The sequence below is a fragment of the Nitrosomonas sp. Is37 genome (assembly GCF_033063275.1).
GTDB lineage: Bacteria > Pseudomonadota > Gammaproteobacteria > Burkholderiales > Nitrosomonadaceae > Nitrosomonas.
Genome location: NZ_JAWJYP010000025.1, coordinates 1 through 46,686, shown reverse-complemented (window position 1 = coordinate 46,686; position 46,686 = coordinate 1). Strand labels below are relative to the sequence as shown.

44 protein-coding genes, 3 tRNA genes, 1 pseudogene and 1 riboswitch are annotated in these 46,686 nt (G+C 43.6%); of the genes and pseudogenes, 26 read left to right on the top strand and 22 right to left on the bottom strand.

The features are described from left to right. The first annotated feature begins 873 nt into the window (after positions 1-873). The 6 genes from R2Q26_RS11610 (at position 874) to R2Q26_RS11585 (ending at position 9,706) form a co-directional block, all read left to right on the top strand. On the top strand, positions 874-1,788 hold the full coding sequence (locus R2Q26_RS11610) for a DUF5666 domain-containing protein (protein WP_317536428.1): 915 nt from the start codon (positions 874-876) through the stop codon (positions 1,786-1,788). Positions 1,789-2,360: 572 nt separating this feature from the next. Beyond that, positions 2,361-4,154 carry a copper oxidase gene (locus R2Q26_RS11605; protein WP_317536427.1) on the top strand — a complete coding sequence of 598 codons (1,794 nt, stop codon included), beginning with the start codon at positions 2,361-2,363 and terminating at the stop codon, positions 4,152-4,154. A gap of 488 nt (positions 4,155-4,642) precedes the next feature. Further along, positions 4,643-6,439, top strand: a complete 1,797-nt coding sequence (locus R2Q26_RS11600) for a copper oxidase (protein WP_317536426.1) — start codon at positions 4,643-4,645, stop codon at positions 6,437-6,439. A gap of 494 nt (positions 6,440-6,933) precedes the next feature. Continuing rightward, complete coding sequence (locus tag R2Q26_RS11595) at positions 6,934-7,614, top strand: hypothetical protein (RefSeq protein ID WP_317536425.1); 681 nt, start codon at positions 6,934-6,936, stop codon at positions 7,612-7,614. Beyond that, the gene (locus R2Q26_RS11590; protein ID WP_317536424.1) at positions 7,592-8,719 is read left to right on the top strand and encodes a hypothetical protein; all 1,128 of its coding nucleotides are present in this window, start codon (positions 7,592-7,594) and stop codon (positions 8,717-8,719) included. The genes R2Q26_RS11595 and R2Q26_RS11590 overlap by 23 nt, the downstream gene beginning before the upstream one ends. A gap of 543 nt (positions 8,720-9,262) precedes the next feature. Further along, positions 9,263-9,706, top strand: coding sequence for a DUF2147 domain-containing protein (locus R2Q26_RS11585; protein ID WP_317536423.1), 444 nt, complete (start codon positions 9,263-9,265; stop codon positions 9,704-9,706). Positions 9,707-9,952: 246 nt separating this feature from the next. On the opposite strand, the gene R2Q26_RS11580 is transcribed toward R2Q26_RS11585, so the two are convergent. The 8 genes from R2Q26_RS11580 to R2Q26_RS11545 all read right to left on the bottom strand — a co-directional run bounded on the left by R2Q26_RS11580 (position 9,953) and on the right by R2Q26_RS11545 (position 18,007). After that, positions 9,953-10,276: an ATP synthase subunit I gene (locus R2Q26_RS11580; RefSeq protein ID WP_317536422.1), complete on the bottom strand. Its 324-nt coding sequence runs from the start codon at positions 10,274-10,276 to the stop codon at positions 9,953-9,955. Between the two features lie 335 nt (positions 10,277-10,611). Further along, positions 10,612-11,469, bottom strand: a complete 858-nt coding sequence (locus R2Q26_RS11575; protein WP_317536421.1) for a DUF4231 domain-containing protein — start codon at positions 11,467-11,469, stop codon at positions 10,612-10,614. A gap of 353 nt (positions 11,470-11,822) precedes the next feature. Then, the gene (locus R2Q26_RS11570) at positions 11,823-13,739 is read right to left on the bottom strand and encodes a diguanylate cyclase (RefSeq protein ID WP_317536420.1); all 1,917 of its coding nucleotides are present in this window, start codon (positions 13,737-13,739) and stop codon (positions 11,823-11,825) included. Positions 13,740-14,204: 465 nt separating this feature from the next. Further along, a complete protein-coding gene (greB, locus tag R2Q26_RS11565; protein WP_317536419.1) occupies positions 14,205-14,798 on the bottom strand; it encodes a transcription elongation factor GreB in 594 nt (197 codons plus the stop codon). 25 nt (positions 14,799-14,823) lie between these two features. After that, on the bottom strand, positions 14,824-16,122 hold the full coding sequence (gene hisD, locus R2Q26_RS11560; protein WP_317536418.1) for a histidinol dehydrogenase: 1,299 nt from the start codon (positions 16,120-16,122) through the stop codon (positions 14,824-14,826). 63 nt (positions 16,123-16,185) lie between these two features. Further along, positions 16,186-16,833 (bottom strand): ATP phosphoribosyltransferase, encoded by a 648-nt coding sequence (gene hisG / locus R2Q26_RS11555; RefSeq protein WP_090567550.1) that lies wholly within the window; start codon positions 16,831-16,833, stop codon positions 16,186-16,188. A 12-nt stretch (positions 16,834-16,845) separates the two neighbouring features. Further along, on the bottom strand, positions 16,846-17,484 hold the full coding sequence (locus R2Q26_RS11550; protein ID WP_317536417.1) for a superoxide dismutase: 639 nt from the start codon (positions 17,482-17,484) through the stop codon (positions 16,846-16,848). Positions 17,485-17,572: 88 nt separating this feature from the next. Further along, the gene (locus R2Q26_RS11545; RefSeq protein WP_090567555.1) at positions 17,573-18,007 is read right to left on the bottom strand and encodes an ExbD/TolR family protein; all 435 of its coding nucleotides are present in this window, start codon (positions 18,005-18,007) and stop codon (positions 17,573-17,575) included. A gap of 175 nt (positions 18,008-18,182) precedes the next feature. Here R2Q26_RS11545 and R2Q26_RS11540 point away from each other — a divergent pair, with 175 nt between their 5' ends. The 5 genes from R2Q26_RS11540 to R2Q26_RS11520 all read left to right on the top strand — a co-directional run bounded on the left by R2Q26_RS11540 (position 18,183) and on the right by R2Q26_RS11520 (position 21,194). After that, positions 18,183-18,407, top strand: coding sequence for a hypothetical protein (locus tag R2Q26_RS11540; RefSeq protein WP_317536416.1), 225 nt, complete (start codon positions 18,183-18,185; stop codon positions 18,405-18,407). Further along, complete coding sequence (gene purE, locus R2Q26_RS11535) at positions 18,400-18,891, top strand: 5-(carboxyamino)imidazole ribonucleotide mutase (RefSeq protein ID WP_317536415.1); 492 nt, start codon at positions 18,400-18,402, stop codon at positions 18,889-18,891. Before R2Q26_RS11540 ends, purE begins: the two co-directional genes overlap by 8 nt. Further along, positions 18,888-20,024: a 5-(carboxyamino)imidazole ribonucleotide synthase gene (locus R2Q26_RS11530; protein WP_317536414.1), complete on the top strand. Its 1,137-nt coding sequence runs from the start codon at positions 18,888-18,890 to the stop codon at positions 20,022-20,024. Before purE ends, R2Q26_RS11530 begins: the two co-directional genes overlap by 4 nt. Positions 20,025-20,118: 94 nt before the next feature. Then, positions 20,119-20,307, top strand: coding sequence for a hypothetical protein (locus tag R2Q26_RS11525; protein WP_317536413.1), 189 nt, complete (start codon positions 20,119-20,121; stop codon positions 20,305-20,307). After that, positions 20,304-21,194: a phosphoribosylaminoimidazolesuccinocarboxamide synthase gene (locus R2Q26_RS11520; RefSeq protein WP_317536412.1), complete on the top strand. Its 891-nt coding sequence runs from the start codon at positions 20,304-20,306 to the stop codon at positions 21,192-21,194. The genes R2Q26_RS11525 and R2Q26_RS11520 overlap by 4 nt, the downstream gene beginning before the upstream one ends. A gap of 12 nt (positions 21,195-21,206) precedes the next feature. Here the strand turns inward: R2Q26_RS11520 and R2Q26_RS11515 are convergent, their stop codons facing one another. The 3 genes from R2Q26_RS11515 to R2Q26_RS11505 form a co-directional block, all read right to left on the bottom strand. After that, on the bottom strand, positions 21,207-22,004 hold the full coding sequence (locus tag R2Q26_RS11515; protein WP_317536411.1) for a sulfite exporter TauE/SafE family protein: 798 nt from the start codon (positions 22,002-22,004) through the stop codon (positions 21,207-21,209). A 76-nt stretch (positions 22,005-22,080) separates the two neighbouring features. Beyond that, positions 22,081-22,536: an EVE domain-containing protein gene (locus R2Q26_RS11510; protein ID WP_317536410.1), complete on the bottom strand. Its 456-nt coding sequence runs from the start codon at positions 22,534-22,536 to the stop codon at positions 22,081-22,083. A gap of 269 nt (positions 22,537-22,805) precedes the next feature. Further along, complete coding sequence (locus tag R2Q26_RS11505) at positions 22,806-23,609, bottom strand: integrase core domain-containing protein (RefSeq protein WP_317536409.1); 804 nt, start codon at positions 23,607-23,609, stop codon at positions 22,806-22,808. 128 nt (positions 23,610-23,737) lie between these two features. Here R2Q26_RS11505 and R2Q26_RS11500 point away from each other — a divergent pair, with 128 nt between their 5' ends. The 4 genes and pseudogenes from R2Q26_RS11500 to R2Q26_RS11485 all read left to right on the top strand — a co-directional run bounded on the left by R2Q26_RS11500 (position 23,738) and on the right by R2Q26_RS11485 (position 26,934). Beyond that, positions 23,738-24,526 (top strand): IS5 family transposase, encoded by a 789-nt coding sequence (locus R2Q26_RS11500; RefSeq protein ID WP_317536408.1) that lies wholly within the window; start codon positions 23,738-23,740, stop codon positions 24,524-24,526. Between the two features lie 273 nt (positions 24,527-24,799). Beyond that, positions 24,800-25,456: a thiopurine S-methyltransferase gene (locus tag R2Q26_RS11495; RefSeq protein ID WP_317536407.1), complete on the top strand. Its 657-nt coding sequence runs from the start codon at positions 24,800-24,802 to the stop codon at positions 25,454-25,456. Positions 25,457-25,925: 469 nt separating this feature from the next. Beyond that, complete coding sequence (locus R2Q26_RS11490; protein ID WP_317536406.1) at positions 25,926-26,258, top strand: YceK/YidQ family lipoprotein; 333 nt, start codon at positions 25,926-25,928, stop codon at positions 26,256-26,258. A 58-nt stretch (positions 26,259-26,316) separates the two neighbouring features. Further along, a pseudogene (locus R2Q26_RS11485) lies at positions 26,317-26,934 on the top strand (IS1595 family transposase). Positions 26,935-27,075: 141 nt separating this feature from the next. Here the strand turns inward: R2Q26_RS11485 and R2Q26_RS11480 are convergent. Next, positions 27,076-27,825, bottom strand: coding sequence for an IS5 family transposase (locus R2Q26_RS11480; protein ID WP_317536405.1), 750 nt, complete (start codon positions 27,823-27,825; stop codon positions 27,076-27,078). 146 nt (positions 27,826-27,971) lie between these two features. On the opposite strand from R2Q26_RS11480, the gene R2Q26_RS11475 reads away from it, so the two are divergent. From R2Q26_RS11475 to lpdA, 3 genes are all read left to right on the top strand, one after another. Then, positions 27,972-28,421, top strand: coding sequence for a DUF4124 domain-containing protein (locus R2Q26_RS11475; protein WP_317536404.1), 450 nt, complete (start codon positions 27,972-27,974; stop codon positions 28,419-28,421). A 180-nt stretch (positions 28,422-28,601) separates the two neighbouring features. Then, complete coding sequence (locus R2Q26_RS11470) at positions 28,602-29,867, top strand: glutamate-5-semialdehyde dehydrogenase (RefSeq protein WP_317536403.1); 1,266 nt, start codon at positions 28,602-28,604, stop codon at positions 29,865-29,867. 51 nt (positions 29,868-29,918) lie between these two features. Then, entirely contained in the window at positions 29,919-31,667 is a 1,749-nt protein-coding gene (lpdA, locus tag R2Q26_RS11465) for a dihydrolipoyl dehydrogenase (protein ID WP_317536402.1), read from the top strand. A 9-nt stretch (positions 31,668-31,676) separates the two neighbouring features. On the opposite strand, the gene R2Q26_RS11460 is transcribed toward lpdA, so the two are convergent. Further along, a complete protein-coding gene (locus R2Q26_RS11460) occupies positions 31,677-32,630 on the bottom strand; it encodes a LysR family transcriptional regulator (protein ID WP_090567608.1) in 954 nt (317 codons plus the stop codon). Between the two features lie 344 nt (positions 32,631-32,974). Between R2Q26_RS11460 and R2Q26_RS11455 the strand changes: the two genes are divergently transcribed. Next, complete coding sequence (locus R2Q26_RS11455) at positions 32,975-33,367, top strand: hypothetical protein (protein ID WP_317536401.1); 393 nt, start codon at positions 32,975-32,977, stop codon at positions 33,365-33,367. A gap of 87 nt (positions 33,368-33,454) precedes the next feature. On the opposite strand, the gene R2Q26_RS11450 is transcribed toward R2Q26_RS11455, so the two are convergent. Then, on the bottom strand, positions 33,455-34,000 hold the full coding sequence (locus R2Q26_RS11450; RefSeq protein WP_317536400.1) for a hypothetical protein: 546 nt from the start codon (positions 33,998-34,000) through the stop codon (positions 33,455-33,457). After that, positions 33,997-34,440 carry a ferric iron uptake transcriptional regulator gene (fur, locus tag R2Q26_RS11445; RefSeq protein WP_090567617.1) on the bottom strand — a complete coding sequence of 148 codons (444 nt, stop codon included), beginning with the start codon at positions 34,438-34,440 and terminating at the stop codon, positions 33,997-33,999. The genes R2Q26_RS11450 and fur overlap by 4 nt, the downstream gene beginning before the upstream one ends. A gap of 53 nt (positions 34,441-34,493) precedes the next feature. On the opposite strand from fur, the gene R2Q26_RS11440 reads away from it, so the two are divergent. The 3 genes from R2Q26_RS11440 to R2Q26_RS11430 all read left to right on the top strand — a co-directional run bounded on the left by R2Q26_RS11440 (position 34,494) and on the right by R2Q26_RS11430 (position 36,737). Then, positions 34,494-34,940 (top strand): outer membrane protein assembly factor BamE, encoded by a 447-nt coding sequence (locus R2Q26_RS11440; RefSeq protein WP_317536399.1) that lies wholly within the window; start codon positions 34,494-34,496, stop codon positions 34,938-34,940. Between the two features lie 130 nt (positions 34,941-35,070). Then, on the top strand, positions 35,071-35,877 hold the full coding sequence (gene dapB / locus R2Q26_RS11435; protein WP_317536398.1) for a 4-hydroxy-tetrahydrodipicolinate reductase: 807 nt from the start codon (positions 35,071-35,073) through the stop codon (positions 35,875-35,877). A 32-nt stretch (positions 35,878-35,909) separates the two neighbouring features. After that, positions 35,910-36,737, top strand: coding sequence for a symmetrical bis(5'-nucleosyl)-tetraphosphatase (locus R2Q26_RS11430; protein ID WP_317536397.1), 828 nt, complete (start codon positions 35,910-35,912; stop codon positions 36,735-36,737). Here the strand turns inward: R2Q26_RS11430 and R2Q26_RS11425 are convergent. From R2Q26_RS11425 to gcvT, 6 genes are all read right to left on the bottom strand, one after another. Beyond that, positions 36,664-37,335, bottom strand: a complete 672-nt coding sequence (locus R2Q26_RS11425; protein ID WP_317536396.1) for a lysophospholipid acyltransferase family protein — start codon at positions 37,333-37,335, stop codon at positions 36,664-36,666. The genes R2Q26_RS11430 and R2Q26_RS11425 overlap by 74 nt on opposite strands. Positions 37,336-37,610: 275 nt before the next feature. Further along, positions 37,611-38,546, bottom strand: a complete 936-nt coding sequence (locus R2Q26_RS11420; protein WP_317536395.1) for a carbohydrate kinase family protein — start codon at positions 38,544-38,546, stop codon at positions 37,611-37,613. 123 nt (positions 38,547-38,669) lie between these two features. Continuing rightward, positions 38,670-40,115, bottom strand: a complete 1,446-nt coding sequence (gene gcvPB, locus R2Q26_RS11415; protein ID WP_317536394.1) for an aminomethyl-transferring glycine dehydrogenase subunit GcvPB — start codon at positions 40,113-40,115, stop codon at positions 38,670-38,672. A 64-nt stretch (positions 40,116-40,179) separates the two neighbouring features. Next, positions 40,180-41,541 (bottom strand): aminomethyl-transferring glycine dehydrogenase subunit GcvPA, encoded by a 1,362-nt coding sequence (gene gcvPA, locus R2Q26_RS11410; protein ID WP_317536393.1) that lies wholly within the window; start codon positions 41,539-41,541, stop codon positions 40,180-40,182. Between the two features lie 56 nt (positions 41,542-41,597). After that, positions 41,598-41,987 (bottom strand): glycine cleavage system protein GcvH, encoded by a 390-nt coding sequence (gcvH, locus tag R2Q26_RS11405; RefSeq protein WP_090567641.1) that lies wholly within the window; start codon positions 41,985-41,987, stop codon positions 41,598-41,600. 41 nt (positions 41,988-42,028) lie between these two features. Then, positions 42,029-43,120: a glycine cleavage system aminomethyltransferase GcvT gene (gene gcvT / locus R2Q26_RS11400; protein WP_317536392.1), complete on the bottom strand. Its 1,092-nt coding sequence runs from the start codon at positions 43,118-43,120 to the stop codon at positions 42,029-42,031. A gap of 42 nt (positions 43,121-43,162) precedes the next feature. Then, a riboswitch (glycine riboswitch) is annotated at positions 43,163-43,266 on the bottom strand. Between the two features lie 585 nt (positions 43,267-43,851). Here gcvT and R2Q26_RS11395 point away from each other — a divergent pair. The 3 genes from R2Q26_RS11395 to R2Q26_RS11385 all read left to right on the top strand — a co-directional run bounded on the left by R2Q26_RS11395 (position 43,852) and on the right by R2Q26_RS11385 (position 44,188). Next, positions 43,852-43,928 (top strand) — tRNA-Pro (locus R2Q26_RS11395). A gap of 41 nt (positions 43,929-43,969) precedes the next feature. Next, a tRNA-Arg gene (locus R2Q26_RS11390) sits at positions 43,970-44,046 on the top strand. Positions 44,047-44,113: 67 nt separating this feature from the next. Continuing rightward, positions 44,114-44,188 (top strand) — tRNA-His (locus R2Q26_RS11385). Positions 44,189-44,304: 116 nt separating this feature from the next. Here the strand turns inward: R2Q26_RS11385 and R2Q26_RS11380 are convergent. After that, complete coding sequence (locus R2Q26_RS11380; protein WP_317536391.1) at positions 44,305-44,718, bottom strand: DUF6398 domain-containing protein; 414 nt, start codon at positions 44,716-44,718, stop codon at positions 44,305-44,307. 374 nt (positions 44,719-45,092) lie between these two features. Here R2Q26_RS11380 and R2Q26_RS11375 point away from each other — a divergent pair, with 374 nt between their 5' ends. Continuing rightward, the gene (locus R2Q26_RS11375; RefSeq protein ID WP_317536390.1) at positions 45,093-45,989 is read left to right on the top strand and encodes a lipase family protein; all 897 of its coding nucleotides are present in this window, start codon (positions 45,093-45,095) and stop codon (positions 45,987-45,989) included. Positions 45,990-46,686 lie beyond the last annotated feature (697 nt).

Below are 46,686 nucleotides of genomic sequence, written 5' to 3'. Positions count from 1 at the left end.
TGAGAAAAGCCATGGCACGGTCATTCGATGCTTTGTGGAAAACCATCGGCAGCATACTGCCGCTCTTCTCAGCATATAAATGCAGAAATCACTTCCTGAATTCAGAGTATGGACGTACTTTTCAGAGTATGGACGTACTTAAATGCAGAATGCTCTAGTCAGTTCAATGCGAAGCATGCATTGGCCGAGTAAACCAAAAATTGATTATTTATGATATTGCGCATGGCAAAGCAATAAAATGATTCTTGGGAGTTGACAAATAATTAATATTAATGGTATTAATAAAAAAGATTAATAATACTGATACTAGTAATGAGAATGATAATTAATTAAATATCATCAATTCATATTAATAATCAGTATGTTATAAATATTAGTGAGTAAAAAAATATAATAAAATGAGTTAAAAAGGAATTTTACTTTACTGCAACTATCGAATTTTAAATTTCTAAAAAATTTGAGGCAAGAAAATGGAACAAGGAGGATCAAGAAAGAAAAGGAAAAAATAGAACTACAGAAAGTAATGGATGAAGATAGAAAGTTTAATATCTTCTAAAAAATAGGTGACTGCATAGACCGTCAGTGGAATTTTTATCGATTCAACGATAATGCTGCTATTTTTATGCTTTACAACTATTTGCAACAAAACTTATTGATTAATTGGAATATTTATTTAGCATGAATCAGTGCTTATAACTATGACAAATAGTTATAACAATAAATGCAAATTTATAAGCAATTATTGCAATTAATCAAAAATCTATGTTGTTATGAGCCTTTCTTAGCGAAATATTTATCTAAATATCATATCAAGTATTAATTAAATTGGAAAGGGCATAAAGGCATATTTTTATCTTTTATTGGAGAAATATAATGAATTTTCGTCATAAAACATTTATCACTAGTTTGCTTTTATTAGTGTTATCGATTGTTATGACCACAACTGCGTTGGCCAAAAGCGCCGAGCTAGAATTCAAAGCAATAGTAACAGAAATAAATCTGCCTTCCGAAGGTGAAAACTCTGTTCGCGTCAAATTATTGAGCAACCTTGAGAATAATGTAGAAATTCCCGTCATGGTTACAGGGGCGACAGAAATTGAATCACATGGAGATGAAATAGCTTTATCTGAGTTAAGGGTCGGATATTTTGTCAAGATTAATGGTTTTTTTAGACCTTCTGGAATAGTAGTTGCTAATCAAATCGATGCGCTGGATAGCCACCTTGGAGAATACCGCATTCGAGGCTTGATCGAGCAGGTAGAAGAAGCGCCAAATGATAAGCTCGTTACAGTCTGGCACGACGATATCATGAGCGCTCCGACAGTGGAATTCATGCCAAATGGCAGGCGCATTACGGTAATCGACGTTCCTGTTCAAGTTGATACAAACACAGCTATTCGCAGGAGAGAGATGGGTGTCTCTCGCGGTTTGACTATGGAGGCATTGCAACCTGGGCAAAGCGTTGATATCAAGGGTGTATTTAACAATGGTGTGTTTCTTGCCGAGCGCATCGAAGTAGGACACCGTCCTGAAGGGGAGATCAAGTTGAAGGGCACTGTAGCAAGCGTAGCGAATGGCTCGGTCAGTATCGTCAATGTTAGCGGCGTGAATATGGCTGTGGTTCCGAATGACACAACCAAAGTACGTGGAAATCTAGCCGTAGGAGAGCTTATCGAAGTAAAAGGCCATTTTAATAAAAATATGCAGGTAGTTGCCGAAGAAATCAAGGTCGACGTTAACCGTAACGGCCATACTGGCGACGATCATGATTTTAGCCGAAGATCGTGATGCAAACACAAAGTAGTATTTGATGCAGCACTCTAAATATTGAGTGGTATCGCTGACTTGAAGGAAAAAGTGAAATTCAATTTTGAATTGGATGATAGCAAGCTCGATCAAGAATCATCGGTATTACAGCCAATTTTAGATGCAGTATCAAAGTATCACCCATTATCCTAGATAAACAGTTGATCGCTCATCTTGGAATTAACATTATGAATATAATGATTCTTATTATCACTTTCATTCGCATCTTGTGGGCGTTTCCGCTTCGGTGTGGATTGCATGATTTTGCAAGTACATGGCTGTGTTGTAACACCTTGGAATGGAGCGACCATTCCGCGTCGTTGCGTCTTTCCTGTACTTGCAAAACCGTTCACTCCATCCCACTCAACTGGAATCCAGGATTATTGTCCGTTAAGTATCAATGGTACAAACAATCGAAATCCTGGGCGAAAAAATGACTAAGTTCATTTATCGCTCAGATCGATGCCACGGATTTCGATCCGCGTCTCATGAGCACGAGGCGCTAAAAAATAGATAGTGGCATTTTAGTTTTTAACTTTAAAAATGAGGACATCATGTCGAGCATTAAACACTTTTTAGCTTTACTACTCGTTCTACCTGGCCTGGTCTGGGCAGGTTCAAACGAAATAAGATTTGAACTCAATGATATGCCAGGTAACTGGTTCAGAAACATCAATGGGCCAGTTGCTGGCTCAGGCTCATTAGGAGTTGGTACGCCAGGCGTCCGAGTTAAGTTCGGGATGGATTCAGAGACGGTGCATACCATGACCAGTCTGCTGTTCCCGAAGGGCGCCAAGAATATGCCGTTTGATACTGATGCGCAAAGGGGCAGTGCGGAAGTTGTATTGACCACACCCGGTTTATATGTATTTGTCTGTCAGGTTCACCCTTTTATGTTGGGTGCCGTAATCGTGGATGATCCGGCTACAGAAGGATTGGATCTGGGAGATAACATTACGTTGGCTAATGGCATCACCGTGCCTACTAGCAGTGATTTGGCAACACGTTTATTGCGCGGTTTTCTAGTGTTGACCGAACCAGATAACTGGCAGAATTTTGCATCAGGAGCTCCGTGGCATATCAATTATCCGAATGTGGATGTACGTATCGATAGTGGTGTTGTTAATCTGGCTGAAGTTTTGACAGCACGCTATGATAACGATACTTCGCTGCCGGCACTTCTAACGCCGACTCAACAGGGAGTAGGGGAAGTGTGGGTCAATACCCAGTTTGAACTGACAGCTAACAAGAAAAAACCGGGAGCTGCCACAGCGGTGAATGCCACTAACTGGGAAGTGAGTCGCAAAGTATTTTTGCCGAATATAGATATGAACAATCCGCATAATATGTGGACCGATCGCGCACAAAATCTGATTTATGTCACTGAATGGTTCAGTAGCAAGCTGACAATCTTTAATCGCCGCAGTGGCCAGTTTGTAAGCCGGGTATCGGTGGGCGATGCACCAGCACATGTGATGACGCGCGTGGACACTGATCAACTACATGTTTCGATCAATGGTTCCAATGATCGGGAATCAGTAGTTGAACTATCGCCGCTTAGCGGTAATATGGAACGGAGAATCGATATTGGCAGACCAGGTCCCCATGGACATTGGATGGGACATGATGGTGGCACTATGGTAACGCCCAATGTGTTTACGGGAGATTCAACGATTTTTGATTTTGCTCGAGATGCCATCCGTAATATTGTTCCGACCGGCGGTCCTGAGGCTCATCCGATTGCCGCGGGTATGTTGCCAGATTCCAGTAAATACTATGTGGCTAATTTTCTTGACAGTACCATAACTGTGATTGAAACGGCAACTGGAAACATCTTGAAGACAATCAATTTACTACAAAATTATGATCCCGTTTCTGGAGATATAACTGGCCCAGTTGGCGCTTTGCCGATCCAAACACCAGTAAGTCCTGATGGGGTTGCCATGGTCACGGCCAATATTCTGACCGATACCATCACTATCGTGAATACCAAAACTGATGAGCTAGTCGCCGCGCTTCCTTGTGCCGCGGGTTGCCATGGCGTGCAGTTTGGCGCCAAAAACGGAGGTGGATATTATGCTTATGTGAGCAGTCAATCAGCTAATATATTACAAGTAGTGGATATCGACCCAAATGGTGATGGCAATCCGGCTGACGCAGCACTAGTAGGCAGAGTTTTGCTAACACCGGGTGCAAACACAGCCATGGATGACACTATTAAAGCTCACTCAGGAATGGGTGGGCAAGGGGTGCTGGCTGTTCCTGTGGTTTACAATGGCTGGGTGCAGAATTTGCCCCAGGAATGGAAAGACCAATTGACGGTGAAGCAGCGCGATCCGCTAAAATAATCGTTTTATCAAGGTTTTTGCACTAAAAACCTTTTTTCGGGGGAGGATGATCGGCTCAGGTTAATCGATTGTGCCCGATCCTTCTCCCACCCGACGTGTAGTAGCTTCTACTGATATTTCTTCGTAGTCAGGTTGGCTTTGCAGTTTCTACCTTGTGTTTTATAACTCCTCGGAATGGAACGACTATTCCGTATCGTTGCGCCTTCCCTGGCACACGCAAAACCGCACACTCCATCCCGTACAGCTGAAATCTAGGTTTATCTAGGTTTGTTGTCTATCAAATATCAATGCATCCCGCACAACTGAAATCTAGATTTATTGTCTATTAAGTATCGATGGTGCAAACAATCGAAATCCTGGACGAAAAAATGGTTGAGTTCATTTATCGACCAGATCGATGCCACGGATTCCGATCCGCGCCTCATGAGTACGAGGCACTAGAAAATAGATAGTGGCATTTTAGCTTTTAATTTAAAAGTGAGGAAATCATGTTTACCATTAAACACTTTTTAACTTTACTAGTTGTTCTATCTGGCTTGGTGGTTTGGGCAGGTTTAACAAGCTCAAACGAAATAAGATTTGAACTCAATGATATGCCAGGTAACTGGTTCAGAAACATCAATGGGCCAGTTGCTGGCTCAGGCTCATTAGGAGTTGGTACGCCAGGCGTCCGAGTTAAGTTCGGGATGGATTCAGAGACGGTGCATACCATGACCAGTCTGCTGTTCCCGAAGGGCGCCGCGAATATGCCGTTTGATACTGATGCGCAAAAGGGCAGTGCGAGTGTTGTATTGACCACCCCGGGTTTATATGTATTTTTCTGTCAGGTTCACCCTTTTATGATGGGTACCGTAATCGTGGATGATCCGGCTACAGAAGGATTGGATCTGGGAGATAACATTACATTGGCCAATGGCATCACCGTGCCTACCAGCAGTGATTTGGCAACACGTTTATTGCGCGGTTTTCTAGTGTTGACCGAACCAGATAACTGGCAGAATTTTGCATCAGGAGCGCCGTGGCATATCAATTATCCGAATGTGAATGTACGTACCGATAGTGGTGTTGTTAATCTGGCTGAGGTTTTGACAGCACGCTATGGTAACGATACTTCGCTACCGACACTTTTAACGCCGTCTCAACAAGGGGTAGGGGAAGTGTGGGTTAATACCCAGTTTGAATTGACAGCCAACAAGAAAAAACCGGGGGCTGCCACGGCAGTGAATACCACTGATTGGCAAGTGAGTCGCAAAGTGTTTTTGCAGATGAACAACCCGCATAATATGTGGACCGATCGCGCACAAAATCTGATTTATGCCACTGAATGGTTTAGTAGCAGGCTGACAATCTTTGATCGCCGCAGTGGCCAGTCTGTAGGTCAGGTATCGGTGGGCGATGCACCGGCACATGTGATGACGCGTGTAGACACCGATCAACTGCATGTTTCGATTAATGGTTCCAACGATCGGGAATCAGTAGTTGAACTATCGCCACTTGGCCGTAATGTGGAACGGAGAATCGATATTGGTAGACCAGGTCCTCATGGACATTGGATGGGACATGATGGCGGCACCATGGTAACACCCAATGTGTTTACAGGAGATTCAACAATTTTTGATTTTGCTCGAAATGGCATACGTAATATCATTCCGACCGGCGGTCCTGAGGCTCACCCGATTGCCACGGGTATGATGCCGGATTCCAGTAAATACTATGTGGCTAATTTTCTTGACAGTACCATAACTGTGATTGAAACGGCAACTGGAAATATCTTGAAGACAATCAATCTACTGCAAAATTATGATCCCGTTTCCGGACAAATGACTGGCCCAGTTGGCGCTTTGCCGATTCAAACGCCAGTAAGTCCTGATGGGGTTGCCATGGTCACGGCCAATATTCTGACCGATACCATCACTATCGTGAATACCAAAACTGATGAGCTAGTCGCCGCGCTTCCTTGTGCCGCGGGTTGCCATGGCGTGCAGTTTGGCGCCAAAAACGGAGGTGGATATTATGCTTATGTGAGCAGTCAATCAGCTAATATATTACAAGTAGTGGATATCGACCCAAATGGTGATGGCAATCCGGCTGACGCAGCACTAGTAGGCAGAGTTTTGCTAACACCGGGTGCAAACACAGCCATGGATGACACTATTACAGCTCACTCAGGGATGGGGGGGCAAGGGGTGCTGGCTGTTCCTGTGGTTTACAATGGCTGGGTGCAAAATTTGCCTCAGGAATGGAAAGATAAACTAACTGTGAAGCAGCGCGATCCGCTAAAGTAATCATTTTATCAAAGGTTTTGCGCTAAAAATCTTTTTTTCGGGGGAGGATGATCGGCTCAGATTAATAGCTTGTGCCCGATCCTTCTCCCACCGGATGTGTGGTTTTGGCTTCTACTGATATTTCTTCGTATTCAGGTTGGCTTTGCAGTTTCTATCTTGTGTGTTGTAGCTCCTTGGAATGGAACGACCATTCCGTGTTGTTGCGCCTTCCCTATATTCTCAAAACCACCCACTCCATTCCATCCAACTGGAATCTAGGATTATTGTCCGTTAAGTTATTAATATTAATTAATTATTTTTTTAATTGATAATTATTATCATTATTATGTGCCATTTATCAATGGTACAAATAATCGAAATCCTGGGCGAAAAGATGACTAAGTTCATTTATCGCCCAGATCAATGCCACGGATTTCGATCCGCGCTTCGTGCTCATGAGGCGCTAAAAAATAGATAGTGGCATTTTAGCTTTTAACTATAAAAATGAGGACATCATGCTGAGCATTAAACGCTTTTTAGCTTTACTACTCGTTCTACCTGGCCTGGTTTGGGCAGGTTCAAACGAAATAAGATTTGAACTCAATGATATGCCAGGTAACTGGTTCAAAAACACAACTGGGCCAGTTGCTGGCGCAGGCTCATTAGGAGTTGGTGCGCCAGGCGTCCGAGTTAAGTTCGGGATGGATTCTAATACCGTACATACTATGACCAGTTTGCTGTACCCGAAGGGCGCCAGGAATATGCCGTTTGATACTGATGCGCAAAGGGGCAGTGCAGAAGTTCAATTGACCACCCCCGGTTTATATGTATTTGTCTGCCAGGTTCACCCTTTTATGTTGGGTGCCGTAATCGTGGATGATCCAGCTACAGAAGGATTGGATCTGGGAGATAACATTACGTTGGCTAATGGCATCACTGTGCCTACTAGCAGTGATTTGGCAACACGTTTATTGCGCGGTTTTCTAGTATTGACCGAACCAGGTAACTGGCAGAATTTTGCATCAGGAAAGCCGTGGCATATCAATTATCCGAATGTGAATGTACGTACCGATAGTGGTGTTGTTAATCTGGCTAAGGTTTTGACAGCGCGCTATGGTAACGATACTTCGCTACCGAAACTTTTAACGCCGGCTCAACAAGGGGTAGGGGGAAGTGTGGGTCAATACCCAGTTTGAATTGACAGCCAACAAGAAAAAACCGGGAGCTGCCACAGCAGTGAATGCCACTAATTGGGAAGTGAGTCGCAAAGTGTTTTTGCAGATGAACAATCCACATAATATGTGGACCGATCGTGCACAAAATCTGATTTATGCCACTGAATGGTTTGATAGCAAGCTGACAATCTTTGATCGCCGCACTGGCAAATCTGTAAATCGGATATCGGTGGGTGATGCACCAGCGCATGTGATGACGCGTGTAGACACCGATCAACTGCATGTTTCGATCAATGGTTCCAACGATCGGGACTCAGTAGTTGAACTATCGCCACTTGGCGGTAATGTGGAACGGAGAATCGATATCGGCAGACCAGGTCCCCATGCACATTGGATGGGACATGATGGCGGCACCATGGTAACGCCCAATGTGTTCACGGGGGACTCAACGATTTATGATTTTGCTCGAGATGGCATCCGTAATATCGTTCCGACCGGTGGTCCCGAGGCTCATCCGATTGCCACGGGTATGATGCCGGATTCCAGTAAATACTATGTGGCTAATTTTCTCGACAGTACCGTAACTGTGATTGAAACGGCTACTGGAAACATCTTGAAGACAATCAATCTACTGCAAAATTATGATCCCGTTTCCGGAAATATAACTGGCCCAGTTGGCGCTTTGCCGATCCAAACACCAGTAAGTCCTGATGGGATTGCCATGGTCACGGCCAATATTCTGACTGATACCATCACTATCGTGAATACCAAAACTGATGAGCTGGTCGCCGCACTTCCTTGTGCCGCGGGCTGCCATGGCGTGCAGTTTGGTGCCAAAAAAGGAGGTGGATATTATGCTTATGTGAGCAGTCAATCAGCTAATGTATTGCAAGTAGTAGATATCGACCCAAATGGTGATGGCAATCCGGCTGACGCGGCAGTGATAGGCAGAATTTTGCTAACACCGGGTGCAAACACAGCTATGGATGACACTATTAAAGCTCATTCAGGAATGGGTGGGCAAGGGGTGCTGGCTGTTCCTGTGGTTTACAATGGCTGGGTGCAAAAATTGCCCCAGGAATGGAAAGACCAATTGACTGTGAAGCAGCGCGATCCACTAAAATAATTGTTTTATCAAAGCTTTTGCGCTAAAAACCTTTTTTCCGGGGGAGGATGATCGGCTCAGGTTAATAGATTGTGCCCGATCCTTCTCCCACCGGATGTGTGGTTTTGGCTTTTACTGATATTTCTTCGTATTCAGGTTGGCTTTGCAGTTTCTATCTTGTGTTTTGTTACAGTTTTCGTAACTGCTTCGGGGTTATTTCCTTTCAACCTAAGATTTGTCACTTTATACTTCGACATCAAGCACCAAACACATGGTGCTGATCTAGTAGGTATGCAGTATATGTCAATGTTTCTTTACTCAAATTCCGTTTCACTCATTGGGTGACTCCTTCGTTTAACCGGAAAAATTTTATAGTAGTATGTTTGAGGCAGATTTTGTAAGCTTAACCGTGGAAAATAGGATTACTGCATGATGAAGCTAAAGTCTATGATCTTCCCTTTTCTTTTTTGATATATTGCGCAGAAAAGAACTGATTCCTTTAAAGGAATATCTGATTTAATAAGGTAGTTTTATTTTTAAAATAATTTTTATAGACAGTAAGCCATGCCATATTCAATTGTTATCACATTACTTGCCCTCCTGACATTCCCCGCAGTACTTTATGCTGACAGCAGTAAGGAAGTGACAGGTTTGTGGTTAACCAAAAAAAAGGATGTTGCCGTGCGATTAGAGTACTGCAATGATAAGAGTTTGTGCGGTCATATTGCCTGGCTCAACCCTAAAGAAAGCGCAGAAAATCCGACACTGTGTGGCACCAAAGTATTGTGGGATATGCGATCAAAAAAAGATGATCCTACTGAATGGGTAGGAGGAACCCTTTACAAAGCTGATGAAGATAAGTATTACAGTGCTAATCTCCGTCTGGCAGATGCAAATACCTTAGATCTGCGCGTCTATATTGGTATTCCGATGCTTGGCAAAACCAAAAGACTAACCCGGATAACAGAAAGCACACATCCACCTTGCCATTTGTTGGCTAAAGATTAAGATTATTATTCAATTCTTATCAAGTAGTGGAGTTGATCGGGCGTTGCCAATTTATTCCATTTCTAACAGGCTGTTGAAAAAACTATCTGCATTGCCGCTGCGGTGTTAAAAACAGGCTCAAAATGCTCATTTATCAGGTATAAACTCTGCTTTTTTGCCTGTTTTTGCCTATCATCGACTGCCTCGAATACGTTTTTCAACAGCCTGCTAAATCAAACTTGACTTGGTCGGCTTCTACTTGCCGTATTATTTATTTTCCGTAGCTCCACTTCTTTCTCTATTGGAAATAAGATTGTTCAATTGTGATAGACGCTGAGTCATCAGCCATCGTACCAAGGTAAACCCGACGACTGAGGCCAACAAATGATGCCAGTCGCTAAATTGCATGATGGCAAACAATGCAACCGTTGCCAGTACTATGCGAAATACCATACCTGCTACCATCTGCAGAACAGGATAGGAGCGACGTGATAATGTTTGTAGAGAATACCACAGCGCCAGGAGGGACAGCAATCCAAGCATCACGCCTGCAGCAAATGCAATCATTAATGTCAGAATTAGATTTGTCATGCTATGCTGACTTGTGAAAATATGCCAATATGATTGAGATGAATAGGAGTGTAATCGATGAATACTCCTAGGAATAGGCGTATTAATTCATTTCTAAATCAAACCTGATTTTATCGGCTTCTCCTTGTCATATTATTTATACTGTCTGCGGCTCGTTCTTGCACCATATTTGATTTGGAAATGGAATAAGATTCTTTGAGATTTTTTTAAAACTCTTGAATCTTTTTTCAATTGCTATTCCTGCGAGAATACGTGTTAAAAAAGAAGTGACTCCTTCTTCAGACTAGAAAGGCATGGTGGATGTGAATCATCCTAAAAACTGTTTGTAGGATCATCTATGATTTTGTCCATAATTCCAGCCACGCGCTATTTTCTGCTGCCAGCACTGTTTCACATTCCATTATCCAATCAGCCGCTGCAGTCTTATCAATCAACATTTTCAGCTTAAGCTCTTCAAGCTGATTGGCCTTGGCGCGATAGTTTGGAATGAGTTTATCAAAGCGGGCAGCCTCAAGATGCGATACTATTATGCCTCCCAGCGTAGTCAGAACAGCAGCAAGGGCTGCCAAATCAATATCGATAAAGGGTGTGGCTGCTATTGCTGCAATGAAAGCAGCTGCGAACGAAAGTACCCATTCCATGGTATGTAATCGTTGAGAATATTTATCGTATTGGATGGCTCGATCACGGTAGTACTTGATTTGAGTATCGATTCGCTGTTCCATGTATTCATTTAGATCCAGATCTTTTCTGGGACAGCTACCATCATTTTTGGCTTTTCTCTCAAACTGGAGCAGATCGCTCACCTTATTTTCAATCTTGGCTTTCTGGTGAAGGAGAATACTGTCGCGTGTATGAAGATCAGTGTATAGGCCGGCTTGGGTAGCGTAGAGAAAAGCTTCTCTTTTTAATACTTCGGAAGCCATGCGCGCCTGCAAATGGCGGTCGGTGATATCTTTGTTCAGCCACCTTGCAGTGATAAACGTGACAAACGTAAGACTTATCGCGCTCATTACCGCAAGATAGTTCGCAATATTTGGACTGATTTGCTGGGTTGCAAACGCTGCAAACAAAGCGCCCAGGATTGAAGCAATAAATGTTGAATAGCGTGCGCGATCGGTAGCAGATTTTATGGCACTGGCTGTTTCTGACCAGACTGCCTGACGGTTGGCAACGGATTCTAAGATGGACATTATGGGAGCTCTTTTCCTTTTAACAAGGTTGTTACAAGCAAAGCTACTTGGTGCAGTAAACGGTATTTTGCCTTAAAAACAAGGTTTGCAAAAATACAATGCTACTATCTTGTCAACTTTTTAGAATTATGTTTGATCGAGCTTTTTACCAATTAATACTTAAAAAATCTCTCAGAGGATGTGAATAAATCTGCTACGCACCCAAATTGCTGTGTTGGGCGGTACTCGTTCCTCGCCTATCTATTTGATATGTAGCTACGCTGAAACTTTGTTTTCTCGTCTCTGCGTTTCGTCCGCCTCGCACTTTGGGCACTCGCCACGATTTTTTAGAGAAACTTCGTTTTCACAACCTCTCAGTAAAAATTAGAGCTAATAAGTTGATTTTCAATTGCTAAATAAACTCTGTCTCTTCCAGCATTTTTAGCCGCATAAAGTGCTTTATCTGCTGCTTTTACCAACTGCTCGTCACTTTTCATAGCTGCATCTTTCAAGGCAATACCGATACTGATAGAAATCTGAATACGGATTTCGTCAATATTGATTTCCTGCATTCTTACATGCTGGCGTAGTCTTTCTGCAAGAGGAAAAACAGATTTCGCATCTGTGCATCCATTCGGGCAAATCATCAAAAACTCTTCTCCCCCTATACGGCAAAAAATTTCGCCTTTACGTGTAATATTTCGTATGGAAGTAGCAACTTCCTTGAGTACTTTATCGCCTATAGCATGACCATAGGTGTCATTGATCTTTTTGAAATGATCAATATCGATCAGCATGACTGCTATGGATTGACCAGATCGTTTCGCGTTATTCCAGATTCCGGTTAATGCTTTCATGCCAGCGCGACGGTTGGGTATTCCTGTTAGCATATCAGTCAATGCAGCATGTTTTAGTTTATGGTTCGTTATGGCCAATTCAGCGGCGAAGCGTTTGAGATATGCTCGATCACGCTCCCAAGTTTCCCGCAGCTTTTTATAATGCCAGGCAGCACGTAATCTGGCACGAAAGGCAGGAACATTGATCGGTTTTGTCACATAATCATTAACCCCTGCTTCAAAAGCCTCTGCAATCTTTTTATCATCTTCGTAACCCGTAAGCATGATGATGTAGATATTTTGACCCCAATCTGCAGCACGTAACGATCGAGTTAATTCCAGACCATCCATGACTGGCATAGCCCAGTCTGTTACGATAATATGGGGCATTATATCCATAATTAATGACAATGCCTGTTTGCCATTACTGGCTGAGAATACAGTGTGACCGAGAGTGTTAGACAGCACCTCTTCAGCAATTTCAAGACCGAATGGATCATCCTCAACTAAAAGTACCCTCAAGGGAGTGTCGTTCGTTGTCATTTCCAGGGAAGGTGCAGAAGCGCTGACCATCTTATGAAAAGATGGAAGATTTGCGGTTTTTATCTTAAGTATTTTTCCACAAGAGTGCCATTCCTGAGTAATTTTGTCTATAAGGCTACCAAATGATTCTGCGTCAAGGCCAATTTTGCTACCGAGTAACATAAGCTCAGAAATTCGATTAGTGCGCTCTGATTCCGAAGCTAATCCCAAATCAGCGATTTGTTTGGCTAAATGCACCAGGTTCACGAGTTGAAATGGATAAGAGCCTTCAGAAAAACCCGATTCTGTGGGTACTTCATGATAATAAACCGCTTCTACTAAAATCATGGGAATGCCAAAATCGATCAGCATGGCCGCGGTCAATTGGTTGTGATCCGTTTGCAGAGACTGCTGCTCAAGTGCAACCAGAGAAATGCTCGAGTCTTGTTTTTCTGCCAGCTCTGCATATTCCTCTGGATGAGTTGTAGCCAGCGCTAAACACCCGATACGTGCCATTAAACCACAAGCAAATAGCTCATCTTGCGCACAAACTCGAGTCGTTTTGCCTAATTCCTGCATAGCAAGCGCCATCAACAACGAATGTGACCAAAATTCTTGATAATTAAATCCTTTACAAGAGCCATTCTGATATTGATCTATCAGTGAGAATCCTCTTACTAGCTGTTTGATAACGGGTAAACCAACACGAGAAACAGCCTCTGATAGAGAAGTAATAACATGGGCAGTCTGATTTGATGCATTAACTAGATGAATGAGGTAGCTGCAGAGCGACGAATCAGTTTGAATGAGCTTGGCAATTTCGTTGTAGGTAACATCTTTTTGCTGGCAAGCCTCTAATAACGCCTGTGCGATTCCCTTGGAACTCGGGAGTAATGAGTTAATTTTTAATTGATCGATATCAGCTATTTTCATAGCGTGATTCCTTTAATTCGATTATTTTAATTCCCTGTACAGTTGCGGTGAAATCAAGGTTTTTGACCGAGTGATGATTGCTCAAACAATAGCAAGAAGATGAGTTTAATCATCAAGCAAACTATTTATAACGCTTTAATCAATCTTGATATTATTAAGAGAGATATTCTGAGTAATTCATGGAGTTATGGTCTGTATCAAAATCATCTTATGTAATTCGAATTTAATTATACATAATGCATTATCTAAGTTAAGTATACAAAGATAAATAGTTCTCAAATCGATGATTCGATGGTTAATTAGACTTCATTTAATTAGTTTGGTGATAAAACTAGATGTGATTCAATAGATTAGGAAATTCAATTAACATGGAATCACTGAGGTAAAACATGAGCAATATAAGAAAAAAGTTTTACGAAAAAATTTAAGTTTGCCTGAATAGGCAAGGGGCATTTGGAAAGATAGTTATTTTGAGGTAACAGGTTCAAAAGGCGGAATAAAAATCTGTTGATAATCAACTGACAGGATATCGAGTTTTTCAATGCCAGCAGGAGTAAGCAGAGTGACAGTATCGCCTTCGCGGGCAGAGATCAACGCGCGTGCTACCGGAGATATCCAGCTGATATAGCCTCTCAAAGGATCGATTTCATCTACCCCAACGATAGAAACAGTTTTTTCATGACTGTTCTGATCAGCGTAGCAGACGGTTGCGCCAAAAAAGATGCGTGATGGATCTTCACGTGGTGCTGTCGGATCGACTATTTCAGCCATATCCAGTCGTTTGGATAGAAAGCGTAGCCGCTTGTCTATTTCACGCAGACGTTTCTTGCCATAGATGTAATCACCATTTTCTGAACGATCTCCATTGCCAGCAGCCCATGCGACTGTTGCGGTAACATCGGGTCGTTCTTTATTGAGCAGCCATAAATATTCTTCAGTCAGGCGAGCATGACCGCCTGGAGTAATATAGTTCTTGCTACCAATAGGTAGCGGAGAAGCAGATGCTTCTTCATCAAACTCGTCAGCTGTATCCGTTTCTTTTATAAATGCTTTACTCATGGGTGTACTGTCCTATTTTAGAGAGCTATTTACAGCGGAATTCAGCAGACATGGCATGGGCTTGTAGTCCCTCGCCTCTGGCCAGGGTAGAAGCGATAGTACCCAGTGTGGCGGCGCCTTGCTGTGATACCTGGATCAGGCTAGTGCGTTTCTGAAAGTCGTAAACGCCCAAGGGTGAAGAAAAGCGCGCCGTGCCGGAAGTCGGTAGCACGTGATTGGGTCCAGCGCAATAATCTCCCAGCGCTTCACAAGTATAATGTCCCATGAAAATTGCACCGGCATGCTTCAATTTGTCGATCCACTGCTCTGGTTTAGACACCGATAACTCCAGATGTTCTGGGGCAATGCGGTTTGCGATCGTGCACGCTTCCTCTAAATCGCGTACCTTGATCAAGGCTCCCCGTGCTTCCAGTGAGGCGCGAATGATTTCTTTTCGTGGCATGGCTTCAAGCTGCCGGGTAATGCTTGCTGCAACTGCATCTAGAAAATTTTGATCCGGACAAAGCAGCATGGCTTGTGCCTGTTCATCATGCTCGGCTTGTGAAAATAAATCCATGGCGACCCAATCTGGATCAATATTGCCATCACAAATCACCAGGATTTCCGAAGGACCCGCGACCATATCGATACCTACCAGGCCAAAAACAAAACGTTTGGCTGCTGCCACATAAGCATTACCAGGTCCTACGATTTTATCGACTTTTGGTATGGTCGCCGTGCCATAGGCTAAAGCACCGATTGCCTGAGCACCGCCTATGGTAAAAATACGGTCTACTGCGGAAATGGCTGCGGCAGCAAGGACCAGATCATTTTTTTCACCACGAGGGGTGGGAACGACCATAATCAGCTCGTTAACACCTGCTACCTTGGCCGGGATGGCATTCATCAGCACGGAGGAGGGATAGGAGGCTTTGCCACCAGGTACATACAGTCCTACGCGATCGATCGCGGTGATTTTTTGTCCTAGTAATGTACCGTCTGACTCGGTATATTGCCAGGATTGTGATAATTGCTTTTCATGATAAGCACGTATCCGCCGTGCAGCTTGTTCCAGTGCCTCTCTTTCGGCAGTTTGAAGTCGTTGTAAAGATTGTTGCCAGTCGCTTTTAGGCAATTCAATCTCTGTAATCGAGGAGAGCTCTAAATGATCAAAGCGACGGGTATAATCAAGTAATGCGTCATCTCCACGTTTTTTGATATCGGCCAGGATATGGGTGACAGTTTCATTAACAGTTTCATCCTGCGTACTTTCAAAAGCCAATAAGGCGCTCAGTGCTTCCTCAAATTTAGCGTCGGTGGAAGACAATCGGTTGAGTTTAATCATAACTGTGTGCTTTGAAGAATAATGATATTGAGCAACGAGGATACAAAGATACGTGTACTTGCTTTAAGCTGTTTTAATGGCTGTTTTAAATGCTTCAAGCAGGGGTTGAATTGCTTCACGTTTTAGTTTGAGTGCCGCCTGATTAATGATCAATCGTGCTGAAATGGGCATAATTTCTTCCACCGCTTTCAAGTGATTGGCTTTCAAGGTATTACCGCTCGATACGAGATCGACAATGGCATCAGCCAGACCAACCAGCGGCGCGAGCTCCATTGAGCCATATAATTTGATGAGATCGACATGCATCCCTTTATCAGCAAAATGATCACGCGCAGTTTTTAAATATTTGGTGGCGACCCGTAACCGGGCACCTTGAAAAACTGCTGATTCATAATCGAACCCCTCAGGTACGGCAACCATCATGCGGCAGCGAGCAATCTGTAAATCGAGCGGCTGATAAAGACCAGCGCCGCCATGCTCTAACATGACATCTTTTCCAGCAACCCCCAGATCAGCTGCGCCATATTGGACATAAGTCGGGACATCCGAAGCGCGTACCATGATGAGGCGCACCTTCGGATTATTGGTTGTGATGATCAGTTTCCGTGAGTTTTCGGGATCGTCCTGCGCGACGATCCCGGCTGCTTTCAGAAAAGGAGCTGTATCCTCAAAAATACGTCCTTTTGAAAGCGCAATGGTGATATTTGTCATAAATCCAAGAAATTAACGCAGGTTTGCAGCAGCAAATTCCCAATTGACTAGTTTATCGAGAATCGTATTGACATAATCAGGCCGTCGATTCTGATAATCCAGATAATAGGCATGCTCCCAAACATCAATGGTTAACAAGGGTCTGCTATTTTTTGTAAGTGGTGAATCCGCATTGCTGGTTTTGGCGATAGCAAGCTTATCCCCTTCCTGTACTAGCCAGGCCCAGCCACTGCCAAATTGAGTAACGGCAGCATTAGCAAGCTCCTTTTTACAAGCATCCACACTACCAAATGAGGCTTCAATTTTTTGTTTCAAGCTTGCAGGGGGCTCGCCACCACCGTTAGGACTAAGGCTATGCCAGTAAAACATATGATTCCAGACTTGGGCGGCATTATTGAAAATGCCTGCTTTATCCGCCTGGCCTGCTGTGGCAGTGATGATATTTTCCAGTGATTGTCCTGCCAATGCAGTATCGGCCACCAGTTTGTTCAAATTATCGACGTACGCTTTGTGATGCTTGCCATAGTGGAAGCTCATAGTATAGGCAGAGATAACCGGCTCCAATGCATTATCTGCATAGGGCAGGGGAGCCAGGACATAAGTGCTGCCAGATTGTGCGGCTTTAGAAAAATTTTCCAGATTAGTGCTCATTTTTCTTCCTTTAAAAATGAAATTGAATAAAGAAGCCATTAGCGTATGAATAATAATTGATCAAGAAAAAATATTATCCAAAGTTAAATTACTCGTTGTTATTTTTTGTTTCAGTAGTAAATGTAACCTGATTGTACCCGGCAAGCCGAGCGGCTTCCATGACCGTTATCACCGATTGATGGGTAGCCTTTGCATCTGCAGTGATAATGATAACCGGATTTTTCTCATCCTTGGCGGCTGCTTGTAATTCATTACGTAACCCTTCAACGCTGGAAAAGGTTATCGGTACCCGATTGATAGTGTAACTACCCGTTGCGCCCACGGTAACATCAATAATATTGGGCCGTTCGCTTTTTTTATCAGCTTCCGTAGCGGTTGCTTCTGGCAGCGTAATCTCGAGTCCGGAAAATTTCGAGTAGGTCGTAGTAATCACCAGAAAAATCAGGATGACCAGCAGGACATCAATCATAGGAACAAGATTAATCTCTGGCTCTTCTTTTTTCTGACCGCGTTGAAAATTCATAGAGTTGATTGCCAGTTAATAGTTACTAATAAGTGAGATTACCACAAGATGCGGAATAAACTGTTAAAACATCCGGCTTAAAAACTGAATTCTAGTTTATTATTACCACTTTCGTCATTATCTATGATTTTAACCTAAAAACCGCAATTGACCGCTTGATTGGAGAGCTAGGTCTATGGCACATAGAGGCATTTTCAAAATTTTCTCATTCACCAGAATGGTGAGATCGCTACGAGGTGCATCGTATGTCACTCCAGGCGCGAATGCGGCGTTGCTCTTCGTTGCAGGGGGTGGCCCTGCGGCCTCATCGCGCCTTGTCTCGCATCTGGATCACCACACGCTCCACCTCGTCCAATTGCGGTTTTTAGGTTTAATCCAATATTCCGTTCTGAATGAATAACCCATTAGTCAGTATTGTCATGGGCAGTAGCAGTGATTGGAGTGTTATGCAGCAGGCTGCCCAGGTTCTCAAAGATTTTAATATTCCGCACGAAACTATGATCGTTTCAGCGCATCGTACGCCAGATCGTATGTTTGAATTCGCTGCAACAGCGATAGAACGGGGTATTCGATGCATCATTGCAGGGGCAGGGGGGGCGGCGCATTTACCTGGCATGATTGCAGCCAAAACGACCTTGCCGGTACTCGGTGTGCCAGTTACTTCCAAACACCTGCAAGGCGTTGATTCGCTACTTTCCATTGTGCAGATGCCCAAAGGTGTGCCAGTTGCTACTTTTGCCATTGGTGAAGCAGGCGCAGCCAATGCTGGGCTCTTTGCTGTTGCATTATTGGCGATCGGAAATAGCACGCTTGCCGAGCGTCTCGAATCATTTCGTGCAGCGCAAGCAGTCTCAGTTGCTGCTATGACTTTGCCTGAATCATGAGTAGTATTATACCTGGAGCGATGCTTGGCCTGCTGGGCGGCGGCCAGCTTGGACGCATGTTTACCATGGCCGCTCAGAGTATTGGCTATCGCGTGACTGTTTTGGATCCTGCTGAGGAGTGTCCTGCTGGCAGTATTGCTGAACGGCATTTGTGTGCAGATTATCATGATCCTACTGCCTTGCATGAGCTAAGCACTACCTGTGCAGGAGTAACTACGGAATTTGAGAATGTGCCTGCTGATGCGCTGCAGTTTCTGGAGCAGCATTGTGTGGTGAGTCCACCTGCGAGAAGTGTTTCTATTGCGCAGAACCGTATGCTGGAAAAACAGTTTTTAGCAGCAAATGGTTTTTCGGTTGCTCCCTTTTTGGCTATTAAGAATAACGATGATTTGTCGGCTGAAATCGAAACAATATTTTTTCCTGGTATCCTTAAGGTCAGCCAGTTTGGTTATGATGGCAAAGGACAGGTGAGAATCAATGCTTCTCGTGAATTGCCGAATGCTTTTGCCAGCCTGCAACAACAGCCTTGTGTGCTGGAGCAATTGTTACCACTCGGATGTGAGATTTCTGTCATCGTTGCGCGTGGCTTTGATGGTGAGATCAGCCTATTTCCGATAGCTGAGAATCAGCATGTACACGGCATTCTCGATATGAGTATCGTTCCGGCCAGGATACCGGCAGAGATTGCCCAACAAGCCAGAAAAATGGCTGCCGAGGTGGCGATCAAACTTGATTACTGCGGGGTGCTTTGCATCGAGTTCTTTGTGCTTACCGATGGACGATTGCTTATCAATGAAATTGCTCCCCGTCCACATAATAGTGGTCACTATACGCTTGATGCCTGTATCACTTCGCAATTCGAGCAGCAAGTACGGATATTATGCCGTTTGCCGCAGGGCAGCACTGCGCTGCTCACGCCTGTTGTGATGGTGAATTTGCTGGGCGATCTGTGGCAATCGGGAGAACCGGCCTGGAGTAAAGTACTAAGGAATCCCAATGCCAAGCTCCATTTATACGGCAAATGCGGGGCGAGGCCGGGTAGGAAAATGGGGCATTTTACCGTGCTTGCTGATACAGTTGAACAGGCTTTACAGCAAGCTGAAGCGATCAAGGTATCATTAAAAAATCGCTAATCTATTATCCTAAAAAACCGCAGCTGACCGCTTGATTGAGGAGGTAAGCCTATGAGATACAGAGGTATTTTTTGAAATTTTCTCATTCACCAGAATGGTAGGGCCACTACGAGGTGCATCATATGTCGCTCCAGGCGCGAATGCGGCGTTGCTCTTCGTTACAGGGAACAGCCCTGCGGCCTCATCGCGCCTTGCCTCGCATCTGGATCACCACACGTTCCACCCCGTCCAACTGCGGTTTTTAGGATTATTTATGAAGAATTTAACTGAAATCGATCCATGACTCATTCCATTGCCTTGTTTGAAACCAACTTGAAAAGCCTTCCTTTGCTTCACCGGGGCAAGGTACGCGATATTTATGCAGTCGATGAGAATAATTTATTGATTGTCCAGACAGATCGCCTCTCAGCATTTGATGTAGTGTTGCCGACACCGGTACCTGGCAAGGGTAAGGTGCTAACGCAATTATCCAATTTCTGGTTCAAAAAACTGAACCACATTCTACCTAATCATTTGACAGGCATCCCACCTGAATCTGTGGTAGCGCAGGAAGAGCGCGAACAGGTGATCGATCGTGCCTTTGTCGTCAAACGATTAAAGCCTTTGCCGATTGAAGCGATCGTGCGGGGTTATATTGTCGGTTCAGGTTGGAAGGATTATCAGCGAACAGGTGCCATCAGTGGCATCATGCTGCCACAAGGCTTGAAAGAAGCAGAAAAATTGCCGATGGGTGCCATTTTTACGCCTTCTACCAAGGCGATGGCAGGTGCACATGATGAAAACATTTCATTTGAAGAATGTGAGCAATTACTGGGGCAAACGCTTGCTCAAGAAGTGCGCAATAAAGCGATTGCGCTTTATGCCGAAGCCGCCGATTATGCCGTTACTCGGGGTGTCATCATTGCCGATACTAAATTCGAATTTGGTCAGGACCGCGCAGGCAATCTCTATCTGATCGATGAAGTATTGACACCGGATTCATCGCGTTTCTGGCCGGCTGATCAGTACCAACCCGGAAAAAATCCACCGAGTTATGATAAACAGTTTGTGCGGGATTGGCTGGAACAGATCAAGTGGAATAAGCAACCACCTGCCCCCGTTATTCCTGATGACATTCTTACACAAACGATAGAGCGATATGAGGAAGCGCTCAATCGATTGACTAAGTAAAACTTATTAATCTCAAAATAGATTGAACAGCATTTTAGTGCCCAGGAAATAAAGTAGAACTACGAATATTTTTCTAAGTGTTGCTGTTTGCATGTTATGTGTCGCTTTGGCCCCAAGTGGAGCGGTGAACATGCTTGCTACCGCAATCCAGCCGAGCGCGGGCAGATAAACATAACCCAGACTATAATCGGGTAGCGGCTGCGTCTGTAACAGGCCATTGATGATGTAGCCAATAGTGCCTGCTACCGCAATGGGAAAACCCACTGCAGCTGCTGTTCCAATCGCATATTGCAGTTTGACATTGCACATGGAAAGGAAGGGCACTGTCAAGATACCTCCGCCAATCGCAACTAGACTGGATAACATACCGATCAGACTACCTGCTGCCACCATTCCAAATTTGCCAGGCAAGGCACGACGGGAAGTGGGCGTAATTTTAAGCCACATCTGCGTTGCCGCATAATAAATGAAGATGACGAAGATGATGCTCAATGCCTGGGTGGATAGCCATCCGGCAAGCGTAGAACCCGCCATCGTTCCCAGGATAATGCCCGGAACAAGATACCTGACGACCCACCAATTAACCGCCCCATGCACATGATGCATGCGCAAGCTGGCAAGTGAAGTGAAAATGATCGTCGCCATGGTGGTGCCTAGTGCCAGATGTAAAATACGGTCCGACGGAAAATCCTGTGCCGTAAAGATGTAAGCGAGGACGGGTACAATGATCAGACCACCGCCAATTCCCAGCAAACCAGCGAGAAAGCCAACCACACTTCCGAGCAATAAATAAATTAACCACCATTCCATGCTGTTTAGCTATGGCATCTAGCTTGAGTTTTTAACGATAAAAATGGCATCGATGCGAATAATAAAAGCAACATCTTCATAAAATACTCATAATAAATGCCCATTCTGCCGGATCGACGGGTGTGATTGATAAGCGATTGCCCTTTTGCAGGATTCTCATGCTGGCAAGTTCAGAGTGGCTGCGTAATTCCTTGAGGGAAAGCAAGCGAGTTTTTTTGACGAGTGTGACTTCGACATTGAACCACCGGGGATTTTCTGGCGTGGCTTTGGGATCATAGTATTTGCTTTTGGGATCGTACTGCGTAGCATCGGGATAAGCCACTTTGGAAACTGTGGTGATGCCGACGATACCGGGTTCGGCGCAACTGGAATGATAGAAGAACGCCTGATCGCCAATCTGCATTTGATTGCGCATAAAATTACGCGCCTGATAATTTCTTATCCCATCCCATGCAACGGTCTGTCCGGGTCTTGCTGCCAGATCATCGATGCTGACTTCTGTTGGCTCTGATTTCATTAACCAGTAACGCATATATACTCCAACTTATTTCTAATTAGTTTTAAAATCTCGAAATTTCTAGGTATTTAACAATACATTGCCTTAATTGTTCCAGTGTTGTCTTTTGAAATCCCACCCGTATCCATCTCTCGATTCCCTTCCAGGAAGAATTATGGGAAAACTATCTGCAGTAAGCTGTGAGGCTGCAAAGCCTGATCAAAACGCGATCGCTTATTACTCTAATTCTCGATATAAATATCAATTTTCTATAAATATAAGTAAATGTGTAAGAAATCTCAGAGTTATTTACAGAGAGGTTGATTGAAATAATGTTGGAGTATTTCATAAGGAGTTGAGTTATTCAAACTCTTGTGTGGTTTGACAATGTTATAAAAATTAATAAAGCGGCCGAGTTGAATTTGCCGGTCGATGCAGTCTTTAAAGTTGGTGTGGCTATGCCACATCTGCATGAGGGTGCGGATAGCGCGTTCAGCTTTGCCGTTGGTTTGGGGTCGATTGACTTGGGTGAATTTCTGGCCGATGCCGTGCGCTTTGCAGGTTTTAACAAAAGCATGACTGTCAGTGCCTTTATATTCTTTGCCATTATCAGAATAAACGTAATCGATCTGGCAAGGGCATTGGGCGATGACGGTTTCGGTGAGGAACCAGGCTGCGCTATTCTGGGTTTTATCGGGCAAGATGGCTGCATAGAGCTCTCGGGAGAAATCGTCAATCGCGACAAACAGATATTCCCTGGGTTGGGTGGGTGATTGGCCTTTGAGCAAAGGCAGGCGTTTAGTATCGAAATGAGCGAGTTCGCCGGGATAAGACTTGTTATAACGCTTTGCCTCACAGCGCTCCTGGATGGACTGCTCGACCTTGGCTAAGCGTTTGAGGCCGTATTGGATTGTTTTAAAACGTTGATTGGTACTGTCGCGGGGAACAAACTCCTTGAGCCTTGCCCGTTTGAGAACAGTGTAGATCGTGGGCCTTGAGACGCGAAAGCGTTCGGCAAGTTGGGACACTTTCCAGCAGCGAGTTTGGTAGAGCTGCCATAGCTCCTGACGGTCAAGTGGCGTAAGTCTTATATGTTTGTGCATATTCATTTACAGTATTCTCCAGAATACTGTAAACAACGCTAGGGTCTGTTGACGTTTTGAGATAAGTTATTTCATAAATAGAAAGCAAGCTCGTAATATTGAGGTTCTCATACCACTAATAAAACGAGTTTGCGATGCCCCGATTGATGCTCAACGATGAGTTCTGGTCGAAGCTGGAGAAAATTCTGCTTCAAGAAGCGATTTATAACAAGGGCAATTTGCGCATGACAGTAGAAGGTATGCTATACCGAATGCGGGTTGGTTGTCCGTGGCGAGACTTACCTGAGGTGTTTGGATGCTGGAATTCCATTTATAAGAGATTCAATGCTTGGTCATCCAGTAACAAGTGGAGCAGAGTTTTCAAGGCACTGATTGTTGATGCGGATTGGGAGTGGGAATTCATTGACGGCAGTTATATTAAAGCGCATCAGCATAGTGCGGGTGCAGCAGGTCAAGAACCACAGGCCATCGGGAAAAGCCGTGCGGGCAACACCACAAAGATTCATTTGGCGGTTGATAGTTATGGTTTGCCGGTTGAGTTTGAAATCACCGGTGGAGAAGTGAATGATTGTTCTGTAGCACCGCAGCTGATTGCCAAGTTACCTGATGCACAAGCGATTGTAGCGGATAAGGGCTATGACAGTGAGTGTATACGTGAGCAGATAATAAAGAAGGGAGCCAGGGCTGTGATTACAAGAAAGCGCAATTCGTTGAAGGGTAACGCAGATATGGATTGGGGCTTGTATAGATATCGACATTTGGTGGAAAACGCCTTTGCCCGCCTAAAACAGTACCGGGCAGTGGCTACGCGATATGACAAATTGAAAAGAAATTACGAAAGTATGATTGCCATGGCATGTGGATATCTGTGTCACTTCGTTGAGGTCTCGGTGGCAGGAATAACGCAGCGATTTAAGCAATAAATCGGTAATTTGCTGGCCTTGGGCTTGATAATGATTTCAATGGTGACAGCTAAATCTGTTTCGCAAAATGAATATTTAATTCAATTTATTGGCTTACGACTAAATAAAGCACCCCGCCGCAAGCGGCGAGGTATTAAATGCGCTCTTCAAGCTGAAGGCTTTCAACCAGCTTACGCCCCAAGGGGCGAGGAATTAAACCCGAAGAGATTAAAGCATGATCAGCTTTTAAACTAATTGATCGTTGTTTGTTAAATAAGGCTTAGTAAATAACATATGGAAAATGATTATTGGCTAGATCGATGGAAACACAGAGATATTGGTTTCCACCAGAACGAGATTAATCCATATTTGCGTCAATACTGGCAGGAGTTACATCTTGCTCATGGTAGTGAGGTATTTGTCCCCCTGTGTGGCAAAAGCCGCGATATGCTATGGCTGTGCGAACAAAAACACTCAGTGCTCGGGGTTGAATTGAGCGCTATCGCTGTGCATGCGTTTTTCGAAGAAAACAGACTCTTTCCTCATCACATGACCAGTGGAAAATTCGATCGCTATAGTGCTAATGGTATCAGTATCCTATGCGGTAATTTTTTTGATTTAAGGAAGAACGATTTGGCGAAGGTAAGTGCAGTTTATGACCGTGCATCACTGGTTGCACTGCCACCAGAAATACGTAAAAGTTATGTATACCACCTGCAGAACATCTTACCACCCGCAACAAAAATCCTTCTTATTACTTTTGACTATCCCCAGTCAGAAATGATTGGCCCACCGTTTGCTGTTTCTTCAGATGAAGTAGAAGCACTCTACCAAGAACACGCTGAGATACAGCTATTAGCTCAATTAGATGTACTCGCACAGAATCAATGCTTTCGAGAACGTGGACTGAGTCAATTACAGGAAAGCATCTTTCTATTTACCTTACATTAAAAAATGATTTCGCTCGGCATCACTATTAAATGAAAAAGTAATATATGAATTAAAAATATTCTCTTGACATTATAAAATAATCCACATTAATTCACTAAACGATATTTAGTACCAACTAAATTCATTCGAATAATCAATATATAATATTAATGTATTGATTATAAATAACATTTTTATATGTTTAAAATTTAATCGAACCAGAAAAAGATATTATAAACAGCTATCTTAACTATGATATTTACAAATTAATCACAAACTTATCCACAAAAATTGTGGAAAAAATATATATTCAATCTGACGTCTTTTATGAAATATCTAATAACGATCCTATTACTGTCTTTTTAATACTACTTTCACCATTATCCTGGAGCCAATTTTTGGTTAGCTATTGAGAATTTTTAGTTTTGTAGATTCCAAAATAATATCGATTCTTTCTTGCATTCTCTTGTTTACTCAGTGATTTTTACTAATGAAGAGCAAATTAAAATATACATTGGTTTGCTCAATAGCGGTATTTTTGGCCGGATGTGGCACAACCAATACAGTTATTCGGGGTGATTGGGTTGCAAAGCGCAATCTCAATCAGATTGAAACTTCCTGTGAAACGATACCACGCATTTATAGTGGTGTTTCTTACGATATTTGCTTGCTGCGGGGAAAACCCTCTCAAATGGCGCTATGGGTAGCACCGATACCCCAGTTAATATTCTTAGATATTGCATTATCAGGAGCTTTTGATACGGTTATTCTTCCCTATACAGTCTACACGCAAATCAGCAACGGCGATATTAGGCTCAAGTAGTAAAGATATAAAAAATTATGGGGCTGTAGTAGATTAGCTTAGTTGATAAGCTAATTGAATGAAGATAAGTCATTGTAGATTATTAAAGAAAACACAATCCAGGTTACTGGAATATTTTGTATTGGAAGTTACAGCGAGATCAGCAGCAGATATACTCGGAATTCAACCTAATAGTGCAGCACTGTTCTATCGCAAAATACGCGAAGTAATTGTTTATCATTTGGAGCAAGAATCTCACGAAATCTTTGATGGTGTAGTGGAATTAGATGAAAGCTACTTTGGTGGTATTCGTAAGGGCAAACGTGGTCGCGGGGTTTCTGGCAAGGTTGCGGTATTTGGTATATTGAAGCGCGGTGGTAAGGTATATACGAAGGTTGTTGGAGATGCCAGAACAGAAACACTGATGCCGCTGATTATTAGAAAAATAGCACCTGACAGCGTGGTTTATACAGACTGTTACCGCAGTTAAAATGCACTTGATGTGAATCATTTTTACCATGAACGGATTAACCACTCCACATTATTTGCCCAAGGTAAGAATCACATTAACGGCATCGAAAACTTTTGGAATCAGGCTAAACGCGTTTTAAGAAAATACAATGGCATTCCTAAAAGATCATTTCCATTATTTCTTAAGGAATGTGAATTTAGGTTTAATTATGGAACACCCAAATAACAACTAAAAATACTGAAATATTGGACTCAAATTTAAGCTGATCTACTACAGCCCCTAAATTTATTCTTTCAATAGCCAGTAGCGCATTTACATTCTCCAAGATTGATCAGGTTTTTTAATTACCTAGGGTCTGTTGACATTTCACATAGGTAGCCACAGATATCCACATGCCATGGCAATCATACTTTCGTAATTTCTTTTCAATTTGTCATATCGCGTAGCCACTGCCCGGTACTGTTTTAGGCGGGCAAAGGCGTTTTCCACCAAATGTCGATATCTATACAAGCCCCAATCCATATCTGCGTTACCCTTCAACGAATTGCGCTTTCTTGTAATCACAGCCATGGCTCCCTTCTTTACTATCTGCTCACGTATACACTCACTGTCATAGCCCTTATCCGCTACAATCGCTTGCGCATCAGGTAATCTGGCAATCAGCTGTGGTGCAGCAGAACAATCATTCACTTCTCCACCGGTGATTTCAAATTCAACCGGCAAACCATAACTATCAACCGCCAAATGAATCTTTGTGGTGTTGCCCGCACGGCTTTTCCCGATGGCCTGCGGTTCTTGACCTGCTGCACCCGCACTATGCTGATGCGCTTTAATATAACTGCCGTCAATGAATTCCCACTTCCAATCCGCATCATCGATCAGTGCCTTGAAAACTCTGCTCCACTTGTTACTGGATGACCAAGCATTGAATCTCTTATAAATGGAATTCCAGCATCCAAACACCTCAGGTAAGTCTCGCCACGGACAACCAACCCGCATTCGGTATAGCATACCTTCTACTGTCATGCGCAAATTGCCCTTGTTATAAATCGCTTCTTGAAGCAGAATTTTCTCCAGCTTCGACCAGAACTCATCGTTGAGCATCAATCGGGGCATCGCAAACTCGTTTTATTGGTGGTGTGAGAACCTCAATATTACGAGTTTGCTTTCTATTTATGAAGTAACTTATCTCAAAACGTCAACAGACCCTAATAAAGTTTAAATAAAAACAATCGATACCTTTTTATTTTAGGAGAAAAGCCATGCGAAATTTTATTTTTCTGGCTTTATTACTTTTATTTGTTATGCCCACAAACAGTCAAATTTACAAATGGGTAGATGGAAAGGGAAAAACACAATATTCCGATCAACCACCCCTGTCAGGGATTAGCAAAAATGAAAAAATACTGGATATTCATTCCTCGCCAAAGCCTGCCAATGAAGATGAAAGCATCACAAAAGATTTAATGGAAAAAGAACGAGAATTTAAAGAAAGACGCGCTGCACGAGAGGAAACAAGAAACAAACAACTGGCTGAAGCGGAAATGAGAAAAGAAAATTGCTTTAGAGTGCAAAGTAACCTGGATTTGCTTAAAAATTCGGAGCGCTTATCAGTTCCAGATGGAAATGGAGGCGTAATTGATGTTGACGATCAGCTTCGCCAGAGTTATATGGATGAAGCATTAAAAAATATTGCGACTTATTGTCAGTAGAAAATGTCAGTAATATAGGGTTAATTAGTTTGATTAGATCCATCATATAGGGTTAATTAGTTTGATTAGATCCATCGCTATCCAAAAAAGCATGTGACGTATGAAGACGCCATGTAAAATAATAGGCTAGTTTTATAGGTTGGCGGAATTTCAGAATACTGCTCACTTTGGAGTTACTGGATGGATATCACAAATATTAAAGTTTACATGCAAGCAGTTGGACAGAATGCCCGAACTGCTTCGCGTTTAATAGCAAAGGCGGATACAGCAAGCAAAAATCGGGCACTTATTGCGATGGCCGAAGCAATTAGGCGTGATGAGAAAAATTTGTTAGAGGCAAATGCACGCGATCTCGAAAATGCTAAAGCCAAAGGATTAGGTTCGGCTATGGTCGACCGTCTGGCGCTTTCTTCCAAGAGTATTGCGAGTATGGGAGATGGTTTGCTGCAAATTGCGGCTTTGCCTGACCCCATTGGCGAGATGAGTGATTTGAGTTATCGTCCTTCCGGTATTCAAGTAGGCAAAATGCGCGTGCCGCTGGGAGTGATCGGCATCATTTATGAAGCGCGGCCGAATGTGACGGCGGACGCCGCGGGTTTATGCCTAAAAGCAGGTAATGCGGCGATCTTGCGTGGAGGATCGGAAGCGATGCACAGCAATCAAACCATTGCCGCATGTGTGAAACAAGGACTAAAGGCAGCAGGTCTACCAGAAGCAGCCGTGCAAGTGATTGAAACCAGCGATCGTGCGGCAGTCGGTGAACTTATTACCATGAAAGAATTTGTCGACATCATTGTGCCACGCGGAGGGAAAGGGCTAATCGAGCGCATTTCCAATGAGGCATGCATCCCTGTGATCAAGCATCTGGATGGGATCTGCCATGTTTATATCGACGATCAAGCCGATCTGGAAAAGGCAATCCGTATTGCTGACAATGCCAAGACACAGCGTTATGGCACCTGTAATACTATGGAAACTTTGCTGGTGCATGAAGGGATTGCAAAACAAATTCTGCCTCCTCTTTGCAAAATTTACCTGGATAAAGGTGTCGAGCTACGAGGTAACGAGGCAGCTTGTGCCATCATTCCGCAAATGAAACTGGCCACAGAAGAAGACTGGCGTACTGAGTATCTAGCGCCTATTCTGAATATCGGCGTTGTGAGTGGTCTGGATCAGGCAATCGAACATATCACTACCTATGGTTCTCAGCATACCGATGCGATTGTGACCGAAAACTATAGCCATGCGCGCCGTTTCTTGCGCGAAGTGGATTCGAGTTCGGTTATCGTCAATGCTTCTACGCGTTTTGCCGATGGCTTTGAATATGGGTTGGGTGCAGAAATTGGCATTTCCACTGATAAAATTCATGCACGTGGTCCGGTAGGATTGGAAGGGCTCACGAGTCAGAAATTTGTCGTGTTAGGCGATGGCCAGATACGGCAGTAATGGATTGATTGATCACTCTAAAATCTTCTCAATTTAAAAATAACAAGAAGTATGGCAAATCTAATTAAAGTGGAAGTTCCCGATATTGGCGATTTCAAAGATGTTTCCGTCATTGAAGTGCTGGTTAAACCAGGTGATAAGATTGAAAAAGAAACTTCATTGATTACCCTGGAGACGGAGAAGGCATCGATGGAGGTACCTTCCCCTGAAGCAGGGATTGTCAGGGAAATGCACGTCAAGATTGGGGATAAGGTATCGCAGGGATCGCTGATTGTCACGGTAGAAGCCATTGCTTCTGCTCCTGAAGAGGCAGCGATGCAAACCGGTGCTATTGGCGCTGCGATACCGACACCTGCTTCGACTGAGGCTCAGCCAGCAACAACGACGCGTGGGGCTGTACATGCGGAAGTGGTTGTGCTGGGAGCAGGACCGGGTGGTTATACGGCAGCATTTCGTGCCGCTGATCTGGGTAAGCAAGTCGTGTTGGTAGAGCGTTATCCAACACTGGGTGGAGTATGTCTCAATGTTGGTTGTATTCCTTCTAAAGCGCTGCTTCATGTTGCAAAAATAATTACTGAGACTCAACAAATCGAGCAGAACGGTGTTATTTTTGGTAAACCGAAGCTTGCTATCGATAAGCTGCGAACCTGGAAGGAATCGGCTGTGGGCAAACTAACTAAAGGGTTGGTGGCACTCGCCAAACAGCGTAAGGTAGAAATTCTCCAGGGCACCGGTAAGTTTGTTTCTCCTCACATGATGGAAGTGGATACCGCAGACGGTATCAAAACGGTTTCATTCGATCATTGCATTATCGCTGCGGGTTCCACTGCCGCGCGTATTCCGGGCTTTCCTTACGATGATGCTCGCATGATGGATTCTACCGATGCATTGAAATTGCCCGATATTCCAAAAAGGATGCTGGTTATCGGCGGGGGCATTATCGGCCTAGAAATGGCGACAGTATATGATGCGCTTGGCAGTCAAATAAGCATAGTTGAGCAGATGGATCAACTCATTCCAGGAGCTGATAATGATCTAGTTAAACCGCTTTACAAGCATTTAACGAAACGCTATGAGGCGATCTATCTCAACACCAAGGTTAGTAAAATCGAAACTGAGAAAAAAGGGCTGAGGGTGTTTTTTGAGGGCGATCAAGCAGCTGAGCCGCAATTATATGATCGTATTCTGGTTGCAGTCGGGCGTCGTCCCAATGGGAAAATGATTGGTGCAGAAAATGCGCATATGCAGGTAAACGAGCGTGGCTTCATTCCAGTGGATACGCAAATGCGAACCAATATCCCGCATATCTTTGCAATTGGTGATATTGCAGGTGAGCCTATGTTGGCACATAAAGCAACATATGAAGGCAAACTTGCTGCCGAGGTGATTGCTGGGCATAAAGTAGCCTTTGATGCACGTACTATTCCTTCAGTTGCTTATACCGATCCAGAAATTGCTTGGATGGGCTTGACTGAAACTGAAGCCAAGAAGCAAGGAATTGATTATGAAAAAGCAGCGTTTCCCTGGGCAGCCAGTGGGCGCGCGATTGCCATGGGACGTGAAGAAGGCTTCACCAAGCTATTGCTAGATAAAAATTCTCGTCAAATACTGGGCGCTGGCATTGTAGGTGTACATGCTGGTGAGCTGATCTCAGAAACAGTCCTTGCGCTTGAAATGGGCGTCGACGCACAGGATATCAGCTTGACCATTCATCCTCATCCGACTCTGTCTGAAACGATTCTTTTCTCTGCAGAAATAGGAGAGGGTACGATAACTGACTTATATCTGCCTAAGCGATAGTTTCGTTATTTATATTTCATTTGAGTTTGATTTGTTGTTCTTAGGTTCGGGTTGTGCTGATGGACTGTCCCAATAAGGCTCTCTGCCAATACGTGCTGAAAGAAAATCAATAAATGAGCGAACTTTGGCTGGTAAATAACGATTAGGAAGATAACAAGCATAAACATAGCGTTCTACTGGTATATATTCAGATAATACTGCTTGTAAATGACCATTTTGCAGCTCTTTTCCGATGGTAAAGGTGGGTAGGAGGGCAATACCCAGACCACCCAGCACTGCTTGAGAAAGTGCATCGTCATCGTTGATACGCAGTGTTCCTGAAACAGGCACTGCAATTTCTCCTTCTGGCCCTTTGAAGCGCCAGTAACCCTGTTCGCCTGAGAGTGTATAATCAAGGCAGTTATGCTGGACCAAGTCACTCGGCGTTAGCGGTACACCGCGCCTACGAAAGTAATCCGGCGTGGCAACTAATTTCCGACGTACAGGAGCTAGCTTACGAGCAACCAAATTAAGATTTGGTTCGCCAGTTACACGGATGATCACATCGTATCCTTCTTCTACGATATCCACTGGACGATCTGTAATAGTCAAATCAATTCGAATTTCAGGATATCGAGCAAGGAAATCAGCCAGGGCGGGCGCAACGTGAAGTGTACCAAATGCCACTGATGCACAAATTCTGAGCATGCCCCGCGGTTCGGCATGTAAGCTGGTAACTACTTGCTCCGCATGTTCAGCTTCCTCCAGGATACGTACTGAGTGTTCTGCAAATGCGCTACCTACTTCGGTCAAGCTGAGATGGCGTGTACTGCGATTCAGTAATCTTGCACCCAGATCAACTTCAAGTTTAGCGACAGCTTTACTTACCGCCGAGCGAGAAGTATCCATACGGCGGGCTGCTTCAGCAAAGCTGCCTGCTTCTACAACGCGTGCAAAGGTAGCAATAAGATTTAGATCTTGCATAAATAAATTTCCTAATATAGCCAAAATTAAAATTATAAATTATTTTATTGTATCCAAATTATATACAATATATTTCATTCTAGCCTACTTATTTTCCGACTGCTTTATCAATAATATTTACCCATGAAAAGAGAATATCATTTAGATCATAATAATTTCATTTGTTTCTAGTGGAATATAAGGTGATATTCACTGGTGCATATGATATGCCTGTTAATAGAGATGAGGAGGTAATATTTTTATTGCTATAAAGCGGAACATATTACTGTAGAAAGATAAGCACGTATTGCTAATGAGTAATTGTTCTAGGTAGAGAGTAAATAAAATTTGAAGGTATAAGTAAGATGAAAATTAAATTATTTAATCTCGCATTTGTGCTACCTCGGATACTTCTGATCGGCATACTGGCTTTTGTTATTTCTCTTAGCTTGACAGCAGTTGCCATAGCAGCAGGGAAAACAGGGAATACATATAACATTACCGAAGTTGCCAGAGCCGAAGTAGAAGATGAGAACTGTAGTTATTTGGGAAAAGTTTGGGGAAGCTCGGATTGGGGTAAATCATCCAAAAATGCAAGGAAGCACAAGGCGGAAGATAAGGCCTTGAGAATGGCTGCTGAACTTAATGCTACCCATCTCGTATGGCGAGAAAATTCAGTAGAATCTGATTCTTATCCACATGCTTCTGGCGATGCTTATCGCTGTGCAAGACCAGGAAATATCGCTAAACAATACTGAGAAGGAAATAAATTAATAATAATAAAATCTAGTTCTAACTGGGGCGTGACTAAATGGCTTATTTAGCCTGGGTCGCGCCATTTTATTTTATCTGGTAAGCTCTGATTGTTTACTTCGCTTCAAGTCGGATATTTGTTCCATCAGGGTTTTTTTCTCAGTTTCTAGCTCTTGGTATTGTGTACGGAGTCGATCTAGATCCGAGGTGTATTGTCGTATCCGCTTCTGACGTTCTTGCTTTTTCCTGACCATTTCTTCGTAACTCGGTGGAGAGCCGCCTATCGTTACTTCAGGCAAAAACTCACTCATTTTAGCTGTTCCAAGTTCAGGAAATGTCCCCGTTGGAGGATATGTTCCCATTGGAGGAATGGTAGCAACTTCTTCTTGCTGTTGTAATTCATGACGACGAAGCTCTTGTGTCATCTGGAATTGCTGATAGACATTTTGTTGATTCTGGTGTATTTGTAACAACTCGCTTTCTAGTTGACGAATTTGCTCGTCAATGGCGGACTCTGCTTGTGCTGAAAATGAAATCAGCAGCAAGCAAAGAAGGACAGCAAACTTTGCGCTCCACTCATAACCAATACCGATAAATCGCAATGCTCTGTTAGTAGTATTGAATAGCAAGTATTTCATAATTTTCGATAAGGACAATCTTGTTTAGTACAATCAGCATAGAGGGATAGTGAATGCTCCTGCAGACTGAATCCACGTTCTTTGGCAATTTTGATTTGACGTTTCTCGATTTCTGCATCATAGAATTCTTCTACACGACCGCATTGTAAACAAACTAAATGGTCATGATGCGACTCACTACTTAGCTCGAACACAGCTTTGCCGCTTTCAAAATGATGGCGTTCAAGTAAACCAGCTTGCTCAAACTGCGTTAATACACGGTAGACTGTTGCAAGACCAATATCTTCGCCTTCATTGAGTAATTCCTTATAAACATCTTCTGCTGATAAGTGACGAACCGGGCTATTCTCAAATAGATTGAGTATCTTTAGGCGGGGTAGGGTCGTTTTTAAGCCAATTGTTTTAAGGTCAATGCCTTTGAGATCTTCGTATTTGCTCATGGTTTAATCAGTCCGATAAATTATTTGCTGTATCATATAGCGCTTAGTTCGCTTTGAAAACACTTGCACTTAGTATGCATCTAAAAATACTATTATTACTTGTTTCTTCTTTATTGTTTAGTTGTGCTTATATCCCAACTCTTCCCTATAAAATCGATATCCAACAGGGTAATGTAGTTACTCAAGAAATGGTAGAGAAATTAAAACCGGGTATGACCCGATCGCAAGTGCGTTTTGTTTTGGGTACGCCACTTATTACCGATGTATTCCATAACAACCGCTGGGACTATTTTTATTATTTTGCACCACGCGGAGTATTGTCTGAGAAGCGAAAGCTTACTGTAATTTTTGATGGCGATCGGCTTTCTCACATTGAAGGAGATTTCTCACTTTCTACCTTTTCAGATAATTTGTTGCAAGCTCCACTTCGTACAAACGAAGAGCGCCCGCAATACTTGAAAGAGGATCAGGATGAAAGTAATAAGGACCCCAATGATTAATTTATCAAAATATATTCGTAAGTGGTGAAAATTATTAACCGTATTATTTGATTTGCAGATACCCAGTCAGTTCAATCCCAGAAAGGGTAGAATGGAATTAAAATAATTAGACAGTTTTTCTATAGATAAAATGACAATTCTGAATATTGCTGTAGCCGGAAGTACCGGACGCATGGGAAGAGTGCTCCTGGAAATGATTGCCGAGTCATCAGATATGCGATTATTTGCTGCATTAGAGCAAAAAGATAATCCATTTCTGATGAAGGATGCGGGTGAGCTGATTGGAGCACCTTGTGGTATCCCGATTAGGAGTGACTTTGCGTCAACGCTACCTGGGAGTGATGTATTGATAGACTTTACCCGTCCTACTGGTACACTTGCCCATCTTGCTATCTGTCGTAATGCCGGCATAAAAATGGTCATTGGCACGACTGGGTTTTCGTCAGCTGAGAAAGAAGTACTCAAGGCGGCTTCGGAGGATATTGCCATCGTATTCGCACCCAATATGAGTGTGGGCGTAAATGTCATGTTCAAACTATTGGAAGTTGCTGCAAGCACGCTACTCAATGAATACGATATAGAGATTGTAGAAGCGCATCATCGGCACAAAGTAGATGCGCCGTCTGGTACAGCATTGCGTATGGGTGAAATTATTGCGCAAACATTGAACAGAGATCTGACGAAAGTTGCTGTTTATGGGCGTGAAGGGGTTACCGGAGAGCGTTCTTCTGAAACGATTGGTTTTGCTACTATTCGTGGTGGCGATATTGTAGGTGACCATACTGCTATTTTTGCAGGTACGGGCGAACGTATAGAGATAGCTCACAAGGCCGGCAGTCGCAAAACGTTTGCTGTCGGAGCATTACGCGCTGCCCGATTTCTTGCTACACAACGTAGTGGCTTATTTGATATGCAAGATGTGCTAGGTTTGCGGTAAAGAAAATCAAATCTTAATTATCCGATCTCATTATGGCGACTTACGCTATCGGCGATGTGCAAGGTTGTTATGAAGAATTTCAACAGCTTGTTGAATTAATTGGATTTAATGCTACAAGAGATAAGTTATGGTTAGCGGGTGATCTCGTCAATCGTGGGCCAAATTCACTCATTTTATTGCGTTCTATCATAAAACTGGGTACCGCAGTCATTCCGGTATTGGGTAATCATGATTTACATCTGCTTCTGGTTGCAGAAGGCCTAAGCAAACAGCATTCAGGTGATACTCTGCAGGATATTCTGGATGCGCCTGATCGTAATGATTTGCTAAACTGGCTGCGCCATCAAAAATTGCTTTATGTTGAAGATGAATATGCTTTAGTCCATGCTGGTCTACTACCATCCTGGGATATCTCTCAAGCAGCAGAGCTTGCGCATGAAGTAGAAACCGCACTATGCAAAGAGAATTATCATGAATTTTTTTTACATATGTATGGCAATAAACCAAATTTCTGGTATGACGGTTTGGCTGGTTATGAACGCTTGCGCGTCATCATTAATGCGATGACTCGCCTGCGTGTCTGTACACCAGATGGTAGGATGGATTTCTCATATAAAGGTCCGCTTCAGTCCATTCCCCATGGTTACTTACCCTGGTTTGAGGTGCCTAATCGTGCCAACAAATCGACTACCATCATTTTTGGCCACTGGTCTGCGCTCGGTCTACAGATTAGGGAAAATTTGATAGCGTTGGATACAGGTTGTTTTTGGGGAGGGAAGCTAACTGCTATTCGCCTGGAAGACCGGAGAGTTTTTCAGGTGCCTTGTGCACAACAGGTAGTTGCAGCGTTTCAGCAATAGCATGTTCTGATAAGCGCGTTAATTCTCGCCGATTCTTGCCGTTGCAGCTAATCGGATCCAGAAAATATACTTCAGCTTTAATGGTGGGTTGCTTCAGTATGAGTCTCAGGGACTCTACAATAGTCAAGTCAACATAGGTTACGCTTGCAGTACGCGCTCCTGCCATATCGCGATATCTGATCGCCACTGGGTAAAGTATTGCTTGTACGGTTACTGCAGCTTGGAGCAGAGAGGCATGAAAGTGCAGAAGAACTGTTCCATCGCTGGTTCTACCTTCTGGAAAGATTGCAACACTATCCCCTGTAACAAGTGCTTCGCCGATATGTTGGTTAACGCGCATCGTATCATTACGTTTCTCGCGTTCAATAAAAATCGTACCCGCTCTACGACATAAGATATTAAGCAGTGGCCAGCTAAGAATCTCAGTTTTAGCTACAAACCTGACAGGATACAGCGCTAAAATAATAATAATATCCAGCCAAGAGATATGATTGGCAATTAATATGACACGCTGCTCATCTTCAGGAGGTAAGGAACCACTGCAGCTTAATTGGATATTCAGAATTTCAAGCAGATTTCTCGCCCATTTTTGCACCATATACCTCTGTCTAGGTCGACTAAAATAGGGATAAGTAATAGACTGGAACAAGCCAGAAAAGATATGCAGCAATAACCTGCTAAGCCGGATGATCTGAATTATTTTAGAAGTTTGGGTGCTATTCATGAGATCATAAAATGGTTAATGCACCATGTCGCTCAAACAAAACCTGACCCTTCTTTCGGGATCTGCGACTGGCTTCTATTAAACTCATAAAGTAGCTTATTACATTAGGAAGGGAAGAGTAGATTAATATTGATTTTAATTTGAAGCTCCTAGAGGATTCGATTTCCAAATGCTTCAAAATAAAGCTGATCGATTTCATCGCGACTGAACCGATGATTTTGACCGCCACGATGTGCAATTTTGATGGCACCTAACAGTGAAGCGAGCTGACCAGTTGTTTGCCAATCCATATCATGAGTGATGCCATAGAGTAATCCAGCTCGATAAGCATCACCACAACCAGTGGGATCAATAATTGCATCGGGTTTAACACAGGGAATTTCAAACTGGCGGCCTTCCGCATAAATTGTAGAGCCCTGCGCACCTTTAGTAATGATCAGGGCTTTAACTCTATCGGCAAGCTCACTCCAAGTGTATTTCGTTCGTTCTTGCAGCAATTGGCCTTCATAATCATTGACTGCGATATAGTCAGCTTTATCGACAAAATCAATCAATTCATCACCACTGAACATAGGTAGTCCCTGGCCAGGATCAAACATAAAGGGAATACCGCATTCTTGAAACTCGCATGCATGAGCAATCATGCCATCGCGACCATCAGGAGCAATGATGCCTAGATTGATATCCTTTGCATCTTTTACAGAGTTAAAGTGCGAAAAATTCATAGCCCCAGGATGAAAGGCCGTAATCTGGTTATCATCTAAATCAGTAGTAATAAACGCTTGCGCAGTAAATGCATCATTTATTTGACGAATATAGGTATTTGCCAAATTCAATTTTTCCAGTCGATATGCATAAGGCTGGAAATCATTACCTACTGTTGCCATCATCATTGGATTTCCACCCAACATGTGTAGATTGTACGCAATATTGGCGGCACACCCCCCGAACTCACGCCGCATATCGGGAACAAGAAAGGCTACATTTAGCACATGAAGTTTGTCAGGTAGAATATGGTGCTTAAAATAGTCTTGAAACACCATTATGGTGTCATAAGCAATAGAGCCGCATATAAGTGTATGCATTGTTTATAAGTTTTGGTGCTGGAAGTATCTGAGGTACATTAGAAAAGCTTTTCCCCGAACAGATTGATATTCAAACGAATCAGTCGGGGAGTCAGCTAATATCTAAAGTACCAACGCAATTGATTATGGCTTCCAAGTTAAATCTAATTCCCGGGCAGCTTTGACGTCATCCAATTTGCGTACGGGCATATTATGAGGTGCACTTTTCACCATTTCTGGTTGCTCCTGAATTTCTACCAGAATTTCCTTCATAGCGGCAACGAATGCATCCAACGTTTCTTTTGACTCTGTTTCGGCAGGCTCAATGAGCAGACACTCAGGAATCAATATCGGAAAATAAGTGGTAGGTGCATGATAGCCTTTATCTAGTAGTCGCTTGGCCAGATTCATCGCAGTGACGCCTGTTTTTTCTTTTATATCTTTTAGTGTGGCGATAAATTCATGGCTTGCGCGTCGAGTCGGGAATGCAATCTCAAAGCCGGCTTTACGCAATTCCGCCATCAAATAGTTGGCGTTAAGTGTGGCATATTCGGAAACGCGATTCATTCCTTTTGCGCCCAGCAAACGTACATATATATAAGCGCGCAATAATACCCCCGCATTACCCATATGTGCTGATAATCGACCGATTGTTTGCGGTACATCCTTTTCTGTCATCCAGCGATAGGCTCCCTTTTCATATGCAACCATGGGAACAGGTAGATATGGCAGTAAGCGCTCCGCAACACCTACTGGAGCTGCACCAGGACCACCTCCGCCATGTGGCGTTGAAAAAGTTTTATGGAGATTGATATGGATAACATCGAAGCCCATATCGCCTGGTTTGACTTTACCGAGAACAGCGTTAAGGTTGGCACCGTCATAGTACAGTAATCCACCTGCGTCATGAACAATGCGACTCATCTCCGAAATATTTTTCTCAAAAACTCCTAAGGTTGAGGGATTAGTCAGCATTAAGCCAGCAGTTTGTGGGCCGACCGCTGCTTTCAATGCGGCCATATCGACATTGCCTTCTTTATCCGTAGTTATTTCGACGACTTTATAGCCACACATGACAGCAGTAGCCGGGTTGGTACCATGAGCGGCATCAGGCACGATGATCTCAGTGCGCTCTTTATCGCCGCGCGCTTCATGGTAGGCGCGTATCATCATGACTCCAATTAACTCACCTTGTGCACCTGCCATAGGTGTCAGACTGACACCTGCCATCCCGGTCACATCTTTCAATATTTCCTGCAATTCATACATGCAGGCAAGAAAGCCTTGCCCTGTGTCTTCGGGTGCCAAAGGATGTCGTGCCAGAAACTGCGGTAACATAGCGAGCGCATTGCAAGCCCGCGGATTATATTTCATGGTACAGGAACCTAAGGGGTAGAATTCCGTATCGATCGAAAAATTCTTTTGGGAAAGACGGGTGTAATGACGCACCACATCCATTTCAGAGGCCTCTGGTAGAAGCATAGGCGACTTGCGTAGCAGATTTTGTGGAATATTCTGTTTTTCTGCTTTGGTGGTTGGAGATTGCGAGTAATTACGCCGTCCCGGGCGTGAATGTTCAAATATCAACATATAAGTTTTACACAATTGGAAATTAATTCAAAGCAACTAAAGCTGCATCCTAATTGGATTCGGTTCATCCGTATTTTTTAAGAATCTTCTCGAGCATTTCGCTGTATTTATTCAAATCATCAGCTGTTTTCGTTTCGGTGGCACATACTAGCAAAGCATTATTTAATTCAGGGTAATGCTCTTGCAGATTTAATCCACCAAGAATCCGCTGCTCCTTAAGCGCTTGCAGAATTTCATTAACCGGCCCCGGTAGTGTCAGTGCGACTTCATGAAAACAAGGTCCGCTATAGACCCGTTTTACACCAGGTAATTTCTCCAATTGCTCTGCTAGCTGTAACATATTGGCATGTGATTGAGCCGCTACCCGCCGTAATCCTTCAGGACCTAATAAAGACATATAAATGGTCGCTGCTGTCACCATTAATCCTTGATTAGTACAGATATTAGAGGTAGCTTTGGAGCGACGGATATGCTGTTCACGTGCTTGTAAGGTCAACACAAAACCTGGTTTATTATCCAAATCAACGGTTCGACCGATGATACGTCCTGGCATCTGGCGAACCAAGTCATGCTTGCATGCCATAAACCCGAAATAAGGTCCACCGCTGGAAAGAGGAATGCCCAGAGGTTGGCCTTCACCTACTGCGATATCTGCACCTTGAGCGCCCCATTCGCCTGGGGGCACCAGCATCGCAAGTGACATTGGATTAACGACGGCAATTACTGATGCATGTTTTTCGTGAGCCCAATCTGTAATTGCATCGACTTGCTCAAGAACACCAAAGAAGTTAGGTTGAGGAATGACGAGTGCAGCAAAATCTTCTTGGCCAAATGGTTCTAGATGCTCAAGGAGAACCTGTCCTGACTCAGGGCAAAAAGGAATTTCCACAACCTCGATATTCTGGTTTCTGACAATAGCGCGCAATACCTCACGGTAAACAGGGTGAACAGTGCGCGGCACCAGAATCCGGTGTGATGTCTTATGTAGGCGGACAGCCATCAAAGCAGCTTCAGCAAGTGCTGTTGCACCGTCATATAGACTTGCGTTTGATACGTCCATACCGGTCAATGAAGCCATCATCGTTTGGTATTCATACAATAGCTGGAGCGAACCTTGACTCGCTTCGGCTTGATAGGGCGTATAGGAAGAATAGAATTCACCGCGAGTCGTAATTTGCCAGACTGCTGCAGGAATATGGTGTTCATAGGCGCCAGCGCCAATGAAATTGAGATAAAATCCATCTGCTTGCGCGCGTTCAAGCATGAGTCTTGATATCTCCATCTCAGACATGCCTGGAGGTACACGTGTCAATACGCCTGTTTTTAGAGTGGGAGGAATTTCATCAAATAATTCTTCAATAGAGTTTGCTCCGATACTTGCAAGCATCTCTTTGACATCTTCTTCAGTGTGAGGAATGAATGGCATGATTTGTAGCTTCTAAAATAATTTAACGCAATGAATCAGAAAGAAAGAACTTAACGTTAATGTTCTTCACTTTCCAATGTTTTTTCATACCCTTGCGCATCAAGTAAATTTGCCAGGTCAGCAGCATTGGCTGGCTTCAATTTAAATATCCACGCTTGATAGGGATCTTGATTGATTTGCTCTGGTGCAGATTCCAATTCGGAGTTCACTGCAACAACTTCACCTGCTATAGGTGAATAAATATCGGCAGCGGCTTTGACAGACTCTACCACGGCGCATTCCTCTTTTTGTGCGAGAGTACGCCCGATTTCTGGTAATTCAACAAATACCATATCTCCGAGTAACTCTTGAGCGTGCTGGGTGATACCTATCGTGACTGTACCATCGCTTTCGGATTTTACCCATTCATGTGATTTTGTATATTTTAGTTGTGTTGGGATACTCATTTTTTACTCCAAAATTAGGAAAGATTTTAGTGATCTCGGTGTCAAATCAAAATTTGGCCGTTCCGCACAAATGGATATTTTACGACTTTGGCAGCGAGCTTTTTATCTCGTACCAATACATGAACTTCTTCGCCGATGGCTACTTCTGCTGGCAGACGTGCCAAAGCGATTGATTGATTAAGCGTGGGTGAAAAACCACCGCTGGTAATTTCTCCCTCATCCCCAGCTTGATCATGTTGTGTTATGACTTTCTGGTGACTACGAAGTACGCCTTTATCCAATAATAATAGACCTATTAATTGTCGTCTGATTGTAGCTTGCAAGAGCGCTTGCTTACCAATAAACTGCCGCTCGCTTTTCAGATCGACTGTCCAGGCTAATCCCGATTCGAGTGGGTTAGTTGTTTCATCCATGTCCTGGCCATAGAGATTCATCCCTGCTTCTAAACGCAGTGTATCGCGAGCACCTAATCCTGCTGGCGCTACGCCAGCTGCGTGGAGTTTTTTCCAGAAATCCACAGCATCATTGACGGGCAGAATGATTTCAAAACCATCCTCCCCGGTATAACCAGTGCGTGCAATAAAATATTGCTCGAACGTTGCTGATTGGAATTGCTTCAGATTTTCCGTAACTGCCTGAGCACCGGGGATGACTTGCCAAACTTTAGCGCGTGCATTGGGGCCTTGTACGGCAATCATTGCCAAATCATGGCGAGGTTTTATTTCGAGATTAGGTGTGGTTTTATCACGTTGTGAAGTGATCCATGCAATATCTTTATCTGCAGTCCCCGCATTGACTACCAATCGAAACCAGGATTCGGATAGAAAATAGATAATAAGATCATCAATAATTCCACCATCTGGATTAAGCATACAGGTATACAGCGCTTTACCTGATACAGTGAGCTTATCTACATTATTAGCAACCAGTTGTCGCAGGAAATTACGAGCATTTTCTCCATGAATATCAACGACCCGCATATGTGATACATCGAACATGCCTGCATCTTGCCTAATCTTATGGTGTTCTTCTAATTGTGATCCATAATGAAGCGGCATATCCCAGCCACCGAAATCAACCATTTTTGCGTTCATGTCTCGGTGGGTCTGATTAAGAGGGGTTATTTTTAGCACAAATTTTCTCCCTAAGATAAAAAATGAAGCCATCTCTTATGACTTCACCCCTCTGTCCTTTTACCTGAGAGTTTTACGGTAGAATTCTGTCCGCGTGCCCCTTCGGTGGCTGAACTCACTGTTCGGCGCTCTCCAGATTGCCTGTCGCAAGCAGTTTTTTAGTCGATGTTGTTACTATTAACTATACCTGAGCGATTCCGGGGGGGTTACGCCTTCGGCGGCGCTTTAGAAAGCGCGCTCTCCTGCTTGGATATATAAATGGCAGAACGCCACTATACCTTAGCTAGGTTAGCGAAACAAGATGGTTATATGAATCATTTTCTCTTTTTACGTGCCAGGATATCAAAATATTTCTTATAGTATGCAACAACGTTTCTGTATATCTTTCTCATGCAATTGAAAATTTCTAAAAAATAGATAATATATTGTATTAATGAAGAAATATTAGAAATAAAAATATAATATGAAAGGAAGGGCGTAGATATAATCGGTACTTATGGAAGATCTAATGGCAAGTGAGTGAAGAAAGGCCATTGAATAGAGGCAAAAGAGGGGAGGCGCTTTTTAATTAACATGGAATTATCCACATTTACCGGTATATCGATTCTGCAAATGAGCTGAAAGAGGTATTTGTTTTAACCTATCATCCTGCAGAAATGAAAATTTGCTGAACTAAGCAATAAATTGAAATTTGACGAATACCTTTTAAGAAGGTATATTAGCGGACTTTTCGGGGTGTAGCGTAGCCTGGTAGCGCGCCTGGTTTGGGACCAGGATGTCGGGAGTTCAAATCTCTCCACCCCGACCAGTTTTATGTGTTACTGTGTTGGATTAGACCCGGTTTGAGTCGTGCCCGTAGCTCAACCGGATAGAGCACCAGCCTTCTAAGCTGGGGGTTACAGGTTCGATTCCTGTCGGGCACGCCAAGATTGCATCTTTAAATTATAAAAAATCATTGATAAAAGTGATTAGAATACCGATTTAGAGTAGATGGTGGCTGTAGCTCAGTGGTAGAGTCCCGGATTGTGATTCCGGTTGTCGTGGGTTCGATCCCCATCAGCCACCCCAATAAATTCAAAGAGTTATATCATTAATACCCAATTGTCCCATAAATTATGGGACACTAACAAAAATTTCCTTAATTTTCACTTTCTGCCATTGATTTTGCTGTCATTTTCGCTCGATCAAACGCCTAATTCCAGCGGCCTGGCAAAGCTTGAATAAATAACGCTGATCAATCTTTTTTGGGTCGGCCTGCCACACTTCAACAACTCCATGATAGCCGTCGATTTCGTCGAACCTATTTTTGGGTTAAAGTCAAAGTACCGACATAGCTCATCCGCCTGCATGTGCAGCGTTTGATTCTTGTCGAACAGAAAGTTGACCCGACCGGCTAAGTAAACAATACCACAGGCCCAGGTATTAGTTTTGCCGGTGGCGATCGGCGACGGGCGCTTGTGGCAGAGCTTGACTGCCATGCGCCGACAAAGGTCTCGATATTGTTCGTTTAAATGTTGCTGACAGAACTGATTTGTGAGCCCAGTGATCTCATCGTATCTTTCCTGCAGCGTCGCTGGTATCTGCTCTGTTTTACCCATGCTGTTTCCTTTCCTGTGATTCTTACAAAGGGGTGCTGGTTTTGATTGCCTTCAATCTATGTTTCTTAAATCAATAATGTAGTTTGGTTTCTGTTTCAAAATATCTCGCGGCAGGATGTCAGTCGATTCATCAATATTCAAGTGTTTGAGATTTCGTCTGCCGAATAAGCCTATTTTTATCCCTTATTTTCTAGCTTAATAAAATCTGCTTCCAGATATGCTTTTATATTGTCTCTATTTGACGACATTTATTAATTTATTTATATAAAAAAGAATATTTATTTTTTCTGTACACAGGCTGGCACCAGGATTACTCGAGAACATAAGGGTCTCAGCCGCCAAGCACTACCGCTGAATTACCCAGGAGGATTCATATGAGCACAATATCGCAAAGCTTGCCGATGTACTTTCCGTCGTCTTTCGTCCAGACAGAGGCTGCCGTCTGCGGGTCGCTGGTATTGACCGCATATGATCAGTACAACCAGTGGGCCGACCGGGGATATCCGTCACAAGCGGATTTCAACTGGACTCCGAAAGGACTTGGATTTCAGTACAGCCAGCTATGGGGAATCGTCACCATCCTCGACTTCCCGAATCCAGAGCCCTTCGGGTTCGTAGCGGGGGACGGGAACGGTAGCGCGTTCGTGGTGTTCCGCGGCACAATGACCAAGGCGGATGGGATTATCGACGCCGAGATCGATCAGACGAGCTACGCGCTGGCGTCGGGTTTCGGCAACGTTCAGATGGGCTGGTACAAAGTCTATACAACAATCAGCCCTTCGTTGCTCAAGCAGCTCGGCCAAATCGGCACAGTTACACGGTTGTTCTTCGCAGGACACAGCATGGGTGCGGCGCTGTCGTCGCTCGCGGTGCCAGATGTGGCGATTAACTCGCAGCTTCCGCCGAGCAGCAATCTCTCTTATGTCCATTATAACTTCGCCAGCCCGCGCGTCGGGGATACGGGGTTCGCGGTCGGGATGAATTTCAGCGTGCAAGCACCGACCTTCCGCATAGTGAACACCGAGGACATCGTTCCTGATGTTCCGCCTCCGTTGACCGGCTCGATCATCTATCAGCACATTGGCACATCGGTTGACTTTACGGCCGAATACTCCACGACCGACGATAACCACAGCATGGCGAGCTGCTACTGGTACGCCATTAACAATCCCACGCAACCGCAAGGGCCGATGCCGTCATCGTCCTTGCTTCACCAGATTCGCGTCGATGGAAAGGCCAGTAACTTTGTGCCACGTACTCTGGTTACGTAAGACAAGACGCGGGGCTAAGCTTGGCATTCGGCACGATAAGAATATGTCTCATTGATCGCATCGCTTTGCTGGAATGGGACATAATTAATTTTTTGAAAATAAGGCCGTTATATGCAGTTCGTTACTTACATGAGCTAATAAAGCTAACGTTCATGCATAGCTTAAATACAGGGGGCAAACGAAAGTGTCAGATTGATGCGGTTCTGTAAGATTACTTTTAAGCAAGTACGCTTTAGTGAATGACACAACTTTACCTATGCGTTAAATGCTCTAGCCACATAACATACGATTTCGGCTGGCATGCTCTATTTAATCCACATTACAAGTGAAATTTTATTCATGCAATTGTAGAAGAACTGATAAGCTTGATTAAACAGAACGATTAGGCGGCCGACTTCGAGGAAGCCATTTGAATGGCTAATTCCTGGCAAATTCCATCAATCGCACATATCAAAACTCTGGATGATTATCTGAATTACATCAGTCGATTGGTCACTTGAGTACCTGGTGAGAAACCGGCAGATCCTGTGATGGAAAATATCTATCAACATATTGTTAGGCAGGTTATTGCGGAGGCTCCGTCTAATTTACCTGAAACAGGAATTTCCAAACAGCTTCTTAGAAACTGTTTGGAAATTGTGAGAGCTAGCTGATGTAGCGATTTTTGCTGTTTGTTAACATTCACCATTTTATGAAT

Excerpts from the sequence above, each read along its gene's own strand:
- R2Q26_RS11610 (WP_317536428.1), top strand. The coding sequence starts at position 874 with ATGAATTTTCGTCATAAAACATTTATCACTAGTTTGCTTTTATTAGTG.
- R2Q26_RS11605 (WP_317536427.1), top strand. The coding sequence starts at position 2,361 with ATGTCGAGCATTAAACACTTTTTAGCTTTACTACTCGTTCTACCTGGC.
- R2Q26_RS11600 (WP_317536426.1), top strand. The coding sequence starts at position 4,643 with ATGTTTACCATTAAACACTTTTTAACTTTACTAGTTGTTCTATCTGGC.
- R2Q26_RS11595 (WP_317536425.1), top strand. The coding sequence starts at position 6,934 with ATGCTGAGCATTAAACGCTTTTTAGCTTTACTACTCGTTCTACCTGGC.
- R2Q26_RS11585 (WP_317536423.1), top strand. The coding sequence starts at position 9,263 with ATGCCATATTCAATTGTTATCACATTACTTGCCCTCCTGACATTCCCC.
- R2Q26_RS11580 (WP_317536422.1), bottom strand. The coding sequence starts at position 10,276 with ATGACAAATCTAATTCTGACATTAATGATTGCATTTGCTGCAGGCGTG.
- R2Q26_RS11575 (WP_317536421.1), bottom strand. The coding sequence starts at position 11,469 with ATGTCCATCTTAGAATCCGTTGCCAACCGTCAGGCAGTCTGGTCAGAA.
- R2Q26_RS11570 (WP_317536420.1), bottom strand. The coding sequence starts at position 13,739 with ATGAAAATAGCTGATATCGATCAATTAAAAATTAACTCATTACTCCCG.
- greB (WP_317536419.1), bottom strand. The coding sequence starts at position 14,798 with ATGAGTAAAGCATTTATAAAAGAAACGGATACAGCTGACGAGTTTGAT.
- hisD (WP_317536418.1), bottom strand. The coding sequence starts at position 16,122 with ATGATTAAACTCAACCGATTGTCTTCCACCGACGCTAAATTTGAGGAA.
- hisG (WP_090567550.1), bottom strand. The coding sequence starts at position 16,833 with ATGACAAATATCACCATTGCGCTTTCAAAAGGACGTATTTTTGAGGAT.
- R2Q26_RS11550 (WP_317536417.1), bottom strand. The coding sequence starts at position 17,484 with ATGAGCACTAATCTGGAAAATTTTTCTAAAGCCGCACAATCTGGCAGC.
- R2Q26_RS11545 (WP_090567555.1), bottom strand. The coding sequence starts at position 18,007 with ATGAATTTTCAACGCGGTCAGAAAAAAGAAGAGCCAGAGATTAATCTT.
- R2Q26_RS11540 (WP_317536416.1), top strand. The coding sequence starts at position 18,183 with ATGGCACATAGAGGCATTTTCAAAATTTTCTCATTCACCAGAATGGTG.
- purE (WP_317536415.1), top strand. The coding sequence starts at position 18,400 with ATGAATAACCCATTAGTCAGTATTGTCATGGGCAGTAGCAGTGATTGG.
- R2Q26_RS11530 (WP_317536414.1), top strand. The coding sequence starts at position 18,888 with ATGAGTAGTATTATACCTGGAGCGATGCTTGGCCTGCTGGGCGGCGGC.
- R2Q26_RS11525 (WP_317536413.1), top strand. The coding sequence starts at position 20,119 with ATGGTAGGGCCACTACGAGGTGCATCATATGTCGCTCCAGGCGCGAAT.
- R2Q26_RS11520 (WP_317536412.1), top strand. The coding sequence starts at position 20,304 with ATGACTCATTCCATTGCCTTGTTTGAAACCAACTTGAAAAGCCTTCCT.
- R2Q26_RS11515 (WP_317536411.1), bottom strand. The coding sequence starts at position 22,004 with ATGGAATGGTGGTTAATTTATTTATTGCTCGGAAGTGTGGTTGGCTTT.
- R2Q26_RS11510 (WP_317536410.1), bottom strand. The coding sequence starts at position 22,536 with ATGCGTTACTGGTTAATGAAATCAGAGCCAACAGAAGTCAGCATCGAT.
- R2Q26_RS11505 (WP_317536409.1), bottom strand. The coding sequence starts at position 23,609 with ATGAATATGCACAAACATATAAGACTTACGCCACTTGACCGTCAGGAG.
- R2Q26_RS11500 (WP_317536408.1), top strand. The coding sequence starts at position 23,738 with ATGCCCCGATTGATGCTCAACGATGAGTTCTGGTCGAAGCTGGAGAAA.
- R2Q26_RS11495 (WP_317536407.1), top strand. The coding sequence starts at position 24,800 with ATGGAAAATGATTATTGGCTAGATCGATGGAAACACAGAGATATTGGT.
- R2Q26_RS11490 (WP_317536406.1), top strand. The coding sequence starts at position 25,926 with ATGAAGAGCAAATTAAAATATACATTGGTTTGCTCAATAGCGGTATTT.
- R2Q26_RS11480 (WP_317536405.1), bottom strand. The coding sequence starts at position 27,825 with ATGCCCCGATTGATGCTCAACGATGAGTTCTGGTCGAAGCTGGAGAAA.
- R2Q26_RS11475 (WP_317536404.1), top strand. The coding sequence starts at position 27,972 with ATGCGAAATTTTATTTTTCTGGCTTTATTACTTTTATTTGTTATGCCC.
- R2Q26_RS11470 (WP_317536403.1), top strand. The coding sequence starts at position 28,602 with ATGGATATCACAAATATTAAAGTTTACATGCAAGCAGTTGGACAGAAT.
- lpdA (WP_317536402.1), top strand. The coding sequence starts at position 29,919 with ATGGCAAATCTAATTAAAGTGGAAGTTCCCGATATTGGCGATTTCAAA.
- R2Q26_RS11460 (WP_090567608.1), bottom strand. The coding sequence starts at position 32,630 with ATGCAAGATCTAAATCTTATTGCTACCTTTGCACGCGTTGTAGAAGCA.
- R2Q26_RS11455 (WP_317536401.1), top strand. The coding sequence starts at position 32,975 with ATGAAAATTAAATTATTTAATCTCGCATTTGTGCTACCTCGGATACTT.
- R2Q26_RS11450 (WP_317536400.1), bottom strand. The coding sequence starts at position 34,000 with ATGAAATACTTGCTATTCAATACTACTAACAGAGCATTGCGATTTATC.
- fur (WP_090567617.1), bottom strand. The coding sequence starts at position 34,440 with ATGAGCAAATACGAAGATCTCAAAGGCATTGACCTTAAAACAATTGGC.
- dapB (WP_317536398.1), top strand. The coding sequence starts at position 35,071 with ATGACAATTCTGAATATTGCTGTAGCCGGAAGTACCGGACGCATGGGA.
- R2Q26_RS11430 (WP_317536397.1), top strand. The coding sequence starts at position 35,910 with ATGGCGACTTACGCTATCGGCGATGTGCAAGGTTGTTATGAAGAATTT.
- R2Q26_RS11425 (WP_317536396.1), bottom strand. The coding sequence starts at position 37,335 with ATGGTGCAAAAATGGGCGAGAAATCTGCTTGAAATTCTGAATATCCAA.
- R2Q26_RS11420 (WP_317536395.1), bottom strand. The coding sequence starts at position 38,546 with ATGCATACACTTATATGCGGCTCTATTGCTTATGACACCATAATGGTG.
- gcvPB (WP_317536394.1), bottom strand. The coding sequence starts at position 40,115 with ATGTTGATATTTGAACATTCACGCCCGGGACGGCGTAATTACTCGCAA.
- gcvPA (WP_317536393.1), bottom strand. The coding sequence starts at position 41,541 with ATGCCATTCATTCCTCACACTGAAGAAGATGTCAAAGAGATGCTTGCA.
- gcvH (WP_090567641.1), bottom strand. The coding sequence starts at position 41,987 with ATGAGTATCCCAACACAACTAAAATATACAAAATCACATGAATGGGTA.
- R2Q26_RS11380 (WP_317536391.1), bottom strand. The coding sequence starts at position 44,718 with ATGGGTAAAACAGAGCAGATACCAGCGACGCTGCAGGAAAGATACGAT.
- R2Q26_RS11375 (WP_317536390.1), top strand. The coding sequence starts at position 45,093 with ATGAGCACAATATCGCAAAGCTTGCCGATGTACTTTCCGTCGTCTTTC.